54 protein-coding genes, 3 tRNA genes and 1 other annotated feature (1 of these 58 running past the window's edge) are annotated in these 57,671 nt (G+C 51.6%); of the genes, 44 read left to right on the top strand and 13 right to left on the bottom strand.

The features are described from left to right. The 21 genes from PGL01S_RS25765 to PGL01S_RS25665 form a co-directional block, all read left to right on the top strand. Window positions 1-683: the 3' portion of a UDP-N-acetylmuramoyl-tripeptide--D-alanyl-D-alanine ligase gene (locus tag PGL01S_RS25765; protein WP_127497755.1), read on the top strand. The gene continues 730 nt to the left of window position 1, outside the view; the window shows 683 of its 1,413 coding nt (coding positions 731-1,413); the start codon falls outside the window, past its left edge; the stop codon is at window positions 681-683. Window positions 684-691: 8 nt separating this feature from the next. After that, on the top strand, window positions 692-1,648 hold the full coding sequence (gene mraY / locus PGL01S_RS25760; RefSeq protein ID WP_015845462.1) for a phospho-N-acetylmuramoyl-pentapeptide-transferase: 957 nt from the start codon (window positions 692-694) through the stop codon (window positions 1,646-1,648). 127 nt (window positions 1,649-1,775) lie between these two features. After that, window positions 1,776-3,197 carry a UDP-N-acetylmuramoyl-L-alanine--D-glutamate ligase gene (gene murD / locus PGL01S_RS25755; protein ID WP_127497753.1) on the top strand — a complete coding sequence of 474 codons (1,422 nt, stop codon included), beginning with the start codon at window positions 1,776-1,778 and terminating at the stop codon, window positions 3,195-3,197. A 46-nt stretch (window positions 3,198-3,243) separates the two neighbouring features. Next, the gene (gene spoVE / locus PGL01S_RS25750) at window positions 3,244-4,341 is read left to right on the top strand and encodes a stage V sporulation protein E (protein ID WP_127497751.1); all 1,098 of its coding nucleotides are present in this window, start codon (window positions 3,244-3,246) and stop codon (window positions 4,339-4,341) included. Between the two features lie 259 nt (window positions 4,342-4,600). After that, window positions 4,601-5,506, top strand: coding sequence for a UDP-N-acetylmuramate dehydrogenase (gene murB, locus PGL01S_RS25745; protein ID WP_127497749.1), 906 nt, complete (start codon window positions 4,601-4,603; stop codon window positions 5,504-5,506). A gap of 15 nt (window positions 5,507-5,521) precedes the next feature. Continuing rightward, window positions 5,522-6,790 (top strand): UDP-N-acetylglucosamine 1-carboxyvinyltransferase, encoded by a 1,269-nt coding sequence (gene murA / locus PGL01S_RS25740; RefSeq protein ID WP_127497747.1) that lies wholly within the window; start codon window positions 5,522-5,524, stop codon window positions 6,788-6,790. A gap of 90 nt (window positions 6,791-6,880) precedes the next feature. Next, the gene (locus tag PGL01S_RS25735) at window positions 6,881-7,651 is read left to right on the top strand and encodes a cell division protein FtsQ/DivIB (RefSeq protein WP_127497745.1); all 771 of its coding nucleotides are present in this window, start codon (window positions 6,881-6,883) and stop codon (window positions 7,649-7,651) included. A gap of 226 nt (window positions 7,652-7,877) precedes the next feature. Further along, complete coding sequence (ftsA, locus tag PGL01S_RS25730; RefSeq protein WP_127497743.1) at window positions 7,878-9,125, top strand: cell division protein FtsA; 1,248 nt, start codon at window positions 7,878-7,880, stop codon at window positions 9,123-9,125. A 17-nt stretch (window positions 9,126-9,142) separates the two neighbouring features. Next, window positions 9,143-10,279, top strand: coding sequence for a cell division protein FtsZ (gene ftsZ, locus PGL01S_RS25725; protein WP_127497741.1), 1,137 nt, complete (start codon window positions 9,143-9,145; stop codon window positions 10,277-10,279). Window positions 10,280-10,925: 646 nt separating this feature from the next. Then, entirely contained in the window at window positions 10,926-11,849 is a 924-nt protein-coding gene (spoIIGA, locus tag PGL01S_RS25720; RefSeq protein WP_127497739.1) for a sigma-E processing peptidase SpoIIGA, read from the top strand. 50 nt (window positions 11,850-11,899) lie between these two features. Next, window positions 11,900-12,622 (top strand): RNA polymerase sporulation sigma factor SigE, encoded by a 723-nt coding sequence (gene sigE, locus PGL01S_RS25715; RefSeq protein WP_015845452.1) that lies wholly within the window; start codon window positions 11,900-11,902, stop codon window positions 12,620-12,622. Window positions 12,623-12,727: 105 nt separating this feature from the next. Beyond that, entirely contained in the window at window positions 12,728-13,510 is a 783-nt protein-coding gene (gene sigG / locus PGL01S_RS25710) for an RNA polymerase sporulation sigma factor SigG (protein WP_015845451.1), read from the top strand. 184 nt (window positions 13,511-13,694) lie between these two features. Then, window positions 13,695-13,973 (top strand): PRC-barrel domain-containing protein, encoded by a 279-nt coding sequence (locus tag PGL01S_RS25705; RefSeq protein ID WP_127497737.1) that lies wholly within the window; start codon window positions 13,695-13,697, stop codon window positions 13,971-13,973. A gap of 33 nt (window positions 13,974-14,006) precedes the next feature. Beyond that, complete coding sequence (gene pgeF, locus PGL01S_RS25700; protein ID WP_127497735.1) at window positions 14,007-14,861, top strand: peptidoglycan editing factor PgeF; 855 nt, start codon at window positions 14,007-14,009, stop codon at window positions 14,859-14,861. A gap of 4 nt (window positions 14,862-14,865) precedes the next feature. After that, window positions 14,866-15,594 carry a YggS family pyridoxal phosphate-dependent enzyme gene (locus tag PGL01S_RS25695; RefSeq protein ID WP_127497733.1) on the top strand — a complete coding sequence of 243 codons (729 nt, stop codon included), beginning with the start codon at window positions 14,866-14,868 and terminating at the stop codon, window positions 15,592-15,594. A gap of 2 nt (window positions 15,595-15,596) precedes the next feature. Next, window positions 15,597-16,061, top strand: coding sequence for a cell division protein SepF (locus tag PGL01S_RS25690; protein WP_127497731.1), 465 nt, complete (start codon window positions 15,597-15,599; stop codon window positions 16,059-16,061). A gap of 7 nt (window positions 16,062-16,068) precedes the next feature. Next, window positions 16,069-16,341, top strand: a complete 273-nt coding sequence (locus PGL01S_RS25685) for a YggT family protein (protein ID WP_015845446.1) — start codon at window positions 16,069-16,071, stop codon at window positions 16,339-16,341. Between the two features lie 14 nt (window positions 16,342-16,355). Then, window positions 16,356-17,129: a YlmH family RNA-binding protein gene (locus PGL01S_RS25680; RefSeq protein ID WP_127497729.1), complete on the top strand. Its 774-nt coding sequence runs from the start codon at window positions 16,356-16,358 to the stop codon at window positions 17,127-17,129. A 99-nt stretch (window positions 17,130-17,228) separates the two neighbouring features. Next, window positions 17,229-17,777, top strand: coding sequence for a DivIVA domain-containing protein (locus PGL01S_RS25675; protein WP_127497727.1), 549 nt, complete (start codon window positions 17,229-17,231; stop codon window positions 17,775-17,777). Window positions 17,778-17,842: 65 nt separating this feature from the next. After that, window positions 17,843-18,116: a binding site (T-box leader), on the top strand. A gap of 39 nt (window positions 18,117-18,155) precedes the next feature. Next, window positions 18,156-21,245 carry an isoleucine--tRNA ligase gene (gene ileS, locus PGL01S_RS25670; protein ID WP_127497725.1) on the top strand — a complete coding sequence of 1,030 codons (3,090 nt, stop codon included), beginning with the start codon at window positions 18,156-18,158 and terminating at the stop codon, window positions 21,243-21,245. Window positions 21,246-21,438: 193 nt separating this feature from the next. After that, window positions 21,439-21,735 (top strand): DUF5665 domain-containing protein, encoded by a 297-nt coding sequence (locus PGL01S_RS25665; RefSeq protein ID WP_190276227.1) that lies wholly within the window; start codon window positions 21,439-21,441, stop codon window positions 21,733-21,735. A 38-nt stretch (window positions 21,736-21,773) separates the two neighbouring features. Here PGL01S_RS25665 and PGL01S_RS25660 read toward each other — a convergent pair whose 3' ends face one another. Then, window positions 21,774-22,478: a TraR/DksA C4-type zinc finger protein gene (locus tag PGL01S_RS25660; protein WP_127497721.1), complete on the bottom strand. Its 705-nt coding sequence runs from the start codon at window positions 22,476-22,478 to the stop codon at window positions 21,774-21,776. Window positions 22,479-22,645: 167 nt separating this feature from the next. Between PGL01S_RS25660 and lspA the strand changes: the two genes are divergently transcribed. From lspA to PGL01S_RS25640, 4 genes are all read left to right on the top strand, one after another. Next, the gene (gene lspA, locus PGL01S_RS25655; RefSeq protein WP_127497719.1) at window positions 22,646-23,167 is read left to right on the top strand and encodes a signal peptidase II; all 522 of its coding nucleotides are present in this window, start codon (window positions 22,646-22,648) and stop codon (window positions 23,165-23,167) included. Next, a complete protein-coding gene (locus tag PGL01S_RS25650) occupies window positions 23,148-24,095 on the top strand; it encodes an RluA family pseudouridine synthase (RefSeq protein ID WP_127497717.1) in 948 nt (315 codons plus the stop codon). The genes lspA and PGL01S_RS25650 overlap by 20 nt, the downstream gene beginning before the upstream one ends. Before the next feature lie 223 nt (window positions 24,096-24,318). Next, a complete protein-coding gene (gene dapD / locus PGL01S_RS25645; RefSeq protein WP_127497715.1) occupies window positions 24,319-25,029 on the top strand; it encodes a 2,3,4,5-tetrahydropyridine-2,6-dicarboxylate N-acetyltransferase in 711 nt (236 codons plus the stop codon). 106 nt (window positions 25,030-25,135) lie between these two features. Next, a complete protein-coding gene (locus PGL01S_RS25640; protein WP_127497712.1) occupies window positions 25,136-26,254 on the top strand; it encodes an N-acetyldiaminopimelate deacetylase in 1,119 nt (372 codons plus the stop codon). 57 nt (window positions 26,255-26,311) lie between these two features. Here PGL01S_RS25640 and PGL01S_RS25635 read toward each other — a convergent pair whose 3' ends face one another. Then, window positions 26,312-27,466 carry an aminotransferase A gene (locus PGL01S_RS25635; protein WP_127497710.1) on the bottom strand — a complete coding sequence of 385 codons (1,155 nt, stop codon included), beginning with the start codon at window positions 27,464-27,466 and terminating at the stop codon, window positions 26,312-26,314. A 606-nt stretch (window positions 27,467-28,072) separates the two neighbouring features. Between PGL01S_RS25635 and pyrR the strand changes: the two genes are divergently transcribed. The 13 genes from pyrR to PGL01S_RS25570 all read left to right on the top strand — a co-directional run bounded on the left by pyrR (window position 28,073) and on the right by PGL01S_RS25570 (window position 46,031). Next, window positions 28,073-28,696, top strand: a complete 624-nt coding sequence (gene pyrR, locus PGL01S_RS25630) for a bifunctional pyr operon transcriptional regulator/uracil phosphoribosyltransferase PyrR (RefSeq protein WP_127497708.1) — start codon at window positions 28,073-28,075, stop codon at window positions 28,694-28,696. Further along, complete coding sequence (locus PGL01S_RS25625) at window positions 28,693-29,598, top strand: aspartate carbamoyltransferase catalytic subunit (RefSeq protein ID WP_127497706.1); 906 nt, start codon at window positions 28,693-28,695, stop codon at window positions 29,596-29,598. The genes pyrR and PGL01S_RS25625 overlap by 4 nt, the downstream gene beginning before the upstream one ends. Before the next feature lie 31 nt (window positions 29,599-29,629). Next, the gene (pyrC, locus tag PGL01S_RS25620; protein ID WP_127497704.1) at window positions 29,630-30,922 is read left to right on the top strand and encodes a dihydroorotase; all 1,293 of its coding nucleotides are present in this window, start codon (window positions 29,630-29,632) and stop codon (window positions 30,920-30,922) included. A 35-nt stretch (window positions 30,923-30,957) separates the two neighbouring features. Next, a complete protein-coding gene (locus PGL01S_RS25615) occupies window positions 30,958-32,103 on the top strand; it encodes a carbamoyl phosphate synthase small subunit (RefSeq protein WP_127497702.1) in 1,146 nt (381 codons plus the stop codon). Continuing rightward, complete coding sequence (gene carB / locus PGL01S_RS25610) at window positions 32,090-35,308, top strand: carbamoyl-phosphate synthase large subunit (RefSeq protein ID WP_127497700.1); 3,219 nt, start codon at window positions 32,090-32,092, stop codon at window positions 35,306-35,308. Before PGL01S_RS25615 ends, carB begins: the two co-directional genes overlap by 14 nt. Window positions 35,309-35,438: 130 nt before the next feature. Continuing rightward, window positions 35,439-36,164, top strand: coding sequence for an orotidine-5'-phosphate decarboxylase (pyrF, locus tag PGL01S_RS25605; RefSeq protein WP_127497698.1), 726 nt, complete (start codon window positions 35,439-35,441; stop codon window positions 36,162-36,164). A gap of 3 nt (window positions 36,165-36,167) precedes the next feature. Then, a complete protein-coding gene (pyrE, locus tag PGL01S_RS25600; RefSeq protein ID WP_127497695.1) occupies window positions 36,168-36,815 on the top strand; it encodes an orotate phosphoribosyltransferase in 648 nt (215 codons plus the stop codon). Window positions 36,816-36,993: 178 nt separating this feature from the next. Continuing rightward, window positions 36,994-38,721 carry a methyl-accepting chemotaxis protein gene (locus PGL01S_RS25595; RefSeq protein WP_164775594.1) on the top strand — a complete coding sequence of 576 codons (1,728 nt, stop codon included), beginning with the start codon at window positions 36,994-36,996 and terminating at the stop codon, window positions 38,719-38,721. Between the two features lie 174 nt (window positions 38,722-38,895). After that, entirely contained in the window at window positions 38,896-39,627 is a 732-nt protein-coding gene (locus PGL01S_RS25590; protein WP_127497691.1) for an ABC transporter ATP-binding protein, read from the top strand. Beyond that, window positions 39,593-40,669 (top strand): efflux RND transporter periplasmic adaptor subunit, encoded by a 1,077-nt coding sequence (locus PGL01S_RS25585; protein WP_127497689.1) that lies wholly within the window; start codon window positions 39,593-39,595, stop codon window positions 40,667-40,669. The genes PGL01S_RS25590 and PGL01S_RS25585 overlap by 35 nt, the downstream gene beginning before the upstream one ends. Window position 40,670: 1 nt before the next feature. After that, complete coding sequence (locus tag PGL01S_RS25580) at window positions 40,671-43,589, top strand: ABC transporter permease (protein ID WP_127497687.1); 2,919 nt, start codon at window positions 40,671-40,673, stop codon at window positions 43,587-43,589. A gap of 5 nt (window positions 43,590-43,594) precedes the next feature. After that, window positions 43,595-44,479: an ABC transporter ATP-binding protein gene (locus tag PGL01S_RS25575; RefSeq protein ID WP_127497685.1), complete on the top strand. Its 885-nt coding sequence runs from the start codon at window positions 43,595-43,597 to the stop codon at window positions 44,477-44,479. Between the two features lie 7 nt (window positions 44,480-44,486). Then, the gene (locus tag PGL01S_RS25570) at window positions 44,487-46,031 is read left to right on the top strand and encodes an ABC transporter substrate-binding protein (RefSeq protein WP_127497683.1); all 1,545 of its coding nucleotides are present in this window, start codon (window positions 44,487-44,489) and stop codon (window positions 46,029-46,031) included. Window positions 46,032-46,145: 114 nt separating this feature from the next. On the opposite strand, the gene PGL01S_RS25565 is transcribed toward PGL01S_RS25570, so the two are convergent. Continuing rightward, window positions 46,146-46,658 carry a 2'-5' RNA ligase family protein gene (locus tag PGL01S_RS25565; protein WP_127497681.1) on the bottom strand — a complete coding sequence of 171 codons (513 nt, stop codon included), beginning with the start codon at window positions 46,656-46,658 and terminating at the stop codon, window positions 46,146-46,148. A 184-nt stretch (window positions 46,659-46,842) separates the two neighbouring features. Here PGL01S_RS25565 and PGL01S_RS30965 point away from each other — a divergent pair, with 184 nt between their 5' ends. The 6 genes from PGL01S_RS30965 (at window position 46,843) to PGL01S_RS25540 (ending at window position 48,990) form a co-directional block, all read left to right on the top strand. Next, the gene (locus PGL01S_RS30965) at window positions 46,843-47,007 is read left to right on the top strand and encodes a hypothetical protein (protein ID WP_015845421.1); all 165 of its coding nucleotides are present in this window, start codon (window positions 46,843-46,845) and stop codon (window positions 47,005-47,007) included. Window positions 47,008-47,159: 152 nt separating this feature from the next. Further along, window positions 47,160-47,236: transfer RNA gene (locus PGL01S_RS25560), tRNA-Met, on the top strand. Between the two features lie 36 nt (window positions 47,237-47,272). Continuing rightward, window positions 47,273-47,349 (top strand) — tRNA-Ile (locus PGL01S_RS25555). 21 nt (window positions 47,350-47,370) lie between these two features. Then, window positions 47,371-47,459, top strand: a tRNA-Leu gene (locus PGL01S_RS25550). Between the two features lie 151 nt (window positions 47,460-47,610). After that, on the top strand, window positions 47,611-48,288 hold the full coding sequence (rnhA, locus tag PGL01S_RS25545) for a ribonuclease H (protein WP_127497679.1): 678 nt from the start codon (window positions 47,611-47,613) through the stop codon (window positions 48,286-48,288). Between the two features lie 12 nt (window positions 48,289-48,300). Next, a complete protein-coding gene (locus tag PGL01S_RS25540; protein WP_127497677.1) occupies window positions 48,301-48,990 on the top strand; it encodes a uracil-DNA glycosylase in 690 nt (229 codons plus the stop codon). 63 nt (window positions 48,991-49,053) lie between these two features. Here PGL01S_RS25540 and PGL01S_RS25535 read toward each other — a convergent pair whose 3' ends face one another. From PGL01S_RS25535 to PGL01S_RS25490, 10 genes are all read right to left on the bottom strand, one after another. Beyond that, window positions 49,054-50,007, bottom strand: a complete 954-nt coding sequence (locus PGL01S_RS25535; protein WP_127497675.1) for a protease complex subunit PrcB family protein — start codon at window positions 50,005-50,007, stop codon at window positions 49,054-49,056. A gap of 99 nt (window positions 50,008-50,106) precedes the next feature. Then, entirely contained in the window at window positions 50,107-50,928 is an 822-nt protein-coding gene (locus PGL01S_RS25530) for an NAD-dependent epimerase/dehydratase family protein (protein ID WP_127497673.1), read from the bottom strand. Next, the gene (locus tag PGL01S_RS25525) at window positions 50,925-51,413 is read right to left on the bottom strand and encodes an acyltransferase (protein ID WP_127497671.1); all 489 of its coding nucleotides are present in this window, start codon (window positions 51,411-51,413) and stop codon (window positions 50,925-50,927) included. Before PGL01S_RS25525 ends, PGL01S_RS25530 begins: the two co-directional genes overlap by 4 nt. Then, a complete protein-coding gene (gene rfbC / locus PGL01S_RS25520) occupies window positions 51,397-51,945 on the bottom strand; it encodes a dTDP-4-dehydrorhamnose 3,5-epimerase (protein ID WP_127497668.1) in 549 nt (182 codons plus the stop codon). Before rfbC ends, PGL01S_RS25525 begins: the two co-directional genes overlap by 17 nt. A gap of 16 nt (window positions 51,946-51,961) precedes the next feature. Continuing rightward, entirely contained in the window at window positions 51,962-53,194 is a 1,233-nt protein-coding gene (locus tag PGL01S_RS25515; protein ID WP_127497666.1) for a class I SAM-dependent methyltransferase, read from the bottom strand. Then, window positions 53,187-54,251, bottom strand: coding sequence for a CDP-glucose 4,6-dehydratase (gene rfbG / locus PGL01S_RS25510; protein ID WP_127497664.1), 1,065 nt, complete (start codon window positions 54,249-54,251; stop codon window positions 53,187-53,189). Before rfbG ends, PGL01S_RS25515 begins: the two co-directional genes overlap by 8 nt. Then, on the bottom strand, window positions 54,251-55,021 hold the full coding sequence (rfbF, locus tag PGL01S_RS25505; protein ID WP_127497662.1) for a glucose-1-phosphate cytidylyltransferase: 771 nt from the start codon (window positions 55,019-55,021) through the stop codon (window positions 54,251-54,253). The genes rfbG and rfbF overlap by 1 nt, the downstream gene beginning before the upstream one ends. A gap of 49 nt (window positions 55,022-55,070) precedes the next feature. Further along, entirely contained in the window at window positions 55,071-56,183 is a 1,113-nt protein-coding gene (locus PGL01S_RS25500) for a glycosyltransferase family 2 protein (protein WP_164775593.1), read from the bottom strand. Window positions 56,184-56,264: 81 nt separating this feature from the next. Continuing rightward, entirely contained in the window at window positions 56,265-57,182 is a 918-nt protein-coding gene (locus PGL01S_RS25495) for a cation diffusion facilitator family transporter (protein WP_127497658.1), read from the bottom strand. A 180-nt stretch (window positions 57,183-57,362) separates the two neighbouring features. After that, entirely contained in the window at window positions 57,363-57,524 is a 162-nt protein-coding gene (locus PGL01S_RS25490; RefSeq protein WP_015845409.1) for a hypothetical protein, read from the bottom strand. Window positions 57,525-57,671 lie beyond the last annotated feature (147 nt).

Raw genomic sequence — 57,671 nt, 5'->3', positions numbered from 1 at the left:
AGCTTCAGACCTTTGGCCTTGGAGAAGCGAACGACTGGTCGGCGGCCGATATCGGGGTTGGGGCCGTGTCCTCGACTTTTGCCGTTAAGCGCAAAGGGCAGGATACCGCATCCGCGCCGTACACCATACCGGTTCCCGGCCAGCATAACGTCAGCAACGCGCTTGCGGCCATCGCGATTGGACGCCGGTTCGGCATTTCGGAGGAAAATATCCGGGGTGGCCTGATTGGCCTTGAGCTGACGGGCATGAGAATTCAGCCTGTGAAGGCGCATAACGGCGCTATGATTCTTAATGACGCTTATAACGCCAATCCGACCGCCGTGCGCGCAGCGATTGACCTGGTCGGGCAATTGACCGGATTCCGGCGCAAATGGATCGTTCTTGGCGATATGCGGGAGCTTGGTCCGGAGGAAGAGTCTCTCCATTTCGAGACCGGAGCTTATATTACGCCGGACAAGGCAGATGCCGTCGTTACGTTCGGACCATTGTCGGAGCATACGTCGGCAGGGGCTTTGTCGCAGTTCCCGGCGGAAGCTAAAGGAACGGCGATTGTACATTTTGATGATAAAGGGAAGCTTGGAGAATGGTTGAGAGAGCAAGTACAGCCTCAGGATCTCGTCCTGGTCAAAGGCTCGCGCGGCGTGCGCATGGAACAGATTGTCCAAACTTTGGAAGCGAGGTGAGATAGATAATGGACACGATGGTCATCTTATTTTCATTAGGTGCATCATTCTTAATAGCGGTTCTGCTTGGACCATTGTTCATTCCGCTTCTCCGGCGCATGAAGTTTGGACAGCAAATCCGGACCGACGGTCCGCAAAGCCACTTGAAGAAAAGCGGCACCCCAACAATGGGCGGCATTATCATTATGCTTGCGCTGCTAATCGCCTTTTTGAAATTTTCGGATAAGACCCCTGATTTCTGGGTGCTTTTTACGGCTTCACTAGGTTTTGGACTTGTTGGATTTCTTGATGATTATATTAAAATCGTATTTAAACGCTCGCTTGGATTGACGGCGCGCCAGAAGCTGTTCGGCCAGCTGTTGTTCTCCATCATCGTATGCGCGGAGCTGTACAATATGAATCACAGCACGATGATCACGGTACCGGGTACTTCCTGGGGCTTTGACCTTGGCTGGTTCTATTATCCGTTTGTCGTGATTATCCTGTTCGGATCGAGCAACGCGGTAAACTTCACGGACGGCCTGGACGGCCTTTTGTCGGGGACGAGCGCCATTGCCTTTGGCGCCTTTACCATTCTCGCGCTTCAAGTATCCGAGCATGAATCGGCTATTTTTTCCGCGGCAATGGTTGGGGCGGTGCTTGGCTTCCTGATCTTTAACGCCCATCCGGCAAAGGTATTTATGGGAGACACGGGCTCGCTTGGTATTGGGGGCGGCATTGCGGCCGTCGCGATTCTGACCAAGATGGAGCTTATGCTCGTTATCGTAGGCGGCGTATTCGTGCTGGAAATGCTTTCGGTCATTCTGCAGGTTGGATCGTTTAAGCTCCGCGGCAAGCGGATTTTCAAGATGAGCCCGATTCACCATCACTTCGAATTAAGCGGCTGGTCCGAATGGCGAGTCGTTACGACCTTCTGGTCGGTTGGATTGCTGCTGGCGGTAATCGGACTTCTTCTTGCCCTATAAGGTATAATGATAATGGTTTGGCTGATCTCTTGCCGGCTTTCCAGGAAGCCTGGCGAGAGTGCCTGACTATACATAACGAAGACTACTAAGCGGCTAGCTCCGCTTCTTATACAAAGGAGTTGTACTTATGAACCATCCGGCGACTTATCGGGATCGCCGCGTCGTTGTACTAGGTCTTGCCAGAAGCGGCGTGAGCGTAGCAAAAGTATTCCATGCTCTTGGAGCGGAAGTGATTGTGAACGACAAAAAAGAACGCGAACTATGCCCCGAAGCGGATGAATTAACTGCTTTGGGCATTTCTGTGCTATGCGGTTATCATCCGGACGATCTTGTGACAAGCGAAACGGCGCTGCTGGTGAAAAATCCGGGAATCCCGTATACGGCAAGTCCTGTCCAACAGGCAGAAGCTCATGGCGTGGAAATTGTGACGGAGGTCGAGGTCGCTTATTGGCTGTCGGAGGCTCCGATTATCGGAATTACCGGTTCGAACGGCAAAACCACAACAACGACCTGGATCGGCGAGCTGCTTGGCGGCGCGGGCTTTAATCCCATCGTGGCGGGCAATATCGGCATACCGCTCTGCGAAGCGGCAGCCGAAGCAACGAAAGACAACTGGATCGTGGCAGAGCTCAGCAGCTTCCAGTTGAAAGGGACATCGGCATTCCGTCCGCGCATTGCTCTCTTGCTCAACATTGCCGAGACTCATCTGGATTATCATGGCGGGATGGAAGATTACGTCGCATCGAAGGCGAAGCTGTTCGATAATCAGACGGCGGACGATGTTGCCGTTCTGAACTGGGACGATGCGACCTGCAGAGCGATTGCTGACCATCTGGCCGCAAAGCTGCTGCCGTTCTCGCTGTATGTGCGGCTTGACCAAGGGATCTGCATTGAACCGCCGTTTGAACGCGGCAAAGATTCGGATAAGGAGCATATAATCGTATGGCGTAAAGAAGACGGGACGGAGCAGGCTATTCTGCCGGTATCCGCGCTTGGGCTACCGGGCCGCCATAACGCCGGAAACGCGCTTGCGGCGATTGCTGCCTGCCTTGCAGCGGGGGTCGCTCCCGAAGCAATGCTGCCGGCTCTGCAAGGCTTTAGAGGCGTTGAGCACCGGCTCGAGTACGCGGGAGAAATCAACGGCGTCCATTATTATAATGATTCCAAGGCTACAAATCCCATGGCGACCACGATGTCAGTCGGCTCTTTGAGCGCGCCTATCATTCTTATCGCAGGCGGACTTGACCGCGGCTCCGATTACATGGAGCTTCTTCCGGTATTCCGTGACCGGCTGAAGGGGCTGGTAACGTTGGGTCAAACAAGAGAGAAGCTGGCGAAGGTGGCGGAGCTTGCAGGTTTAACGAATGTGCGATTGGTCGAACCTGAGGAGGACGCCGAGTCTACTTTGCGCAGGGCCGTACGGGAGGCTGCCGGACTAGCGGAGCCTGGAGATATCGTTTTGTTGTCGCCGGCCTGCGCGAGTTGGGATATGTTTGCATCCTTTGAGGAACGAGGACGCATTTTTAAAGAATCGGCGCATACCTTGTAAGTAGGGGGCTTGTCCCTACTTACGCTAAACAAGAGGTGTGTTTGCTATGGCCAAAGCCAGGTCCGCCCCGGACGTTTGGATGATCGTATCGATTGCGCTTATCCTGACGATTGGATTAGTAATGGTATACAGCGCGAGCGCGGTGCTCGCTTTCCATGAATTCGGCGATAAATTCTATTACGTGAAGCGCCAGCTTATATTTGCCGTCCTTGGCGTTGGTGCGTTAATATTTACGATGAACGCGAATTATCTCATATGGAAAAACTGGGCGAAGGCGGCGCTGCTGATTTGCTTCGTCCTGCTGATTATCGTGCTTATTCCCGGAATCGGCGTTGTCCGCGGCGGTGCCCGAAGCTGGCTTGGCATCAGCTCTTTTGGCATACAGCCTTCGGAGTTTATGAAGCTTGCGATGATTCTGTTTCTGGCCAAATGGCTGTCGGACAAGCAGCAGACCATTACTCATTTCACGAAAGGCTTGCTGCCGCCTCTTGGCTTGGTTGGACTAGCCTTCGGCCTTATTATGCTGCAGCCGGATCTGGGGTCCGGCGCGGTTATGGTTGGTGCCGCGTTGATTCTTATTTTCGCGGCGGGCGCGAGGATCAGCCATCTGGCGTTGCTTGGTTCAAGCGGGCTGCTTGGACTTATAGCGCTGGTTATTGCCGAACCTTATAGGATGAAGCGGATTACGGGCTTCCTTGATCCTTGGGCGGACCCGCTGGGTACAGGCTATCAAATTATTCAATCCCTATACGCAATAGGACCGGGCGGCCTGGTAGGGCTTGGGCTAGGCATGAGCCGTCAGAAGTTCAGCTACTTGCCTGAGCCGCAAACGGATTTTATATTTTCCATTATTTCCGAGGAACTTGGCTTTATAGGCGGATCCGCGCTTATTCTTCTGTTTATGGTCTTAGTCTGGAGGGGAGTCCGGACTGCGATATCGGCTCCAGACACATTCGGCAGTCTGCTTGCGGTAGGGATTACCGGGATCATAGGCGTTCAGGTATTAATCAATATCGGTGTCGTTATCGGCGCAATGCCGGTAACCGGGATAACGCTGCCGCTGATCAGTTACGGCGGTTCATCACTGACACTGCTGCTTACCGCTCTTGGCATTTTGCTCAATATATCCCGGTATTCCAGATAACGAGGGAAAACATATTGGCGTAAATGGCCGGCATGGCGCCGCCTTTCGAGGCGGCCTCCTGACGTCCATTTTTGTGTTTACGGGTGAGCATGGGCGATTGTCACATTCGAGATGGAGAGGGCATAAGATACTCTATAAATCGTGACCGTCGCCCTGCTCGGGCCGTTAGTCACACGCTGCGGCGGGCAGCTCCAGCTGCCGTCAGCCGCAAGCGGAGCCCTGATTCTCTCAACTAGAAGCTATAAGGAGGTTCGACAACATGGAAACATTTATTGCGGAATTGGAACAAGCAGGTCTCGGTCAGATCCTGTACAATGAGCCGCTTGCAAAACATACCACTTGGAAAATCGGCGGACCCGCTGACGTTCTGGTTATCCCACACGGCAAAGATCAGCTCGTGTCGGCCATCCGCCTGCTTCATAAGCATGGCGTACCGTGGACGAATCTCGGCCGCGGCTCCAATATGCTGGTGAGCGATAAAGGAATTCGCGGCGTTGTGATCAAGACGCGCGACGGGCTGGATTATGTGCGCTTTGAAGGAACGCTCGTTCATGCGGGCGCATCGTTCTCGTTCGTAAAATTATCAAGAATGTCAGGCAGGGAAGGACTTACCGGGCTGGAATTCGCGGGGGGAATTCCGGGTACGGTAGGCGGAGCTGTCTATATGAACGCAGGCGCGCATGGTTCCGATGTGTCACGTATTTTTAGATCAGCTGAGATTGTACTGGAGACAGGTGAATTGGTACGATTCGACCGAGAGGCGATGCAATTCTCTTACCGCCACTCTATCCTTCATGAATTGAAGGGCGTTGTCGTAGAAGCTACGTTCGAGCTTGCAGAAGGAGACCGCAATGAAATTTCGGCAACACTCTCTGCTTATCAGGAACGGCGGTTACGCACGCAGCCGCTGCAGCTCGCATGCGCAGGCAGCGTGTTCCGCAATCCGCCGGGTGATTTTGCCGCTAGACTCATTCAGGAGGCAGGCTTAAAGGGCGTTCGATTCGGGGGAGCGGAAGTTTCGGAGCTTCACGCCAATTTCATAGTAAACAGAGGGCAAGCGACAGCTGAAGATGTTCTCACCCTCATGACTCACATTCAAGGTACGATAGCAGACCGCTACGGCGTTCAGCTGGTACCGGAAGTATTGGTGGTGGGTGAGCGGTAATTCGGAGGTGATACATTGGACAAATTGGTGATTGAAGGCGGGAAACCTCTCTCAGGATCCATTGTTATCCAAGGAGCGAAAAATGCCGCTTTGCCAATATTGGCAGCCTGTATGTTAGCGGAAGGCACATCAACCATTGAACATGTGCCTAGGCTGCTTGATATCGACGTAATGCTTAACATTTTGCGCGAACTAGGATGCCGCGCTGAGCATGTGGGGGATACAGTCGTTCTGAACACAGAAACTGCACACACCTCGCATGTGCCGGAATCGTTAATGGGACAGATGCGCTCGTCTATCTTTTTGATGGGGCCGTTATTAGCTAGATTTGGTGAAACGCAGGTGTATCAGCCTGGCGGCTGCGCAATCGGCGAGAGAAAGATCGATCTACATTTGGAAGGACTTCAAGCTCTTGGCGCAGAAATTGAGGAGATCGGCAACCGGATCATCTGCCGTGCGGATAAACTGCACGGGGCGGATATCCATCTGGCCTTCCCAAGCGTCGGGGCAACGGAGAACATTATGATGGCAGCCGTGCTTGCCGAAGGTCGGACAACGATCAGCAATGCGGCACGGGAGCCGGAGATTCAGGATTTGCAGAAGTTTCTGAACGCAATGGGCGCGAAAATCATGGGTGCCGGAACGGACACGATTACGATCGAAGGGGTACAGTCGCTAACGCCTTGCACGTATACCGTCATTCCGGACCGAATTGTTGCCGGCACCATTATGGTAGCCGCAGCCGCAACCCGTGGGCAGGTCACTTTGTTAAACACGAATCCGGCGCATTTATCCTCGCTTATTCACGTGCTTCGCCGGGCAGGTGTTCAAATCTTGGTTGACGGTGATATAATCAAGGTGGGCTGCCCAGGGCGGCCGAGAGCAGTGGAAAGAGTCGTGACGGCTCCGTATCCTGCCTTCCCGACCGATCTTCAGTCGCAGGTGATGGTGCTGCTTGCGCTTGCGGACGGAGTCAGCATTTTGAAGGAAACGATCTTCGAGGGACGTCTGAAGCATGTGGATGAATTATCCCGCATGGGCGCCGATATCCGCGTGGATCTGAACTCGGCGTTTATTCGCGGCGTACCGCGTCTGTACGGTGCAACGGTGGAAGCAACCGACCTGAGAGCGGGCGCGGCGCTTGTCATTGCCGGCTTAGCCGCGCAAGGCAAGACGATTGTCGAGCAAATCCATCATATCGACCGCGGTTATGATTGCATTGAAACGATGTTAAGCCGACTCGGCGCGCGCATTTCGCGTTACTCTCCCGTGCCGAAGAATTAACCGGGGATGACTCAAATCGCAGCTGGATAGAAACGACCGGCCCTGCCACTAAGGAGGACCGGATGTTTTTTTAGAAGGAAGGGACAAGTTATGAGCGAGCTAGTGCCTGTATTAAAAGAGCCGGAGCGAAAAAGAAAGGGCAGCCGCAAACTGCTGGCCGTTCTTTTTTTATTGTTTGTTATTCTCTTATCTGTATTATTTTTCAACTCATCAATCAGCAAGATTACGACGATAACAATAGAAGGCGCGCAATATACTTCCAAAAGCGATATTCAAGCAGCAGCAGGCATTACGGCGGGAGACGCTTATTTCGGCGTATCGGAATCCAGTTCGGAGAAGCGTATCGTCAAAGCATTAAAGCCGATAGAGGAGGCGAGCGTCTCCAAGTCCTTCCCCGGCAATGTCAAAATTACGGTGAAAGAATTTCCAGTTGTCGCGTTTGAATTGTCTGCAAGCGGCGAAATGACCGCTATTATGTCGAACGGAACCAACGTTTCGGCATTAAGCGACGAATTTCTGATGGACAAGCCCGTTCTCTCCGGTTGGAAGCCGGATGATCCGAACAGGGCGGAATTGACGAAGCAGCTGGGGAAAATCTCGGAAAAGCAGCTCTCAGACTTGTCGGAGATTATTCCCGATCCTTCTAAGGCTTATCCGGATCGGATTAAGATCTACACCAGGACCAAGTTTGAAGTCGTCACGGCGGTTTCCTTGCTGCCGGAGAAAATCGAAGCGCTAAATGCGGTTATCGAAACGCAGGAGCCGGGAAAGATTACGATGCTGCTCGCGGACACTTATGTTCCGTTTAATAGTAATGCTTCAGAAAATATGGAATCTGATCAAAAAGAGACTACTCAATAGGTAGAAAGAATGGTAGAATTTTATACACAGATTTAATGTATTTTCATAGGACTATCAAGCGTTCATAAGGATTCATAACATAAGAGCTCACAGCGTAACATTAGGGAAATGAAAATTTTGTTGAAAAAAGAGGGAATATATCAAAGGCGTTGAATATGTAGAAGGACGAATGTTTAGAACCCTATCTTGTGTGTATTTTATCAGTTAAAACGGGAGGTGCCGCGGGTTGAGCAGTAACGACATCATCGTCAGTTTGGACATCGGTACATCCAAAGTTCGTGCTATTATTGGTGAAGTGAACAACGGAGCCATTAATATTATTGGAGTTGGATCTGCCGACTCGGAGGGTATTCGCAAGGGAGCTATTGTAGATATTGACCAAACCGTGCAGTCGATTCGCAGTGCTATCGAGCATGCGGAAAGAATGGTTGGCATTCAAATATCAGACGTCTATGTTGGGATTCAAGGGAATCACATAGCACTTCAGACGAATCGTGGCGTTGTTGCAGTATCCAATGAGGACCGTGAAATAGGAGAGGAAGATATCGAACGCGTGATTCAAGCGGCCAAGGTGGTCGCGCTTCCTCCTGAAAGAGAAATTATTAATCTTGTACCGAAGCAATTTTTGGTTGACGGCTTGGAAGGAATATCCGACCCTCGTGGTATGATCGGCGTTCGGCTAGAGGTTGAAGCGACCATTGTAACAGGTGCAAAAACGGCTATACATAACTTGATGCGCTGCGTAGAAAAGGCCGGACTTCGGATTTCTGGTGTAATCCTGATGTCGCTTGCTTCTGGCGTCATGTCGCTAACAAAAGACGAGAAAACGATCGGAACCGTACTGACGGATATCGGCGCGGGTTCTACGACCATTACAATCTATGAGCAAGGCAGCCTTGCCGCCATCTCGACGCTGCCAATCGGCGGCGAATACGTCACGAACGATATCGCTTACGGACTTCGTACGCAGTCGGATCAAGCGGAGAAGATCAAGCTTAAGTACGGCTGTGCTTTTGTCAACGATGCGGCAGACGATGTAAGGTTTAAAGTGACTCGCATGGGAAGCAATATGGAAAAAGAGTTTTCCCAGGTTGATCTGGCCAGCATTATCGAGCCGCGCATGCAGGAGATTTTCCATCTTGTGCGTCAAGAAGTACGCAGGCTAGGTTACGGGGATAAAGTGAACGGATACGTACTGACTGGAGGTTCTGTTACGATGCCGGGTACACTGGCACTTGCGCAAGCGGAGCTGGAGTCATCTGTTCGTATCGCATCGCCGGATTATATCGGTGTGCGCGACCCTGCATACAGCAGCGGGGTAGGAATGATCCAATACGTGTCGAAATATATGGGAGTACGAGGAGCAGCAGCAAGTACAGGGAAGAAAACGGCAAGCCGCAAGTCGGGTACCACCGCTTCATCCAAACCCGGTATGTTCGAACGGTTGAAAAATATGTTTAGCGAATTTATTTGATCGGGGGAAAATGAAAGATGTTGGAATTCGATTTGGATCTGGAGCAACTCGCTCAAATAAAAGTTATTGGTGTTGGCGGCGGCGGCAGCAACGCGGTTAACCGAATGATCGAAAACGGCGTTAAAGGCGTCGATTTCATAACCGTTAATACGGATGCGCAAGCTTTGCATCTGGCAAAGTCCGAGCATAAGCTGCAAATCGGCGATAAGCTGACTCGCGGTCTTGGCGCCGGCGCAAATCCGGAAGTGGGCAAGAAAGCGGCTGAAGAGTCGAGAGAGCTTGTAATGCAGCAATTGAAAGGCTCGGACATGGTATTCGTTACTGCCGGCATGGGCGGCGGTACGGGTACCGGCGCAGCTCCTGTTATCGCCGAGATTGCCCGCGAATGCGGCGCGCTGACAGTCGGCGTAGTAACGCGTCCGTTTACCTTCGAAGGCCGTAAACGTGCCGCGCAAGCGGAGCTTGGCATCGAAGCGTTGAAGGAAAAAGTAGATACGCTGATCGTTATCCCGAATGACCGTTTGCTTGAGATTGTGGACAAGAAGACCCCAATGCTGGAAGCGTTCCGCGAAGCGGACAACGTGCTTCGCCAAGCGGTGCAAGGTATCTCGGACTTGATCCAGGTGCCTGGTCTGATCAACCTTGACTTTGCGGACGTGAAGACGATTATGACGGAGCGCGGCTCGGCGCTGATGGGTATCGGTATCGCGACAGGCGAGAACCGTGCTGCGGAAGCGGCGAAAAAAGCGATCATGAGCCCGCTGCTCGAGACGTCCATCGATGGCGCTCGCGGCGTTATCATGAACATCACAGGCGGCAGCAACCTGTCCCTGTATGAAGTCAACGAAGCAGCGGAGATCGTTATCTCGGCTTCCGATCCGGAAGTTAATATGATCTTTGGTGCGATTATCGACGAAGACCTGAAAGACGAAATCAAGGTTACGGTTATTGCAACCGGCTTCGAAACCAGGCCTTCAACGGCATCCCGCCGAGTAGCGCAGCCGCAAGCCGAGCCGGAAGCGCGCCAGGCGACGCAATCCGCGTCGTCTCCGCAGCAGCAGCAAGCTGCCCCGGTGAAGCCGTTTGGCGCATCGACCTCGAGCGACCAGCTCGAAATCCCTGCGTTCCTGCGCAACCGTCGCAACGACCGCTAGTTCTTTAACGCCTGACCGGCCTGCCGGTCAGGCGTTTTTGTTTTTTTTGGTGGTTTCGTTACCACGCCAAGAGCTCATTTTTGTTAGGAACGTATCAACGAATTCGCCGTTTACCTCTAACGTGCTTCGATAGTTTTTGATTTGCTAGCATACATAGCAAAATGGCCTCATGCATTTTTCCTCATCCGCCTTAACATGTCCATGCGCCTCTTACGCAGCTTGTCTTTCACGTCGTCGTAAGAGAAACGCGAGGACATGCCATCCGTCTCTTCTTTTATTTTCGCCGCCGCGTCTCTTAAGATAATCGTCATATCAACTATTAAAAACCTCCTCATACGACAAATCCGGTCACGCTCCCCGTCAAATGGAAATAAAAAAAGCTACGTCCCGGGAGAGAAATCGATCCTGAAGACGCGGCGTGTGCTTAACAGCCATAGGAATTATATGGATATAAATTATCATATTCCCGATACTGCACAATTCATTAGCCCTATAAACTCGCAATGGTGCCTCGACAAAAAAAGCTATGTCATGCCGTCATGTTTAGACAGACTTTGAAATAGGATTTTTATATACTAGGTTCAATCGTTCTCTCCAGAGGGGAGGGCAAACGTTCTGTCGTTCGAACCCGCTGGAAGGTGAAGCTGTGACTGTTTATGTCGATGTCATGTTTGTGCGGGAGCTGCTTGTTGACGGCAGCATTCTGCTGACGACCGCTTGGGTGCGTCATATCCGGGCACGTCCTTGGCGGGTGCTGACGGCAGCCAGCATTGGTGCTTGCTACGTTGTTCTTATGTTGTTTCCGCCCTTATCGATTCTTTTTACGTTAGCGGTAAAAATACTGATTTCTCTCCTCATGCTATGGGTTGCGTTCGGCTTCTTTTCCATCCAGAACTTCTTCCGGAACATCGCAGCTTTCTACACCGTGAATTTTGTTGCGGCCGGGGCGATAATCGGTATTCATTACTTGCTGATGCAGGGTTCAGGCGAAGTATGGCGTACGATCACCTTTATAAATGGCGGTATGCAGGTCGAGCTGAAGATGGGATTTATTTATGTGCTCGCTGCGTTTAGTATCGGCATTTACATATACCGCTCGGTTTATGTTCAGCGGCGCGAGAGGGAGCTGGTGAGGACCCATTTGGCCGAAGTGAAGATTCAAATCGGCGACCGGGAGCATACGTGCACCGGATTGATCGACACGGGCAACCAGCTGTACGATCCGCTGACACGGACGCCCGTTATGGTTGTTGAAGCAAACGTATGGCAAGATGACCTGCCGGAAGCATGGCTGAAAAGCATTCGTGAATCGCAGGTGGATCGGCTTGTTGCCGGCCTTGGAGAGGAATCTTTTGCCTGGCAGGATCGGCTGCGACTTGTACCCTACAGAGGAATCAATCGCGGATCGCAATTTATGCTGGCGCTAAAGCCGGATTTTGTTCAGATTGAGCGGGAAGGGCAAGTGTTCGTCTCTCGGAAGGTACTTGTCGGCATTGACGGCGGCAAGCTTTCGGCGGACAGCACTTACCAAGCGATTATCCATCCGTCACTCGTTCAGAGCAACCAATGATTGGATTAAGAAGACGAACGTTTACATCATTTTGGGGAGGGATGGGCCGGATGCTCGTCAAATGGAAATTAGTCCTGCAGTTATATTATTATCGTGTTTTGTTTTTATTCGGATTAAAAAGCGAAGAAATCTATTATATCGGCGGCAGCGAGGCGCTACCTCCGCCCCTTACCCGCGAAGAAGAAGAATACTTGCTCGATAAGCTTCCATCCGGCGATACGGCGATCCGCGCGATGCTGATTGAGCGCAACCTGCGTCTTGTTGTTTACATTGCGCGCAAGTTCGAAAACACCGGCATTCATATCGAAGACCTGGTGTCCATAGGGGCGATTGGTCTCATCAAAGCCGTAAATACGTTTGATCCGGAGAAAAAAATCAAGCTCGCCACCTACGCATCCCGTTGTATCGAGAATGAAATTCTGATGTATTTGCGCCGCAACAGCAAGACGCGGACAGAAGTGTCTTTTGACGAGCCTCTTAATATCGACTGGGATGGCAACGAGCTGCTGCTGTCCGACGTCCTTGGCACGGAGAACGATACGATTTACCGGAATATCGAGGAGCAGGTTGACCGCAAATTGCTTCATAAAGCGCTTGATAAGCTCTCAGAGCGGGAGCGGATTATTATGGAGCTGCGCTTCGGGCTTGCCGACGGCGAGGAAAAAACCCAGAAGGACGTAGCCGACCTTCTCGGGATTTCACAGTCCTATATTTCGCGCCTGGAAAAGCGGATTATTAAACGGCTTCGCAAGGAATTTAACAAAATGGTGTAATGGTATACCCATTTTCGCGGCAACAGATACCCCTTTTTCGGAAGAATAAAATAGGGGTCCAGGGAGATAATGTACATTAATGTTTCTCCTTGGGAGGTAATCACGTTGACCCGAAATAAAGTCGAGATCTGTGGAGTGGATACCGCGAAACTGCCTGTCCTGACCAATGCCGAAATGCGGGAGTTGTTTACCGCACTACAAACCCAGAACGAATGGGCAGCCAGAGAGAAATTAGTTAACGGCAATTTAAGGCTGGTTCTAAGTGTGATTCAACGGTTTAATAACAGGGGAGAATTTGTGGACGACTTATTCCAGGTCGGCTGCATTGGACTTATGAAGGCGATCGATAATTTCGACCTTAGCCAAAACGTCAAGTTTTCCACCTATGCCGTGCCGATGATTATCGGTGAAATTCGCCGTTACTTGCGTGACAATAATCCGATCCGCGTATCGCGGAGCCTAAGGGATATTGCCTATAAAGCGCTGCAGGTTCGAGACAGCCTGACGAATCAAAATTCGCGTGAACCAACGATTTTTGAAATTTCCGAAGCGCTGAACGTTCCGAAAGAAGATGTCGTATTCGCTCTTGACGCGATCCAGGATCCCGTCTCCTTGTTTGAGCCGATCTATCACGATGGCGGAGACCCGATCTATGTGATGGACCAGATCAGCGACGACAAGAACAAGGATGTATCGTGGATCGAGGAAATTGCGCTTCGCGAAGCGATGCATAAGCTGAATGACCGCGAAAAAATGATTTTATCCATGCGTTTCTTTGAAGGAAAGACGCAAATGGAAGTTGCCGACGAAATCGGCATTTCACAGGCACAGGTATCCAGGCTCGAGAAATCGGCCATCCAACAAATGCAAAAGCATGTAAAAACTTGAGCGGCGCCGCAAGGCGCCGTTTTTTATGTGCGCAAAAAAGACAAGCCTAACTTGTTTTTTTGCGGGAATAGGACATTTTGGGCGTTTTGCACATATAGATAAGTGAGGATGTTTATCCCTATGAATGACAAGCGTAAACGACTGCACCGACGTTCTTATATTTAAGAAAAGTGGTGATAAGCATATGAAGATATCCGATTTCCAGACCAAGGATGTCATTAATATCGTGGACGGCAAGAAGCTTGGACAGATCAGCGATCTGGAGCTGGATCTCCGACAAGGGCGCATCGATGCGATTGTTATTCCCCAATTCACAAGATTCCTGGGCGTATTCGGCAACGGAGGGACGGAGGTTGTTATCCCTTGGCGCAATATCGTGAAGATTGGGGCGGACGTTGTGCTCGTCCGGCTGGACGATTCCAGCAAGAAGCTGGAGGACGAGGATTTGCACGCGCGCACATAACAGGTTAAACTGCTTACAGAGGTGAGTGCCCGTATGGAATCGTTTAAATCTGTACTTACGGCGAAGGGACCTTCGCTTTTTTTATTGTCAACATGGCTGGAGCAAAATGAACGGTTGACCGCCGGATTTACCGGCAGGAACGGCGGCGTAAGCGAGCAGCCGTGGTCGTCGCTGAACGTTGGCCTCCACGTGGGAGACTCGGATAATGACGTTGTGCGCAACCGTCAGCTTATCGCGGAAGCGGTCGGTTGGCCTTTTGAAGCGTGGACTTGCGGGGAGCAGGTGCATGGCAGCGACGTTTTCCAGGTGACCGCAGCCGAGCGGGGGAAAGGCAGATTATCGCGCGATTCGGCAATAGCCGATACGGACGGACTGATGACGGATGTCCCGGGCGTGCTGCTGGCGTCCTTTTACGCCGATTGCGTACCGCTTTATTTCTACGATCCGAAGCATCAAGCAGTAGCCTTAGCTCATGCAGGCTGGAAAGGGACGGTTCAGCAAATCGCGGCCAAGACGATCGAAGCAATGGGACGGCAGTACGGAACGAAGCCCGAAGAACTGCTGTGCGCCATCGGTCCGTCGATCAACGACTGCTGCTACGAGGTGGACGGTTTTGTCATTGATAAGCTTCAGCCGCTAGTAGATAGCCTTGCGAAGAAGCTGAATTCGAGCCCGGATCTGATGATGACATTGGTGGAAAACGGTAAAGCTATGGTAAACTTAAAACAAATTAACCGACATATTATGCTTGAAGCAGGAATTTTGCCGATTCATATCGAATTAACCGAGTGGTGCACGGGATGCAGCACGGATCAATTTTTCTCCCACCGGAAGGAAGGCGGCAAAACAGGCCGTATGGCCAGCTGGATCGGTATCCGGGAAAGGTGAACGAATGACGACTACAATCAAAGAAGCATTGCAGGAAAGACTCGAAGAAGTGGAACGCCGGGTTGTTGCAGCCTGCGAGCTAAGCGGCCGCAGCCGCGAAGAAGTTAATATTATTGCGGTAACGAAATACGTATCGCTTGAAACGGCGCAGGCTGCTCATCAACTAGGTCTCCGGCATCTTGGCGAGAACCGCTGGCAGGATGCCAAAGAAAAATGGGAAGCCATAAGCGGCAGCGCAATGGATGAAGACGGCGGACAAGCTGTCTGGCATTTCATCGGTTCGCTGCAGACGAACAAAGTGAAAGACGTCATAGGCAAATTTACATACATTCATTCGCTGGATCGTCTGTCCTTGGCGCAGGCGATCGACAAACGGGCTTCCCAGCTTGGCATTACCGTTCCTTGTTTTGTTCAGGTTAACGTATCGGGCGAACAATCCAAGCATGGTCTTGACCCGGAACAGCTGCCGGCATTTCTAACAGAGCTCAAGGAATTATCATCGCTGCGCATTATCGGCCTTATGACAATGGCACCTTATGAGACGGAAGCAGAAGAGACAAGGCCCATATTTCGCTCTTTGCGCAAGCTGAGAGATGAGATGAACGAGCGTGCAATCCTCCCGGAATCGATGACGGAATTGTCCATGGGCATGTCAGGAGATTTCGAAGTAGCGATAGAGGAAGGCGCAACCTGGATCCGCTTAGGAACGATACTAGTAGGAAAAGAGGGGTAACGATGAGTGTCATGAACCGATTTATGAACTTTCTTGGTCTTCAGGAAGAAGAGGAAGTAGTCGAGCGCGAAAGAGTAACGCAGCAGCAACCGGATGAACCGGAAGTTGAAACTTCTCCGTTCGAAGCACGTAGAAACTCCAAAGGCGGCAATAACAATAATATCGTGAGCATTCATACGCAAAAGAGCGTACGCGTCGTCTTAAGCGAACCGCGTTCTTACGATGAAGCGCAGGATATTGCCGACCATCTGCGTTCGCGCCGGGCGGTTATCGTGAATCTGCAGCGTGTGCGTACGGATTTGGCTGTGCGGATTGTTGATTTTTTAAGCGGCACAGTCTATGCGCTTAACGGCCACATTTCGAAGCTTGGGCCAAACATCTTCCTGTGCACACCGGATTCTGTAGAAATTCAAGGCGCCATTACCGAAATGCTGGCAGAGGATATTGATTACAATAAGATGAGGTGACCTTGAGTTGAGTGTTTATTCTTTGATTATGAACATCCAGAACATTTACAGCTTTATGATTATCGGCTACGTATTGCTGTCCTGGCTGCCAAATGCGCGTGAAAGCTTTATCGGTGTATTTCTGGGCCGGCTGGTAGAACCGTATCTCGGAATTTTCCGCAGATTCATTCCACCGATCGGCGGTATGCTTGATATTTCCCCGATTATTGCCATTTTTGCATTGCGCTTTATCGCATACGGCCTCTACGCGGTTGTCGATTTCATTGTGAACATGTTCTAGAGGAAGGACAGCTTATGAAGCCAACAGTATACGAACATTTCCATCCGGATGAGAAACCATTTGTCGACCGGGCGTTGGAGTGGGTTGAACGGTCCGCGCAGCTGCATGAGCTGAAGCGGACCGATTTTTTAGATCCGAGGCAGGCTCAGATCTTGCAAATGCTGGCGAACAGGAATCCGGATGTCCAGCTTAGACTTGCCGGAGGGTATCCCGAGGCTGAACGCTGCAGAGCGATTATCGGCCCGGAATACCGCTACTTGGACGATGAACCCATTGGCTTGTCCGTTCTCGCCGTAACCGGCGGAGGAAGCGAGCTTGATCACGGCGATTACCTGGGCGCTTTGCTCGGGCTCGGCGTCAAACGCGATCGAATTGGAGATATTCATGTTCATGAGGACTATTCGCATATAATTGTTTTGGACGAAATTGCCGATTACTTAAATGTACACTTAAGACAAGTGCATCGTGCGAGCGTACTTACGGAAATAATTCCCATCTCTGAGCTTAAGCCCGTTGTACCTGCCCTTCAAGAAATGTCCTTCACGGTCGCGTCGATGCGGCTGGATGGAATCGCTAGCGACGTCTACCGGATCAGCCGGACGAAGATCGTAGATCCGATCCGCGCAGGCAGATGCAGAGTGAACTGGAAGACAGCCGAGAATCCGTCCGAACAGCTGAAAATGGGGGATGTCGTCTCCTTTAAAGGCCTAGGCAGATTTAAGGTTATGGAAATTGATGGCATGACAAAAAAGGGAAGAATTCGCGTCAAGGTTGGTAAATTTATTTAATCCGTTGCAGGATTTTGGAAACAACTGTCGAATCCAAAGTCACAACGATTTTTCCGAGTACATCCGCGATTGCGGCAAATACGTTGAGGAGGTGCGCCAATGCCGTTGACGCCATTGGACATACATAACAAGGAATTTGGACGAAGATTACGCGGGTATGACGAGGATGAGGTCAACGAATTCCTTGACCAGGTTATCAAAGATTATGAATCCATTATTCGTGAGAACAAAGAGCTGCAGAATCAGATTCTTGGTCTTCAAGAAAGACTGAATCATTTCTCGAATATCGAAGAGACGCTCAGCAAGACGATTATCGTTGCGCAAGAAGCGGCTGATGAAGTAAGAAACAACGCGAAGAAGGAAGCCCAGCTCATTATCAAGGAGTCGGAAAAGAACGCCGACCGCATTATTAACGAGTCGCTGGCCAAATCCCGCAAAGTATCGCTTGAAGTGGAAGAGCTTAAGAAGCAGGCATCGATCTACCGTGCACGCTTCCGTACTTTGGTTGAAGCACAGCTTGAGCTGCTTAGCCAAGACGGCTGGGATTCGCTGGATTCGTCAGCTCCGCAACTTTCCAATTCCTCTCAATCTTCGCATGCTTCGTCTTCCGTAACTCATTTATCGGCGGAGCAATTTCAGCGCGGATAGGCATTTGTCATTTGACAACCGCTTTGCGATAAGCTATAAATAAATTAATTGCATGATAGTTGATTGGAACTTCATTGACGAGAACGAGTACGATTCCAAGTTCGTTCACCAGAGAGCCGTCGATTGCTGAGAGGCGGCGTTCGAACCGATTCGGAAAATCATCTCCGAGAAGCAGTGCTGAACATGAGATCCTGCCGGATCCACTATTAAGGACTGACGGCTTGTCCCCCGTTACAGGGACCGCGAATTTACGCAATTCGCGCCAAGGTGCCGCATCCGGTTGTTTTTCAGCTGTTTGCGGAATTAGGGTGGTATCGCGAGCGCAGCCTCGTCCCTTTTACAGGGACGGGGCTTTATTATTTTCAGGAGGTAATGACAATGCAACGTGTAGACGTCAAAGAAAAAGCAAGAGCCCGCGAATTGCGCGTACTGAAGCAATGGGCAGAGAACGATACGTTCAAACAATCCATCGAGAACCGTGCCGGCAAGCCGAACTATGTATTTTACGAAGGTCCTCCGACCGCGAACGGCGCGCCGCATATCGGTCACGTATTGGGCCGCGTAATCAAGGACTTTATCGGCCGTTACAAAACCATGTCCGGTTACCGCGTAGTCCGCAAAGCAGGCTGGGATACGCATGGTCTTCCGGTGGAGCTTGGCGTAGAGAAGCAGCTTGGCATCTCCGGTAAACAAGAGATCGAGAAGTACGGAGTTGAAGAATTCATCAAGAAATGCAAAGACAGCGTATTTGTCTACGAGAAGCAATGGCGCGAGCTGACGGAAGCTATCGCGTATTGGACGGATCTGGATAATCCGTATATCACGCTTAAGAACGAGTACATCGAAAGCGTGTGGCATATCCTCTCGACGATCCACAGCAAAGGGCTGCTCTATCGCGGTCACCGCGTAAGCCCGTATTGCCCAAGCTGCCAGACTACGCTCAGCTCGCATGAGGTTTCGCAAGGCTACGAAGACGTGAAGGATCTATCCGCAACGGTTAAATTCAAGCTCGCGAGCGGCGAATCCATTCTCGCGTGGACGACAACGCCTTGGACGCTGCCGGCTAACGTGGCATTGGCGGTAAATCCGGAGCTGGATTACATCCGCGCTTCCAAGGACGGAGAAGTGTACATCGTTGCTCAGAACCTGGCGGAGAGCGTGCTTAAAGAAGGTTACGAGACGCTTTCGACGCTGAAGGGCTCCGAGCTGGTAGGCCTTTCCTATGAGCCTCCGTTCCGCTATGTGCCTATCGAGCATGGTCACGTTGTAATCCCGGGCGATTTCGTCAGCGACACAAGCGGTACGGGTATCGTTCATATCGCGCCTGCGCACGGTGAGGATGACTATAAAGTTTCCCGCCAGAACGGTATCAGCATGCTGAGCGTTGTGAATAACGCGGGCCGTTATATTGACGAAGTAACCGATCTTGCCGGCCGTTTCGTAAAAGACTGCGATGTCGACATTGTCAAAATGCTCAGCGAACGCGGCTTGCTCTTCTCCAAAGAGCGTTACGAGCATAGCTATCCGTTCTGCTGGCGTTGCAAATCGCCGCTTCTGTACTACGCGACGGAAAGCTGGTTCATCGAAACAACAAAAGTGAAAGATCAGCTGATCGCGAACAACAGTACGGTAGACTGGTATCCTGGCCATATCCGCGAAGGCCGCTTCGGCAAGTTCCTGGAGGATCTGGTGGACTGGAATATCAGCCGTAACCGTTACTGGGGAACACCGCTTAACGTTTGGGTTTGCGAAGCAACGGGCAAAGAATATGCGCCTAGCAGCATTGCCGACCTCCGCGAGCGCGCCGTAGATTTCGTGCCGGAGGATATCGAGCTTCACAAGCCTTACGTGGACGAAATCAAGCTGAAGTCGCCATTCCAGGAAGGTGCAGTCATGACCCGTACATCGGAAGTTATCGACGTATGGTTCGACAGCGGCTCGATGCCATTCGCGCAACAGCATCATCCTTTCGAGAATGCGGAAGAGTTCGCGGAGCAATATCCGGCGGACATGATCTGCGAAGGCATCGACCAGACGCGCGGCTGGTTCTTCAGCTTGCTGGCGGTATCGACGCTGTACAACGGCAAAGCTCCGTACAAGGCCGTAATCTCGACAGGCCATATCCTGGATGAGAACGGGCAAAAGATGTCCAAATCCAAAGGCAACGTTATCGACCCTTGGGAAATCATCAACGAGTACGGCACGGATGCCTTCCGTTGGGCGCTTCTTGCGGACAGCGCGCCATGGAACAGCAAACGTTTCTCGCGCGGCATCGTAGGCGAAGCGAAATCGAAAGTAATCGATACGATCGTGAATACTCACGCCTTCTATGCGCTGTATGCCTCCATCGACGGCTTTAATCCGGCTGAACACGAAGAACGGCCATCCGTAAGCAAGCTTGACCGTTGGATCGTATCCCGCTTGAACAGCTTGATCAAGACAGTAGTGAAAGGGCTTGAAGTGAACGACTTCCTGAACCCTGCAAAAGCAATCGAAGTCTTTGTCGACGAGCTGAGCAACTGGTACATCCGCCGTTCGCGCGACCGTTTCTGGGGCAGCGGTCTGACGGAGGACAAGGTAGCGGCTTACCAAACGCTGCGTCATGTCCTGCTCACGCTTTCCCGCGTTATTGCTCCATACGCTCCGCTGCTCGCGGAAGACGTATACGGCAATCTGGGCGGCGAATCCAGTGTTCACCTGGCAGACTACCCGGTTGCGGACGAATCGGCGATTGACGAGACGCTGGAGCGCGATATGGACAGCGCGAAGCAAATCGTGGAGCTTGCCCGCAACGTGCGCAACGAGACCGGCATCAAAACGCGTCAGCCATTGTCCGAGCTGATCGTATCGCTTGACCGCGATTTTGCGGTTACGGAATACGAGGATATCATCAAGGACGAGATCAACGTGAAATCTATCGTGGTTCAAAACAGCGACAGCGGTTTTGTCGATTTCACACTCAAGCTCAACCTCAAAGTTGCGGGCAAAAAATACGGCAAGCATGTTGGGCCAATCCAGGGTTACTTGAAAGGTCTGGCACCTGAGGCGACACGCGAAGCCGTTACTTCCGGAAGCCTGGTATTCACTTCGGCGGAAGGCGAAGCGATTACGGTAACCACCGAAGAGCTGCTCGTAGAGAAACAAGCGAAATCCGGATTTGCGTCGGCTTCCGCAAACGGCCTAACCGTTGCCCTTAACACGGATATTACGCCAGAGCTGGAGCAGGAAGGCTGGGTTCGCGAAGTGATCCGTGCCGTTCAGGATACGCGCAAAAAGCTGGATCTGCCGATCGAGAAGCGCATCGATCTTGTTCTCGACGTGGATGCCGGGCTGCAAGCCGCACTGGAGACGTTCAGCAACGTGCTTAATGAGAATGTCCTGCTGAACAGCGTTTCTTACGAAAAAGCAGACGGTATGGAACGCGTGCAGCTCGGAGAGAAAGAAATCGGTATTCTTGTCCGCGTTTAGGCATATAGACGCCAGGGATCGGGATATAGTATAAGGAGCATGGCCACAAAAAAACGAGAGCCTTCATGGCAAGGCCTCGTTTTTTTCTTCCCGGAAGCGGATGTATGAATGCAAAGGGGGACGCTGCATGGTCCGAGTAAAGCTGGATAACGACCTGGAGAAAGACCGCAAAGATAAGAATGACGATGGAACGATGGAACATACATTAAGCAGACTGGACATGCGATTAAGCAAAATCGCTACCGACATGGAACGGACTCAAATCGCGGATTACGTGGATTTGCTCAATCATCCGCTTCGGCTCATGTGGCGCAATTTGCTTGGCGGCCTCTCAAGGGGCGTCGGAATCGCGATTGGATTTACGTTTTTTGCAGCTACCATTCTGTATGTGCTGCGGATTATCGGCGCGCTTAATCTGCCGATCATCGGCGATTACATAGCAGATATCGTACGCGTTGTGCAAATCCAGCTGGAAGGCAAAATTTATTGAAAAAAGGCGGAAGGTGCGATGCACCTTCCGCCTTTTTGTTATTCCAGCTCCAGCTCATGATCGCCTTCTTCATGATCCATGTACTGCTTGTAATGCCGGTTGCGGATAACGGAAACATGGTTGCCGGTAATATCCGTCGCAACAAAGCTTTCGTAGGATTCAACAAACCCGTCGTTTTCGTCCGCTTCAATGCCGATATGGTCATAGTCGTCAACATTGTTGTTCTCCGAGAACGCGGGAGATTCCGAAGTTCCCCATTGCTCAACGATCTGCCAGGCATCTTCTCCGTCAAAGCCGTTATAATCATCGTCATCGCGGCTGGATCTGCCGAAAGGAGGGGAGAGGAAATCCTCTTCCGCAGGCTGTCGGTGGGAAGTCTCCTGACGAGGCGCATGTTCCACGCAGTACAGGGAATCGGGAAGAGCTTCCAGGCGCTCGTCGGGAATCGGCTTGCCGCAGGCTCGGCATTGACCGTAAGTCCCGTTATCCATAGCCTCAAGCGCTTGGGAAATGCGAGTCAAGTGGAGATCCTCGTTTTCGAGCAAAGCCAGATCCTTGGAGCGTTCGAAAAGCTCGGTCCCAAGATCCGCCGGATGATTATCTATTGGGGAGAGCTCGCCGGTATTATCGCGCAGCGAAGAGGCAAGTCCGTTATGTTCGTTGTGGGATTGACGTTCCTCGATTTCCCGTTTCTCCGCTTCAAGCCGGCTTCGAAGCTGTGCAAGCTGTGTTGCATTCGGCATCGGTTGCACCTTCCTTAGATGAAATAGGTAAGACGTTACATATCTAAGCTATAGTCTTCGCAAACCGGCTTTTTTTATAAAGGACTTCTTTGGAAAGGGGACTACTGGCTCAGATGCGGGCCATTATGCTACAATACAGTAGTTTGGTACAAACTAGGAGGGATACGATGCGTTTATATTATTACTGGATCGCGTTGGCAGCATTTTTGCTGGACTTGATCACCAAAAAAATCATTGCGGCTCAGCTTGAAATCGGTGAGCAAATTAGCGTGATCGGCAATTTCTTTCTTATTACCTCGTATCGGAACCGCGGCGCGGCATTCAGCATTTTGCAGGAACAGCGGGTGTTTTTCATCATCATCACTGTTCTTATTGTCAGTGCAATTATCTGGTATATCCAGGCCTCCAGAAAATCAGGCAAAGTATGGCTTTTGACCGGGCTTGGCCTTGTGCTGGGCGGGGCGATCGGCAACTTCCTTGACCGTGCGATCGCAGGAGAAGTGGTTGATTTCCTGATGTTTAATTTCGGCAGCTATACGTTCCCGATCTTTAACATAGCGGATTCCGCTATTTGCGTAGGCGTAGCATGCATTCTAATTGATACCTTGCTGAATTCGAAGGAAGATTCGAAACGAATCGGCAACAGAGAGGATAAGGACCAAAACGAGCATGAGCAGCAACCTGTTTAATGAAAACGAAGAATTGTTGGAATTTGAAGCAGCCCCGGAGCAGGCAGGAGAGCGAATCGATAAATTCGTAACGGACAGCCTTAACGAGGATTCCATCTCCCGCACGCAGGTGCAGGAATGGATCAAATCCGGTGCCGTACTTGTCAATCAGAATACCGTAAAACCGAACTACAAGCTGTCTTCTGGCGATCAAGTGGCCATTCGCGTGCCGGAGCCGGAAGATGCGGCCATTGCAGCCGAGGACATTCCTCTTGATATCGTATACGAGGATGCCGACGTTATCGTCATCAACAAACCAAGAGGCATGGTCGTCCATCCGGCACCGGGACATTCCTCCGGAACGGTCGTAAACGCCTTGATGTTTCATTGCAAGGATCTGTCGGGCATTAACGGCGTGCTTCGCCCCGGCATCGTGCACCGTATCGATAAAGACACATCCGGACTTTTGATGGCGGCCAAAAACGATCTGGCACACGTTTCCCTGGCTGAGCAGCTCAAGGATCACTCGGTATCGCGCAAATACATTGCGCTTGTTCACGGCAATCTGCCGCATGACCAAGGCACGATTGATGCCCCGATTGGCCGAGATCAGAATGACCGGAAGCTGTTTACGGTCACGGACCGCAACAGCAAGCATGCCGTTACCCATTTTGCCGTGCTCGAGCGTATTGCAGATGACTACACGATCGTAGAGCTGCAGCTGGAGACAGGCCGTACGCATCAGATTCGCGTTCATATGAAATATATCGGTTATCCGCTTGCGGGAGATCCGATGTACGGCCGCAACAAGACGGTCGCGCTCAAAGGACAAGCGCTGCATGCGGCGGTTCTCGGCTTCAAGCATCCCCGGACCGGAGAGTTTCTGGAGTTCGAAGCACCGATTCCAGCCGACATGGAGCATGTGATTAATTCTCTGCGACTTCGTTAAAATGCCTAGATAAACGTTCAAAGGCATATGCGGAAAAATGCAAACTTTTCAGCAAATCATTCATTATTCGAACGCGGAAAGTAAGCTATTCTAAGAAACGACGCTTTACAACAATTAGCCATCAAAAACGTGGACTCTGTTCAAAGTCATGTGCTACAATGTTCGGGAAAAAGTGGCTTGTCTTAATGAACAGTTGCTGGTGATGAAGGAGAGACGAAAAGCTATGCAAAACATGGACCAAACAATGGAAGTTATCAATTACATCAAGAACGGCAAGAAAGTTACGCCGGTGAAGGTTTACTTCAAAGGCAAAATCGCTTCGGCTAACGCTGAAGTTAAAGTATTCGATTTCGGCGACGGCGGCGTGCTGTTCGGCGATTGGGCGGAAGTTCAAGCCTTGCTGGAAAACGAGAAAGCAAACATCGAATATTACGAAGTGGAGAATGATCGCCGCAACTCCGCAATTCCTATGCTCGACCTGAAAGGCATTAACGCCCGCATCGAGCCAGGCGCCGTTATTCGCGACAAAGTCGAAATCGGCAACAACGCGGTTATCATGATGGGCGCTACGATTAACATCGGCTGCTCGATCGGCGAAGGCACAATGATCGACATGAACGCAACGCTTGGCGGACGCGTCCAAGTCGGCAAAATGTGTCACGTTGGCGCAGGCGCTGTACTGGCTGGCGTTATCGAGCCGCCATCCGCTCTGCCGGTTGTTATCGAAGACGACGTTGTTATCGGCGCTAACGCGGTTGTTCTGGAAGGCGTTCGCGTTGGCAAAGGCGCTGTTATCGCAGCAGGTGCCATTGTTATCGAGGATGTGCCTGAAAATGCGGTTGTTGCGGGCGTCCCTGCTCGCATTATCAAGATGGTTGACGAAAAAACGAAGTCCAAGACGATTATCGTTGAAGGCCTTCGCGATTTGAAATAATAAGATTTTGCAGCGCGCGCCATCTATGTGGCGCGTGTTTCCTTGTTTGGCGAGGCTGACGGAAATTGGCGTTGGCCCTTGCATGTTGAAGAAAGGAGTTGATCGAATGAGCAAGTTCGTGGAGTTAAGGCGACAGTTTCACCAGATCCCCGAGCCGGGGTTTCAAGAGTTTAAGACGCAAGCCATGCTGCTCGAGTATATTAACGGATTGCCGCAAGATCGGCTGGAGATCCGGACCTGGCGTACCGGCGTCTTGGTTCGGGTGAAAGGACTGGTGGGCGAGCATTGCTTAGGTTATCGGGCGGATATGGACGGGCTGCCTATCGAGGAAGATACGGGTTATGAGTTCCGTTCGACGCATAACGGTTATATGCATGCATGCGGACACGATCTGCATATGGCGATTGGGCTAGGGGTATTGACGGCAATCGTGGAGCAGCCGATCAATGACGATGTTCTATTCGTGTTCCAGCCGGCCGAAGAGGGACCGGGCGGGGCTTTGCCGATGCTGCAGAGCGAAGAATTCAAAGAGTGGAAGCCTGACTTTATGATGGCGCTGCACATTGCGCCGGAATATCCGGTAGGCACGATCGCAACCCGTCCGGGCATTTTATTCGCCAACACGTCGGAGCTGTTTATCGATATCATTGGCAAAGGCGGCCACGCGGCGTATCCGCACCGCGCCAACGATATGATCGTTGCCGGAGCAAGCCTTATCATGCAGCTGCAGTCGATTGTCTCCCGCAACGTGGATCCTCTCGACTCTGTCGTTGTGACGTTGGGCAAGATCGAAGGAGGCACGAAGCAGAATATCATCGCCGAACGGGTACGCCTCGAGGGTACGATCAGAACCTTGAGCGCAAAATCCATGAGTGATGTAAAAGCTCGCATCGAGTCGCTGCTGGACGGGCTTAAAGTCAGCTTTGGATGCCAGACCGAGCTCGATTACGGCTCGAATTATTATCAGGTATACAATAATGAACAAGAAGCCGAGCGTTTTATGGATTGGGTTCGTGCTTTTGAAGGCGTACAGGTCATTGAATGCACGGAAGCAATGACCGGAGAGGACTTCGGATATTTCCTTCAAGATATTCCGGGTCTGATGTTCTGGCTTGGCGTGGATACGCCGTTTGGCCTGCATCATGCCAAGCTGGAGCCGCAGGAGGACGCGATCGGGGTTGCGATCGAGGTGGTCTCGAATTATTTGCGGCATCGCTCGTCATAAATAAAAAAAGCTGCTTTGCGTGTGACGCAAAGCAGCTTTTTTCGTGTAGCGAACAGCTTAAAGACCTTCTACAAAGGAATGAATGCGGTCCATGGCCTCTCGTAGTACTTCCATGGAGCAAGCGTACGAAATCCGGATGTAATTGTCGCCGTAAGGAGCAAACGCGGCACCAGGCACAACCGCAACGCGTTTCTCTTCAAGCAGACGGTGCGCGAAAGTCGTGGAGTCGAGCCCAAACTTCTCTACCGAAGGGAAGATGTAGAAAGCTCCGTTTGGCTTCACGACATCGAATCCTGCCGCTACCAGACGGTCGTAGGCAAAGTCACGGCGCCGAGCGTATTCGTCCCTCATCGGCAGCGCGTCATCGATGCCGGCGGTTAAGGCTTCAACCGCAGCGGCCTGGCTGACCGAGCTGGCGCATGTTACGTTGTATTGATGCACCTTTACGATGTGCCTTGCCAAGTAAGCCGGCGCTAACAGCAGTCCAACGCGCCATCCGGTCATGGAATGCGATTTGGACAATCCGTTTATGACGATTGTCTTTTCGCGCAAGCCCGGCAGTGCCGCTATGGAAGAATGAGTCCCGTCGAATACAAGCTCGCTGTAAATTTCATCGGACAAGACGAACAGCTCGCGATCCTGTACCAGATCCGCAATCTCTTTAAGCTCGCCTACCGATAGCGTGCAGCCTGTCGGATTCGAAGGCGACGCCAGCACGATGCAGCGCGTACGCTCCGTCAAATGCGTTTTGATCAATTCTGCCGTTAATTTGAACCCGTTGCCGGTTGTATCGACATGCACCGGCTTAGCGCCGCACATGCGGATAATCGGCTCGTAGCCCGGATAGATTGGACCCGGCAGGAGTACTTCGGTTCCTTCCTCCAGTATCGTCCGGAATGCGACGTCAATGGCTTCGCTCGCGCCGACCGTTACGATAACCTCTTCGGAAGGATCGTAAGTCAGCCCGTATTTGTGCTGCATAAAATTCGCTGCTGCTTTCCGCAATTGCAGCGTCCCCGCATTAGGGGTATATACCGTTTCCCCGTTGTCGATCGCATGCTTGGCTGCTTCGAGGATATGCTTGGGTGTCGGGAAGTCCGGCTGACCGATGGTAAGCGACAGCACCCCTTCGTATTGACTAACCTTGTTCGCCATTTTCCGGATGCCGGAAACTTCGATTCCGCGGACATCCGCTCTAATTAAATGTTCCATGCTTGCTTTCACCTGTCCCGTCTATGTACGTTATGGATGGTATTCATCTTAACATAAAGGGCTGGGCACTTCGAGAGGGGTAGGAGGATCGTCTTATCTCACGAAGCCTATCTTTTGGAGGTAAAGACATATGATGAATCATAAAATGTCCCAGTCATAAAATAAACGGTCGTGCAGAAGATAAGACGAGCATATTCCTTTATTCTTTTTATCCCTACAGTTAAATACAAACGTAGCGATTCGAATGATTCTTGAAAAGCGTAGCGTCCGCCTTTGCTCGGGAATTCCATACCACTAAACAATTGTTCACCGGAATCCCCGAGCAACAGCGGTTGAAAGAACATTCGATTGCGCAGTTTGCTGTTTAACTGCCATCACCCCTTGACATCTTTTGCAGGGCGCGGTACAATTCCTTTGATATATGGCAGTACCTTTAAATCAGCCCCGTGAGGCTGGCAAGGTAGCGTGAATAACAGATCTGCCACACTTAGAACAGGGCCTTAGCCTAACCGTATCCTGCTGGGATAGCGGAGGTTAAGTCGACCCTCTATGTGTGGCCGGTCTCAGGCTCCTTGCGTTGTTGGCAAGGAGCCTTTTTTCGTCTCCATGCCAACAGGCGCGATTGATTATCCGAGAGCGAAGGAGGAGGCGGTAACGGTGGAAGAAGAGCATCTGGTCATAATGGACGAGACAGCGATCCGAAGAGCACTCACAAGAATTGCGCACGAGATCGTGGAGAAGAACAAAGGCATTGATAACTGCGTTCTGATTGGCATCCGCACAAGAGGGATTTACCTGGCAAGAAGAATTGCGGATCGCATTCAGGATATCGAAGGCAAGCCTGTTGAAGTGAGAGAGCTCGACATCACCTCTTACCGGGATGACCGCAAAGCAGCATCCGTGGATACACGCGTGGAACTGGCTGCGGTAATCGGTGATCTGAATGGCGAACCTTTCTCGGCACATGATAAGAAAGTTATCCTGTGCGACGATGTCCTCTTCACCGGACGCACGATTCGTGCGGCAATGGATGCCCTGATGGACTGCGGAAGACCGGAAAGCATTCAGCTGGCCGTTCTGGTGGACAGAGGACACAGAGAGCTCCCGATCCGGCCTGATTACGTAGGCAAAAACGTACCGACCTCCAAACAAGAGCAAATTGACGTCTCGTTAACGGAAATCGATCTGAAGGACCAAGTCATGATCATACACCAGAGGGGGCAGGTCTGATGACGACGATGACACAACTTAAACAACGCAGTTTGCTTGGACTGAAAGATCTCAGCAAAGAAGAAATTGAATCGATTTTGGATCGTGCGGCTTACTGGGAACAGCACCCAAGCAAAGTGCACAATGTGATGCAGGGCAAATTCGCGGCGAACATGTTCTTCGAGAACAGCACAAGAACTCGCTTCTCCTTCGAGGTAGCAGAGAAACGTCTTGGAGCGGAAGTATTGAACTTCTCGGCTGCCGTATCCAGCGTGCAGAAGGGCGAATCGATCTACGACACAGTCCGCACGCTTGAATCGATGGGCATCGACGTCGGGATTATCCGGCTCAAGCCAATCGGCGTTCTTGCCGAACTGGCTACAAAAATTCAAGTGCCGCTAATTAACGCAGGCGACGGCAACAACGAGCACCCGACACAGGCGCTGCTCGACTTATATACAATGCGCAAGCATTTCGGCAATCTGAACGGTCTGACCGTATCGATCATCGGCGACGTTCTTCACAGCCGCGTAGCACGCTCCAATCTGTGGGCGCTCCGCAAGTTTGGCGCAAAAGTTCAGTTCTGCTCGCCAAGCAACATGACCGCGCCTGAGCTTGATGTGCCGTACGTAACAATGGATGAAGCGCTGAAAGCCGACGTCGTGATGATGCTTCGCGTACAACTCGAGCGTCACGAGAGCGGCATGCTGAATTCGGCGGAAGCTTACCGCGAGCAGTTCGGCCTGACGGTCGAGCGCGCAAGCCGGATCGCAGAGCACGCGATCATCATGCATCCGGCTCCAATCAACCGCGGCGTTGAGATTGACGATGAGCTGGTTGAACATCCGCAATCGCGCATTTTCCCCCAAATGGCGAACGGCGTACCGATTCGGATGGCGGTTGTAGAACGGGCACTGAGCTAACACGAATAAATTCCGGAAGGTGAACAAAACAATGTCAGTATGGATTATTAACGGTAGCGTATGGGATAAAGCTTCTGGAAGCTTGCAAAAGAAACATATTCGCCTCGAAGGCGAGCAAATCGCGGAAATCGTTGACGGTTCTGCAGCGCCGGATACAGGCTCTGCGGAAGTCATCGACGCGTCAGGAAAGCTCGTATCGGCGGGCTTCATCGATATGCACGTCCACCTTCGCGACCCGGGCTTCGAATATAAAGAAGACATCGCGACAGGCACGCGATCGGCAGCGAAAGGCGGCTTCACGACAATCGCATGCATGCCGAATACACGCCCTTCGGTGGATACGCCCGAGACGGTAAAATACATTTTGGACAAAAACGCATTGGAAGGCGTTGTAAAGGTACTTCCTTACGCAGCGATTACGAAAAACCAGCTGGGCCGCGAACTGACGGATTTCGCCGCACTGAAAGAAGCGGGAGCAATCGGCTTCACGGATGACGGTGTCGGCGTACAAAGCGCGCAAATGATGAAGGATGCGATGGCGTTGGCGGAATCGATGAATATGCCAATCATCGCGCACTGCGAAGACAATACGCTGGTTGAAGGCTTGTACGTCAGCGAAGGGTCCTTCTCCCGTAAGCATGGACTGAAAGGCATCCCGAACGAATCCGAAGCCATCCATGTCGGCCGCGACGTTCTTCTCTCCGAAGCAACGGGCGCGCATTACCATGTGTGCCATGTCAGCACCGAGCAATCGGTTCGCCTGATCCGCCTTGCGAAGCAGATCGGCGTACGGGTAACGGCCGAGGTTTGCCCGCATCACCTGGTTCTGTCGGACGAAGATATCCCGGGCTTTGACTCGAACTGGAAAATGAACCCGCCGCTGCGCACCCCGCGCGACGTCGAAGCGGTTATCGAAGCGCTGGAGGACGGCACGATCGACATGATCGTTACCGACCACGCACCGCATAGCGCGGAAGAGAAAGCGCGCGGCATGCAGCTTGCGCCATTCGGCATCGTGGGCTTCGAGACAGCGTTCCCGCTGCTCTACACGAAGTTCGTGCAAACAGGCAAATGGACGCTTGGCTTCCTGCTTGACCGCATGACAGCCGACCCTGCCCGCGTGTTCGGCCTGCCTACCGGCCGCATTGAAGAGGGAGCGCCTGCCGACCTGACTATCGTCGATCTGGATAGCGAGCGTGCGGTAGATCCGTCTACCTTCGCATCGAAGAGCAATAACACGCCATTTGGCGGATGGAAGCTGCAAGGCTGGCCAGTGGCTACAATCGTTGACGGCAAGATCGTATACAACGAATCCGCTAACTAATAGAACATACGAAGACCTGATGAGGAGTGATACGGATGCAAGCAAGATTATTGTTGGAAGACGGAACGTTGTTTACCGGACAATCTTTCGGCGCGGAGACGCAAACGTTCGGAGAGGTTGTTTTTAATACAGGGATTACGGGGTACCAGGAAGTATTGTCCGATCCATCCTACTGCGGACAAATCGTATCGATGACTTATCCGCTGATTGGCAACTACGGAATTTCGCGCGACGACTTCGAGTCGATCCGCCCAAGCATTCACGGATTTGTTGTACGCCGCTATGAGCCTGTGCCAAGCAACTGGCGCGCGCAATATTCGCTCGGCGACCTGCTGAAGGAATACAACATTCCGGGCATCACAGGCATCGATACGCGCATGCTGACTCGTATTCTGCGTCAGCACGGTACAATGAAAGGCGTTCTGACAACCGGCACCGAACGCGTGGAAGAGCTTCAGGAACGTCTTGGCGGCATTCAGCTGATGACGGATCAAGTTGCGCGCACATCGACCAAATCGGTTTTCTCGAGCCCGGGCTTTGGCCCTCGCGTCGTGCTTGTCGACTTCGGCGCTAAGAGCGGTATCCTTCGCGAGCTGACACAGCGCGGCTGCGACGTTGTGGTTGTTCCTCATAACACAACGGCGGACGAGATTCGCAAATTGGCTCCGGACGGCATTCAGCTGTCCAACGGCCCTGGGGATCCGAAAGACGTTCCTTATGCGGTTCAAATGATTAAAGAGCTGCTCGGCGAGATTCCTATCTTCGGCATCTGCCTTGGTCACCAGCTGTTCGCTCTGGCTTGCGGCGCTGACACAACAAGACTGAAATTCGGCCATCGCGGCGGCAATCATCCGGTTAAAGAACTTGCCAGCGGACGCTGCTACATCACTTCGCAGAACCATGGCTACACCGTTCTTGAAGATTCGATCAACAGCACAGAGCTGTCGGTTACACATATCAACAACAATGATAAGACGATCGAAGGTTTGAAACATAACAAATACCCTGCATTCTCGGTGCAATACCATCCGGAAGCAGCACCAGGTCCATTTGATTCCAGCTATCTGTTCGATGAATTCCTGGATATGATCCGCGAACACAAAAAGAACAACCCGCAAAAACGACGTCAAGCTGTGCTGGCGGCAACATTGAAAGGAGAACTCCAATATGCCCAAAAATAATGAACTCAAAAAAATTCTCGTTATCGGCTCCGGCCCGATTGTCATCGGACAAGCGGCGGAGTTCGACTATGCAGGCACGCAAGCTTGTCAAGCGTTGAAAGAAGAAGGCTATGAAGTCGTTCTGATCAACAGCAATCCTGCAACCATCATGACGGATACAAACATGGCTGATAAAGTATACATCGAGCCCATTACACTTGATTTCGTATCGCAAATCATTCGCCAAGAGCGTCCTGACGGCCTTCTGCCAACACTTGGCGGTCAGACCGGTCTGAACATGGCCGTTGAACTGGCACGCGCTGGCGTATTGGAAGCAGAGGGCGTTAAGCTGCTTGGTACGCAGTTGACTGCAATCGAGAAAGCAGAAGACCGCGACTTGTTCCGCGACCTGATGCGTGAACTGGAACAGCCGGTACCAGATAGCGATATCGTAACCACGGTAGAAGATGCAGTAACTTTTGCAAATGAAATTGGCTATCCGATTATTGTTCGTCCTGCTTATACACTTGGTGGCACAGGCGGCGGTATTTGTGCAAACGAAGAAGAGCTTCGCGAGACCGTTGCTTCGGGTATTCGTTACAGCCCGATCAGCCAATGCTTGATCGAGAAATCGATCGCAGGCATGAAAGAAGTTGAATACGAAGTTATGCGTGATGCGAACGATAACTGTATCGTTGTCTGCAACATGGAAAACTTCGACCCAGTAGGCGTTCATACTGGCGACAGTATCGTAGTGGCACCTTCGCAAACGTTGTCCGACCGCGAGTATCAAATGCTTCGTTCGGCATCGCTCAAGATCATTCGTGCTCTGAACATCGAAGGCGGCTGTAATGTTCAGTACGCTCTGGATCCGCAAAGCTTCCAATACTACGTTATCGAAGTTAACCCTCGTGTAAGCCGCTCGTCGGCGCTGGCATCGAAAGCAACGGGTTACCCTATTGCCAAGATGGCCGCGAAGATCGCAGTCGGCTATACGCTGGACGAACTGGTAAACCCGGTAACAGGCCAAACATACGCCATGTTTGAACCTACCCTTGACTATATCGTATCGAAAATTCCACGCTGGCCTTTCGACAAGTTCGTTAACGCGAACCGTAAGCTTGGCACGCAAATGAAAGCTACTGGCGAAGTTATGGCTATCGGCCGTACTTTCGAAGAATCGATGCATAAAGCGGTTCGTTCCCTTGAGATCGGCACGCATCGTATTCACTTGAAAGAAGCAGTAACTTTGGATGACGCTGTTCTGCAAACACGTCTGGCTAAACCGGATGACGAGCGTATGTTCCTGGTAGCGGAAGCATTCCGCCGCGGTTACAAGCTGCAAGATATCCAAGATCTTACGAATATCGACTGGTGGTTCCTGGACAAAATCCAAGGTATCGTTGAGTTCGAAGATCAAATCCGCAGAGAAGTTGCTCTGTCGCGTGAGACGCTGTATGAAGCGAAACGCAAAGGCTTCTCCGACCGTTCGATCGCTGAGATCCGTAAGGAAGGTTTCCCGAACGGCAGCCATACGAACGAGCATGATATTCGCGCGTTCCGCAAAGAGCTTGGCTTCACGCCAGTCTACAAAATGGTAGATACTTGCGCGGCTGAGTTTGAAGCTTCGACGCCTTACTACTACTCGACATATGAGACAGAAAACGAAGTAACTGAATCAACTAAGGAGAAAGTACTCGTACTTGGCTCCGGTCCAATCCGTATCGGTCAAGGTATCGAGTTCGACTATTCGACTGTACATGCCGTATGGGCGATTCAAAACGCTGGTTACGAAGCGGTTATCATCAACAATAACCCGGAGACGGTATCGACGGACTTCAGTACTTCGGACCGCCTGTACTTCGAGCCATTGTTCTTCGAAGACGTAATGAACGTTATCGAGCAAGAGAAGCCAATCGGCGTAATCGTACAGTTCGGCGGCCAAACGGCAATCAACCTGGCTGCTCCGCTTACGAAAGCCGGCGTGCGCATTCTGGGTTCGAGCCTTGAGAGCATCGACACGGCGGAAGACCGCAAGAAATTCGAAAAGCTGCTCCGCGACCTGAGCATTGCCCAGCCTGAAGGCAGCACGGTTACTTCGGTTGACCAAGCGGTAGAAACCGCGCAAAAACTCGGATATCCGGTTCTCGTTCGTCCGTCCTACGTACTTGGCGGCCGCGCGATGGAGATCGTTTACTCGGACGAAGAGCTTCTGAGCTACATGGAAGTAGCGGTAAAAATCAATCCGGAGCATCCGGTTCTGATCGACCGTTACATGCTGGGCAAAGAAGCAGAGGTTGACGCGATCTGCGATGGCGAGACTGTTCTTATCCCTGGTATCATGGAGCATATTGAGCGCGCAGGCGTTCACTCCGGCGACTCGATCGCGGTATATCCTCCGCAATCGCTGTCGGACGATATCAAGAACCAAATCGTGGATATCACGGTCAAAATCGCGAAAGCACTAAAAGTGGTTGGCCTTGTAAATATCCAATTCGTTATCCATAACGAAAAAGTATACGTGATCGAAGTTAACCCGCGTTCGTCCCGTACGGTACCGTTCCTGAGCAAAGTAACGGATCTGCCGATGGCGAACCTGGCAACGAAAGCAATCCTGGGCACTAAACTTGCCGATCTCGGTTATGTAGACGGCCTGTGGCGCGAAGACAACTACGTATCGGTAAAAGTACCGGTATTCTCCTTCGCGAAGCTGCGCCGCGTTGACCCTACCCTGACTCCGGAGATGAAATCGACGGGTGAAGTTATGGGCCGCGACGAGAACTATGCGAAAGCTCTGTACAAAGGCTTGATTGGTGCAGGCATGAAAATTCCAATGTCCGGCGCCATCGTTGCAACGGTAGCGGATAAAGATAAAGAAGAAGCGACTGAACTGCTTCGCGGCTTCTACGATCTGGGTTACAAAATTATTGCAACCGGCGGAACGGCTGATACGCTCGAAGCTGCAGGCATGCGCGTAAGAAGAGTGAACAAGCTGAGCGAAGGCGCTCCAAACATTCTTGACCTGATTCGCGAAGGCGAAGCGCAATTCGTAGTCAATACCTTGACGAAGGGCAAAACGCCTGAGCGTGACGGCTTCCGTATCCGCCGCGAAGCGGTAGAGAACGGCGTTGTATGTATGACATCGCTTGATACCGTACGCGCATTGCTGCGTATGCTCGAGTCGATCAACTTCTCCTCGCGCCCAATGCCGGTGCTGCAGAAGTAATTGAATACAGGAAAGCACGGCCAGCGCCGGTTGCTTTCGGCGGCGGAAGCTTCTTACACAGGCTTCTGTCCCGAGGCCGGCGGATGGCCGTTTATTTCGGCCTCAGAAGCGAAAGGAGACTTTGATTGCGATGAGTTTAACAAGAGAACAAGCGGCAGGCAAAGTCATGGTTGCCCTTGATTATGCGGATGCGGCTTCAGCCGAGCGTTTGCTTGGCGAGCTGGAAGGCATCCCGTGTTATATGAAGGTTGGCATGCAGCTCTTTTACGCGGCGGGTCCGTCGTTCGTAGAAGCATTGAAGAAACGCGGTTATCGCGTTTTTCTGGACGTGAAGATGCATGACATTCCGAATACGGTAAAAGGCGGCTCGAACAGCGTAACAAAGCTTGGAGTCGACATGTTTAACGTGCACGCTGCCGGCGGCGCGGCGATGATGGAGGCGGCTGTGGAAGGCGCGGAAGCCGCACTCGCTAGCGGACAAGCAAGACCGGCTATTATCGCGGTAACGCAGCTGACCAGCACTAACGTACAAGTATTAAACGAAGAGATCGGAATCGCTGGCTCGGTGGAACAGGCCGTGGTCCGTTATGCGGAGCTGGCAAAACGCGCAGGCCTGAACGGCGTAGTGGCTTCACCTCTTGAAGTGGAAGTCATAAAAGCTGCTTGCGGCACGGCATTCCAGACCGTAACGCCTGGCATCCGTCCGACTTGGGCGGCAACAAACGACCAATCCCGCATTATGACGCCTCGCAAAGCCTTGCGGCAAGGAACGGACTATATGGTAATCGGACGTCCGATTACGGCAGCGGCTAGCCCGCGTGAAGCATTGGAATCTATTATCGAGGAGCTGATCTAAGCCATGACGAATGTAACTTTAACGGAATTGCCGCGCGCAATCGCAACAAAACTGCTGGAGATCGAAGCGGTGGCGCTTCGCCCGAATGATCCCTTTACTTGGACTTCCGGTTTGAAATCGCCAATCTACTGCGATAACCGTCTGACTATGACTTATCCCGAGATTCGCGATATGATCGCGGAAGGTTTCGCTACCGTAATCCGCGAACGTTATCCGGATGCCGAAGTAATCGCCGGAACTTCCACTGCCGGTATCCCGCATGCGGCTTGGGTGGCTCAAAAGCTGAACCTTCCTATGGCTTACATCCGCGATAAAGCAAAAGGCCACGGCAAGCAAAACCAAATCGAAGGCCGCATCAACCCGGGGCAAAAGGTTGTCGTGATCGAGGACCTCATCTCGACAGGCGGCAGCTCTCTGAAAGCCGGTCTTGCGGTTCGCGAGGCGGGCGCGGAAGTATTGTCCGTTCTGGCAATCTTCACTTACCAGTTCGAGAAAGCCTCGAACGCATTCGCGGCGGAAAACATGCCGCTTGAAACGTTATCCAACTACAGCGCGCTGATTGAAGCGGCTGTTGAAATCGGTAAAGTGCAAAGCGCGGATATCGCAACGCTGCAGGCATGGCGCGCGAATCCGGAAGCTTTCGGCAAATAAGAGCTGACTGGTCAAACCAAGAGCAAGTCCCGAATGGGATTTGCTCTTTTTTTGTTTTCGGAATTCGACATAAAATTATGTAAAATGTAAGCCGTCGTTATTTCGAACATTCTTTCATATGCCGATATCTTATTAGATCATTTAATTTGATATTGCTGAAATGGGGAGAATCATGCAGATGAGATTTAACTTAAGGTGGAAAATGGCTTTAATCGGGGTGTTGCCGCTTTTATTCTATGTCTTCTCGGGGATCTACTCGCTTACCGAGCTGGAAAAGGTGAACAAGACGATGGCTGATGAAGTATACGGCGTGTCCGCCCGCTCCACATCGCTGATTTTGAATGCGGACCGCGATCTGTATCAAGCCTATTCCGCCTACCAATATCTGGCCTTGGGTGAATTAAAAGAAGCGGATAAAAAGGTCTGGAACGATGTATTTTCCCAAAATCTAAAAGAAGCGGATGACCGCGTAAATGAGGCAAAGGCGATATTCGAGGCGAATAAGCTGCTTGAGCTTCAAAGCGAGGACGGCAGCACAACCATGGGACAGCTGATTCAGGACTTTGAAGCCGACTTCAGCGCATGGGCGTCTTTTGTCAGCGGCGAGCTTCAATCCGGTACCGCAGCAGCCAAGGATGCGGAGATTCATGAGCAATACGAGAAGGCACGGACAGGCCTGGACGAAATATTTAACCTGCTGGACAGCTACGCCAAGCAGCAAATCACGGACAGCAATAAGCAGCTGGCATCTACGAAAACGGGCAATTACGTCGGCATGGCGATTGCTACCCTTTTGCTGGCAGCCCTTATATACTTCTTAATCCGAAGCGTGATGAAGACGGTATCCGCCGTGAAGACAAGAACAAAGCTGGTAGCGGAAGGCGATTTGACCTCGGAACGAAACGTCAAATACAGCAAGGACGAGCTTGGCGACAGCTTGCGCTCCGTGGACGAGATGATAGGCGTGCTGAAACGGCTTCTCTCTTCTATATCGACTAATGCCAAGCATGTAGCCGCATCCACGAACCAGCTGAACATCGTGTCGCAGGAATCCTCGACTGCCTCGCAGCATGTTGCGGCTAATATTCAAGAGGTGACGAGCGGGACGGAGGTACAGGCGCGCAGCGCGGAAGAAACGGCGAAGGCGATCGACGAGATGGCTATCGGCATTCAGCGTTTAGCTGAAAATACGTCCGCTTCGGCGGAGCAGTCGGCAGCAACGGCGGTTGAAGCAGGTCAAGGGCAGGAAGCGCTTGGGCGTCTGGTTGTACAGATGGGCCAGATCAAGGAGGTTATCGGGCAGCTCGCGGGTATGATCGAGACATTGGAGCAACGGTCCCAGCAGATCGGGTCGATTGCGGAGAACATTACCGCCTTTGCGAACCAGACGAACATTTTATCGCTGAACGCCTCCATTGAAGCGGCAAGAGCAGGCGAGCAGGGACGCGGTTTTGCCGTTGTTGCGGGCGAGATTCGCAAGCTGGCGGCAAGCTCCCTGGAATCCGCCGACAGCATTCATCAGCTGGTAGCAGAGACAAGAGGCGAGATCGCGGGAGCTTCCGGTTATATGGCACGGACACTGGAGGAAGTACAGCGCGGCAACAATCGCGTGGAAGAGCTCCGTAATAGTTTAACCGTCATTGTGGCAGCCATTGATACGATGACCGGGCAGCTGCAGGAGAATTCGGCGATTACCGAACAGATGTCGGCGAGCTCCGAGGAGGTTAATGCTTCGATGGACCAAGCGGCGTCATCGGCTGCGGCTAATCTGGAGCGCACGGAGAGCGTTGCCGCGGCAACGGAAGAACAGCTTGCCCTCATGGAGAGCATTGCTTCCGCGGCAAGCCAATTGGACGGAGTTGCCCGCGAGCTTAATAGGGAAGTGAACTATTTTAAAGTGAATTAATGTAAAAAGGCAGCAAAAGGCATCGTGCATATGTCCGATTTGACGGCAATATGTACGATGCCTATTTTATTTTTGAAGATTTTTCTTCCGTTTGGAACTTTTTCTGAACCCGCTACGTCTAACGATTAAGATGAGAATTATGAAAGAGAAATAGGGGAGGTATCGCATCCGTTCATGGCGGCAACAGACGAGGAAGAACGACAAGTTGGAGGGCAGCAGGACAACGAAATACATAACAACAGGTTGCTGTCGGTTGTAGATGTGGAAAGGACATTTCAGGCCGGGGGAGCGCCGCTGCGCGTTCTGAAGGGACTTCATATGGAACTGAAACCAGGTCAGCTTGTTATGCTCCGGGGCCGTTCGGGCTCAGGGAAAACGACGCTGCTGAATTGCCTCGGAGGACTGGATACGCCTAGCAAAGGCGAGATCTGGTTTAACGGCAAGCCGTTTCATAAATTAAACGACACCGAGCGTACGTTGATCCGTCGCAAGGAAATGGGATTTATTTTTCAGGCGTTTGCTTTAATGCCTTTGCTATCGGCTTGGGAGAACGTGGAGCTCTCGCTCCGGATGGCCGGGACTCCCCGGTCCGAGTGGAAGGAGCGGGTCGCCTATTGCCTCGAGCTGGTAGGCCTTGAGAAAAGGATGCATCACCGTCCGTTCGAGCTGTCCGGGGGCGAGCAGCAGCGCGTGGCGATCGCGAAAGCCATTGCGCATAAGCCCATTCTCTTGTTGGCGGATGAACCAACCGCCGAGCTCGATTCGAACATGTCCGCACAGATTATGGCGGTCTTTCAAAATATTATTCGCACGGAACAAGTTACGATTTGTATGACAACACACGATCCTACAATTTTGGAGGTTGCCGATCATGTCTATGAAATGGTGGACGGGAAATTTATATAAGCGTTCTGCGGCTGTAATGATTGCGGCTTCGGTCTTGATGACCAGCGGCTGCTCCCTGCTGCCCGATGAACCGGAAGAGGAGGTGCTGCCGTCCATCGCACCGCCTCAAATCTCGAAGAAGCCGGAATACGAAGTGACGACGGCTACTTTGGAGACGAAGGTGCAGGTTATCGGGAAGATGATCTCGCAGCAGGAAGAGACGCTTTATTTTACGCTTGACGGTATGCGTCTGAAGGAACTGAACATTAAAGCCGGCGATCAGGTAAAAGCGGGCCAGACGATTGGCGTGCTGGACGTCGAGCTGATGCAGAAGGATCTTCGCAACCAGAAGCTGGCCTTCCGCAGAGAAGAGACGGCGATGAAAGAAGCGCTTCAAGGCAAGGACGAGATGGATCCGATTGAATTCGAGGAAAAGTCCATTGCCTTCGAGGAGAAGAAGCAAGCGCTCGCGGACCTGGAGGAGCAGATTAGCCGTGCGGTCTTGACCGCGCCGTTTAGCGGAACGGTTGTTACGCTCAATGTACAGAAGGGCGATTTGATCAAAGCGTATGACCCGATTGCCGTTATTGCGGATACAAGTCTGCTTGTTCCCGCCGCCAAGCTGACGAAGGACGAACAAGCCAAAATTGCGGTAGGCATGCCGGTCGTTGTGGATATCAACAATGCCGGACAATTCAAGGGGACGGTGAAGGCGCTCCCGGTTACCTCCTCCGATTCGAACAACGGTGGTGGCAACGGAGGCGGAGGCGGCCAGCAGCCGGAGAGAGAACGTCCGGAAGATTTTATGATTATTTCCGTGAAGGATTTGCCTAAAACGATTGGCCGCGGTACGCCATTATCCATTAACGTTATTACGAAAAGGAAGGAAAACGTCGTCGTTATTCCGCCATCCACCCTTCGCACGATCGGCTCCAGAACTTATGTCCAGGTCGTAGACGCGGAAGGGAAGCGGGAGGTGGACGTCGAGGTTGGCCAGCAAACGGCAACGCAGATCGAAATTATAAAAGGACTTACGCCAGGCCAGAAAGTTGTAGGTAAATAGCATGGGGATTCCATTATTTCGATTTCTGTTCCGCAAAATGTGGAATACCCGCTGGCTGACGTTAAGCACTTTAGCCGGTCTTATTATGGCCGTTGCATTCGCAACGAGTATTCCGATGTACGCGGACGGCGCGTTAAAGCGCGTCGTGGCCCAATCGCTGCAGGAGAAAAGCGACGGCCTCCCTGCCGGTTCGCTGCTGATGCGCTACCAGGTGCCGGGCGGCGAGAAGACGGATCCTGCCGCATTAAAGGAAATGGAACGCTTCATAAAAGAGGACGTTCCGGGCCTTATCGGCTTCCCTTACCAGACGAAGCTGTCCAGCTATTCGATCCGTGGCGCCGAGGTTGTGCCGGAGGATCCAACGAAGGTTGACGCAAGCCGTATTCGTCAAATGACGATTATGACGATGGCGGATCTCGAAGCCAAAACCGAAATCACGCAAGGCCGGTGGTTCAAAAATACCGAAGGCGAAGATGACGTCCTCGAAGCGGTCATGCTGGAGGAAGGGATGTACCGCAACGATCTTCATGTCGGCGATATTCTCGAGTATCCCGTATACGGCGGTCTGGATATGACTCTTCGCGTCAAGATTGTTGGCGTTGTAAAGCCGCTTAACCAGACCGATCCATATTGGTACCAAGGTCTTGAAGGCATGATGAATACGCTGCAGATCAGCGAAGACGAGTTTATGGGATCGCTTATTCAGAAAGCGGGCATCCCGGTTAACAACGCAAGCTGGTATTACGCGTTTGATCTGTCGCAGATCAAGACGAGCGAGCTGTCGCCTCTTGGACGGACGCTGGATCGTCTCAACATCGATTTGTACCAGAAGCTCAAAGGCGCGAAAGTGGAAATTTCCTTCGCTTCCACGCTGACGGAGTTCAAGAAGCAAAGCTTGCAGCTCCAGACGCTTCTCTTCACGCTTGCAGCTCCGATGCTTGCGATGGTGTTCTACTTTATAGCGATGAATGCCCGCCAGTCGCTCGACAAGCAGCGAAGCGATATAGCCGTTCTGCGAAGCAGGGGAGCGGGAACCAGGCAGATTATATGGATCTATTTGCTCGAGGGTCTGCTGCTTGGCAGCTTGGCGATAGTAGCGGGACCTTTCATAGGCTGGTTTATGGCGAAAAGCATAGGCTCCGCGGACGGCTTCCTGTCCTTCGTTAACCGGAAGTCGATTCCGGTAGGCTTCTCGACCGAAGCGATGATCGCCGGGGCGGCGGCTGTCTTGCTGGCGGTGCTGTCCACCGTTATTCCGGCGGTTATCTACGCACGCTCCTCCATTGTCAGCTATAAGAGAGAGCTGGCCCGCTCGGACCGCGGTCCGTTATGGCAGCGCTGGTTCCTTGATGTCGTACTGCTGGGAGTGGCAGGCTACGGCTGGTACATGTTTAATGAACGGCAGATGTTGTCCTTCCAGACCGGCATGACAACCGATCAATTAAACGTTCAACCGTTCTTGTTCTTTGTGCCGGCATTATCGATCTTTGCGCTTGGCCTCGTCTGCCTGCGGTTGTTCCCGTGGCTGCTGAAGCTGTTCAACTGGCTGGGACGCAAGTTCCTTCCGGTACCGCTTTATTTGACGCTGACACAGCTGTCACGCTCATCCAAAGGTTACTATCCGCTTATGATTTTGCTGATTCTGACGCTTGGTCTTGGCGTGTACAACGCTTCCGCGGCGCGGACTATCGATCTTAACTCTACCGAACGAACGCTGTACAAATACGGTACGGATGTTACCGTCCAGACGGTATGGGAAGGCACCGTCGAGGTGGTGCGTCCAAACGGCGGGAATAACGGCAACGGCGGCAACGGCGGCAGCGGCGGTGGAAACGGCGGCAATGGCGGCGGATCCGGCGGAGGTGGAGGCGGTAACGGCGGAGGTGGCGGCGGTGGCGGCCAGCAGCCGGTACCAACCCGGATTCTGTACAATGAACCGCCGTTTGAAATTTTCCGCAAGCTGGAAGGCGTAGAGGCAGCTGCCCGCGTTCTCCAGACCAAAGGCAACGTGGTTGTTTCCGGCCGCTCGATCGGGCAGGGCAGTATCATGGGAATCGATAATGTGGACTTTGCGAAGGTCGCCTGGTTCCGCAGCGATCTGTTCCCGATCCATCCTTACAACTATTTGAATTACTTAGGCATGTATGAGCAAGCGGCGCTTATTCCGTCCAATGTAGCGGATAAATACCAGCTGAAGCCGGGAGATCTAATCTCGGTCGGCTTCTCGGAAGGCATGCTGGATTTCGTTGTGGTAGGCATTCTTCCATACTGGCCGACGCAATATCCGGATCAATCGCCGTTTGTAATCACGAATCTGGATTATATTTACGACCAGCTTCCGATGATGCCTTACGAGGTATGGCTCAAGATGAAGCCGGATGCGAAGGTTGCGCCAATCGTGGAGGAGCTGCAGAAGGCAGGCATCGATATCGCCAATATCAAGGATGTGCGCTCGGAGCTGATTACCCAATCGAAGCTTCCGACAAGAGGCGGGGTATTCGGTATTCTTAGCCTAGGCTTCCTCGTATCCGTCATCGTTACCTTAACCGGATACGTGCTGTACTGGTTCTTTAATCTATCCGGCCGGGTCGTGCAATTTGGCGTATTGCGGGCCATGGGTCTTTCCAGAAGACAGCTGACCGGCATGCTGTTGCTTGAGCAGCTGTTTACGGCGGGGCTCTCGATCGGATTAGGCATATTGATTGGCAAGGTAACGAGTCTTATCTTCCTGCCGTTCCTGCAGACCGCGGAGAATGTGGCGGATACGGTTCCGCCTTTCCGGGTCGTCTTCGACTCGAAGGACACGAACCAGCTTTACGCGGTTGTTGGATTTATGATGGTGACGGGAGCGGTGCTGCTCTTCCTGCATATCCGCAGACTGCGCGTTCATCAAGCGGTCAAAATGGGAGAGGAGCGGTAAACAACATGATTACATGCGAAGGTCTCGTCAAAATTTACAAAAGCGACGATCTGGAGGTCGTCGCTCTGCAAGGTCTGAACCTGAAGGTCGAAGACGGAGAGCTTATGGCTATCATCGGCAACAGCGGCAGCGGTAAATCGACCCTGCTGAATATATTGGGCGGTCTCGACCGTCCTTCCGCAGGCTCCGTCCATGTCGGACCATGGGATCTGCTCAAAATTTCCGAAGACGATCTTGTGAAATACAAGCGCGAAACCGTCGGGTTTATCTGGCAAAATAATGCCCGCAACCTTTTGCCGTATCTGACGGCTCTTGAAAACGTCGAGATGCCGATGATGCTATCAGGCAAGGTCGACCGGGCTTACGCGAAGCAGCTGCTTGAATGGGTTGGTCTTAAAGAGAGGATGCACAACAAGCTGCATCAGCTCTCCGGCGGTGAACAGCAGCGTGTGGCCATCGCTATTTCGCTTTGCAACCGTCCTAAGCTTTTGCTTGCCGATGAACCTACCGGTTCCGTAGATACGGCAACATCGGATCTCATAATGGGGATATTCCGTAAGCTCAACAAAGAGCTTGGGGTAACGATCGTTATCGTTACTCACGATCTTACGCTTGCCGGCAAGGTGGACCGTGTCGTCGCCATCCGCGACGGATTAACGAGCACGGAATTTCTGAAACGCAATCCGAATATGATTCCCGGTGGAGGTGAGGAAGAGCAGGAGGAGAAGGGGCTTCAAGCCGTTCATGAGGCTTATGTTGTCGTGGATCGCGTCGGCCGACTGCAGGTACCGAAAGAATATTTGAGCGCACTAAACATTAAAGACAAGGCATCGATGGAATTTGACGGCGAGCGGATTATCATTACACCGCCGAAATCACTGGGGGGTTAGAAACCAAATGAAGAGGAAATGGGCGTCTAAAGTAACTTTTTTGTCCTTATCGCTAATTATGTCCACGTCGCTGCTTGCAGCCTGCAGCAAAGGCTCCGAAAGCACGGCGGAGAAGCATGTGCTTCGCCTGGGCGTATTGTACGGAGGAGCGGATAACGAGTCTTATGTCCGCCAGCAATATACCGATACGTATGAAATGATGCACAAGAACATCGATTTCGAAATCGTAAGCGCGATCGATTACAACGACCAACGATATGATACGCCCGATCCAAACGGCGTCGTAAAACAGCCGGATCCGTTCGCGAAAATGAAAGAAATGTTAACCGGCGACAATCCGGTTGACGTTGTTATTCTGGATTACAGCATGCTGCGCCGTCTGATCCAAGACAATCTGCTTCAGCAGCTGGATCCGCTTATCCAGAAGAGCAAATTTGACCTGACCGACTATGTGCCAACCGTTATCGACGGCATCAAATCGGCAGACGACAGCGGCAATATTTATGCTTTGACGCCTACATTCAGCTCTTCGGCCTTGTACTACAACAAGAAATTGTTCGCTGATCAAGGTATCGATGTACCAACAGACAACATGACATGGGATGAAGTTATCAACTTGGCATCGCGTGTAGCTACCGGCGAAGGAGCGGACCGCAAGTTTGGCCTCTCCATTAACCGTTGGGCAGGAGACGGCTTCAGCGATGTTCAGACCTATGCGGCTCCATTGCAGCTGAAGATGTGGGATGACAAAGGCGAGAAAATGCTTGTAAACAACGAGCAATGGGAATCCGCATGGAATGCGGTAGCTAATCTCTACAAGCAAAAAATTTCTCCTAGCCAAGAAGATATGAGCGCGTGGCAGACTAAAATTTCGACAGACAATCCAGGCGCTTACAATCCGCTTGGCAGCGATATGTTCCTGAACGGAAAAGTTGCAATGACAATCGCGGAATACGGCTACGTTAACGAGATCAGCAACGCGATGAACAATGCTTCGAAAATTAAGAACTTCACGCCTTTCGACTGGGATGTCGTTACGATGCCGACTCAAACCTCCAAACCGGGCATCGGTGGCAATATCTACTTCAGCCAGCTGATGGGGATCAACGCGAAAGCGCAAAACCCTGACGACGCTTGGGATTTCGTGCAGTTTACAAACAGCAAAGATTGGGCAGAGCTTAAATCGCGCAGCTCGTATGAGCTGGTTGCGCGCAAAGAATTCCTGAAACCAAAAGACGGAATGAATTACAACATCAACGCGTTTACGACGCTGAAGCCTATTCCTCCGCAATCTACCGACACGGAGAAGCTGCAGCGGGAGAAGCCGGGCATCTGGGAAGCGCAATCCCCGGGATATGAATTGTTCCAGAAGGTCATCAAAGGGGATATATCGGCCAAGGAAGCGCTCCAGGAATGGGAGACAAAAGGAAATGCCATCCTCGAGAAGCTAAAAACGAATCCGAACGGCGGTACCGGAGAGGGCGTCGGTGGCGGCGGTCCAATCGTAAGACCGCTGGACGACACGGCCGTAGAAGCCGAACCGGCAGGTTAATACGCAATATAAAGAGCGGCTGTGCAGATTAAATCTGGCACAGCCGCTCTTTTTCTTTTAAGGCAATGGAGCATTTCGAATGACTCTGTAGAATGCGAAGTTACCGCAATAATCCTATCCTTGCAGATCAAAGCTTTTATCGATATGCCATACGCCGCTTGCGGTCTTGCGCAGTAGATGCAGTTGGTCAATCGGCGTTGTCAAATCGACGGCGGACATCCGGAGATTGCCGTAAAGATCGTGGAGCTCATCTGGCGGCATATTTTGCCCGATCGTCACGTGCGGGGTATAGACGAAGTTTGGTGATGGAACATGTAGCGGCCCGCTGCAGACGGCTTCATGGAGCCGGATCATGGGCGTTGGATCCTCCAGCGCCAAATACAGCACATGACTTGCGGGATAAAAGGAAGATACGCGATTGAAATGGACTTGAAACGGCTTTGTTTGTGAAGCAACGGCTTCCATATGCTCGGTAATAGCCGGTAATTGCGCATCGGAGAGCTCTTCCTTGTCCCGGACCGTCATATGCGGCGGAATGATCGAATAATGCGGATCGTGTCGAATACGCCAGCTGTTGGCGAAGTCCTGTACAGCTTGTGAAGGGAAAACCGCAATACCGTAAAGCATACTCATCAGCTCCTTTATTCGAATGTAAGAAAGTACAGGTTATCCTTATCCTTTGCATATTTCTTACTCGCGAAACCTATGCTGCTCCTCCTGAAGACGGCGCTGCCGCTTGCTATTTCGATTATACCCAATTTGCTTGATTTCACCGAATTTGGGCATTATATATCTCGAGGAGGGATCCGTTATGAAATGGATATATTGGGTGCGGTTATACGAAACCAAATTTCAGGCTGGCTGTCTTGTAAGGAGAATGGAAAATGACTGGTGGGTTTACGGCTACGAATGCCCGCAGGAGATCGAGGTTTTTCGTTCGAGAAAAGGGCGTTACGGCGTACGTTTTCTTGTTTAAGCATATGTTGTAGAGGGCACAGCGATATGCGCAAATAAAAAAATGTTCATTTTTTTTCCTCGATGAGAAATAAATGCTTGACTCTGCATATAGGAGTATAGTATATTAATCCATGTCGCCATTTCAATTTGATGACTTTAACAAATGGATATCGCGGGGTGGAGCAGCTCGGTAGCTCGTCGGGCTCATAACCCGAAGGCCGCAGGTTCAAATCCTGCCCCCGCAACCAACCACTCGACTGAAACGTGATTCTGACGTTTATCGAGGGCCCTTAGCTCAGTTGGTTAGAGCGGTCGGCTCATAACCGATTGGTCGTGGGTTCGAGTCCCTCAGGGCCCACCATTTGAAGCATCAAGACAAAATGCCGGGGTGGCGGAACTGGCAGACGCACAGGACTTAAAATCCTGCGGTGGGTGACCACCGTACGGGTTCGATTCCCGTCCTCGGCACCATTTTTCAGAACTACATAGGAATTATAAGATAAACCCCTTCCATTGACTCAACAGTCTTTGAAAGGGGTTTTTACTTTGGTTAGAGTATGGATGATTATCCCCGAATCCATTACAATAGGAAGACAATGTTGAAAGCAAAGGTGGTTCATGGATGGCGGGAAGCAAACATTACGTTGTCTGGGTCGGCAAGCAGCCCGGCGTGTACAAGAGTTGGCCGGAATGCCAGGCGCAGGTGAACGGATATCCGGAAGCGAAATATAAATCCTTTGAATCGAAGGATAAGGCGGAAGCCGCGTACAAGGAAGGCTGGAAGAATCATTGGGGCCAGGGGAAAGGGACCGCAGCGCCTGCGGCTTCGCCGGCAAAAAAGAAGCCTGGCTTTTACGCCTCTAAACCGTCTGCAGCGGCAGAAGGGGAGCAGGAGATTGATTATGACAGCATCTCCGTTGACGTTGGCACGCGGGGCAATCCGGGGCCGGTAGAATATAAAGGCGTGGATACGCAAACGGGCGATATTTTGTTCTACGTAGGCCCAATTCCGAACGGCACCAATAATCTCGGAGAGTTTATTGCGGTCGTTCACGCACTGGATTATCTCAAGAAAAAAGGAAGCAGCCAAACGATCTACAGCGACTCGCGAACGGCGCTAAGCTGGCTACGGAACAAGAAGATAGCTTCGAGTCTCGTGAGAAACGCATCGACCAAGCAGATTTGGGAATTGGCTGATTGGGCGCTAGACTGGCTGCGCAATAATACGTACAGCAATAAAGTTCTAAAATGGAATACGGAAGAATGGGGAGAAATCCGCGCGGATTTCGGACGGAAATAAGGGAGACGACAGATGGATTTTCAGCTGAACAACGATTGGGCGGAGCTTCTGCAGGGTGAGATGGACGAGCCGTACTTCAAGCAGATGGAAGCGAAGCTTGGGGAGCTTTATGAAACGAAGACCGTGTATCCCAAAGCCGAACATATTTTTAATGCGCTTTCGCTTACGCCTTATGAGCAGACGAGGGTTGTCATTATCGGACAGGATCCTTATCATGGCCAGGATCAGGCGCATGGGCTTAGCTTTTCGGTACAAGAGGGGGTTGCTATACCGCCTTCTTTGAGAAATATTTATAAAGAGCTGCAGCAGGATATCGGCTGTCCGATTCCGCAGCATGGCTCTCTTGCCTCGTGGGCCAAGCAAGGGGTATTGCTTCTCAATACGGTCCTGACCGTTGAAGAAGGGCAGCCCAATTCGCATCAGAAGCTGGGCTGGGAACGGTTCACCGACCGGATTATCCGCAAGCTGAATGAACGGGAAGAGCCGGTTGTCTTTATTTTATGGGGCAAGCATGCCCAGGATAAAGCGGCCTTCATAGATACGAGTAAGCATCGGGTTATCGCATCAGCGCATCCAAGCCCGTTGGCGGCGCGGAAAGGCTTTTTTGGCAGCCGTCCGTTCTCGAGAGTGAACGAGCATTTACGGAGTTTTGGCTATACGGAGATTGATTGGAGCCTGCCCGAGCATCCGGAACAAGATTAATACGCAAAAAAGCCTCCCGGTCCATGTTCGTAATGGATAGGGAGGCTTTTTATTTGCGCAATATTAGCTAGCCGAAGCTACGCTGCTTACGGCAGTATCGGCCTTAGCCGAAGCCAGTACAGGCTTGTAAGCCGCGTCTACATAAGTGGTTGCGCTAACTTCGGTGATCACTTGCGGGTACATTTTGTTCGGATCCGGTTGAACCGTTTCTACCTTGATAATCGCTTGACCATCAACGAAGGATATCGATGTAACGCGGAGTCCGTAACCAGGATGAGGCGCTTGACCGGACACGGTTACTTTGTTGATGTCCTTGTTCACCGAGGTTACAGTCAGTTTAAGATCTTGAATCGGCTGCGGAGCCGGTTCTGCCGGGATCGTTGGCGTCTTCTTTACGAATTCAAGACCGTCGTACAACCAGCCTGCCGCCACGCCGCGCGTAATTTTTTGTTTTGGATAGAAATTGTTTTTCTTATCCAGCGTTGCGATTTTGGAAATGAGCAGCTTTTGGATGCTGTTCATATAATCCTTGTTAATATCCTTTTCATCGTTAATCGTCATGTACAGTTCGATAAAGGCGAAATCGCCTTTTTTCGTAATTGCCTTGAAAAGGTGGTGGGCGAACTGCTCGCGTGTCATTTCGTCGTTGGCTTTTACGTTCTTAGGTACTTCCAGGCCATTGTATTGGGCAATGATAAACGCATCCGCATACCATGAGCCGTTCTTCAGATTCGGATAATAATCGGCAACCTCAGGCTTCTTAATGAAACGAATGTTGTCGATATTGAGGTCAAAAGCTTTAACGATCATCGAAATGCCGGCAGCGTAGGACAGCTTGCCGTTGGAGTTGAATTTATTGCCTTTTTCGCCTTTAATAACGCCTTGTTTTTCCAGGGACTCAATCTTTGATTTATTCGGATCTTTGCTTGTATCACTGAAGGCGAATACGGTTTGCCCCAGAGTAAATACAAGCAGCATGGACATGGCTAGCAATAGAACTGCTTTAAGTTTCATCATCGACTCTCCTCTTGTTTTGAGATTTGCTATAGCATCTATAATAACGAGTCCAATATTTGTATTGTTGCACCAAAAAGAGAAGAGTCATACGAAAAGTTGCTAAGTTTTTGCAGATCTGCCGGTTAAGAGCTGTTGAATGGCCGTCAGGCAGGGTTTCGGCCGGAAATTGAACTCATCCCGCATCCGCGTAATCTCGATGGGCTTAAAGGCAAGCCGGACAGCGGAAGGAGAGAGATTCAGTTCGAAGGAACGCACCTCGGTCCAGGCATCGAACAGCTGTTGGTTCGTCAGATTAACTCCGCTTGCTACATTATAAATAAATTGCTTGCCCCTCAAGGCGATTTGAATTAGAGCCTCAACCGCATCCTCGACCCGAATATAATCCTTTTCCGAATCCATCGTTGACAACAGCGTAACCGAGCCATGATCCAGGATATCCTTCATAACCGAGTAAATAAAATTGCCGGAGCGGAAATCGTCGCCTACCACATTGGACAGCCTTGCGACACGGACATTTGACCGGCCCGAGCATAGGCAGACGGATTCGCCGAGCAGCTTGGATAACGCATAAATATCTTCGCGCTGATTGGAATTAACGCTTAGATCGGCCTCCTCACGCGTAGATTCCGCCCGATGGTACAGTCTGGTTGTAGACAGATAGAGCAGAGTACGGAAATCCGCCGCATGCAGAAGACGGCTGATAAACCCTGTATGAGCTTCCACCACATCATAGGGGCGGGAACGGAAATCCGATGTAATGCCGGCGCAATAAAAAACATGTCCCAAAGGCCGGCCGAATACGGACGAAGACCCTTTTTCCGGGCAAAAAACGTCAAAACCAATCGTTCGCAGCCTAGCCGTTAGGTGTGAACCAATAAACCCGCCTGCTCCAATAACGGTTGCCAGGTTGTCGCTTGTCATGACCGCGACCCCTTATGCTGAAGCGGGTTCCCCGCATAAACGCCATAAGCCTCCAGCTTGCCGCGAACAAGCGAATTTGCCCCCACTACAGCCCCTTTTCCGATATGAGTGCCGTCCAGTATTACGCAGTTTGCGCCAATCCACACATCCTCCTCAATGATGATTCCGCCTTTGCTCGGCAGGAAGCCCTGCTCCCGAATTAGCTTATTCCGGTCCCGGTAGGCATGATTTACGGGGGCAAAGGTACAGTTGGCGGCAACAAGCACGTTATCGTCCATCCTGACTCCGTTTCCGGAGTAGATAACGGTACCGGAATTGATGTAAACATGCTGGCCCAGCCGTACATCGCCGGAGCCTCCGGCAAATTTGATCTTCACAAAAGCATCAATCATGCAATGGTCGCCTATTACAAGCTTGCTGCCGCGGACGGAGGTTTCAAGATCGCATAAAGGAGAGATCGCTGCCGAATCAGAGATCAAGTGCATAGTCATCGCTCCATGGCGCGAGGTAGTCATCCCGCTCGCTTATGACGGGATTGTCGTATACCCATTTAATTTGAAAGGCAGGGTCGTCGTATCGCGCTCCATTCTGCATGGAAGGATCGTAAATGCCGGACATATGGTAGTAGAGAGTGGAGTGGGGCTCCAGCGTTTGAAAGCCATGGGCGTAGCCCGGGGGGATGTAGAGCATGCGATGATTTTCGCCGGTAAGCCGGAAGGCTTCCCATTGCTTGTAGGTCTTTGAGTCCTTCCGGATATCTACCACGACATCGTATACGCTGCCCTGTATGCATTGAATCATTTTGTTCTCGGCAAACGGCAGGTTCTGAAAATGCATGCCGCGTATTGTCCCCTTATGGATATTGCTCGAAATACTCCACTGCCTGAAGTTCTCTTCAAGCCCCCGTTCCATGAATTGATCGCGGCAAAAGGCTCGGGCAAAAAATCCGCGGTTATCGGTGATCGGCTCCGGCTCGATCAAATAAACGCCCTCAAGCGATGTTTTATGAAAAAGCATATAGCATCATCCTTTCTCAATAAATTTCGAGCTTGGGAATACAGACGACCAGCTTGGCTCCCCATTGTCGCGTATATTGGAGTTCCTTCTCAATCTCGTCTTTCAGATTCCAGGGCAGAATGACAAGGTAATCCGGCTTTGTTTCCCTGATTCGCCCGGGAGAGTAGATCGGGATCCGGCTTCCGGGCATGTATAAGCCTTGTTTGTACGGATTTTTGTCCACGGCGTAATCGATATAATCGGTGCCGACGCCGAGGTAATTGAAAAGCGTATTGCCTTTGGCGGGAGCTCCGTAAGCCGCAATCCGTTTGTTCTCGCGGGAAGCCTGAAACAGGAAGCGGTATATTTCCTCCTTAACCGCTTTTACTTGCGCGGGAAAACGAAAATACGTCCTCACCTTCTTCAAGCCGTATGCGATTTCTTCTAACCGTACCTTTTCCACGCGCGGGGTAACCGTCAGCTTCGCATGCTCGGAATGCCGGGCAAATACGCGCAGAGAACCGCCATGCGTCGGCCACTCCTCAACGTCATAGATCGTTAATCCGAAACGCTCGAACAAATGCGAAACGCTAAGAAGAGATAGATAAGAAAAGTGCTCATGGTAAATTGTATCGAATTGATTGTTTTCCATTAACCGCAGTAGATGAGGAAACTCCAAAGTAAGGGTACCGGTAGGGGACAACAGCTCCTTGAGACCGGCAACAAAGTCCTGAAGCTCAGGAACATGGGCCAGTACATTGTTGCCGATAATGAGGTCAGCGGTCCCCCGTTCCCGGGCAAGCTGTCTGGCGAAAGCCAATGTGAAAAACTCCGATACCGTATGGATGCCTTTTCCTTCCGCTTGCTTTGCGACATTTTTAGCTGGTTCAATACCTAGAACCGGAATGTTGTGCGGTGTGAAATACTGCAATAAATAGCCGTCATTGCTCGCAATCTCGATAACGGAGGATGAGTGGTCTAAAGACAGGCGGGGGATAATAGCGTCTACATATTGCTTGGCATGAGCAAGCCAGCTGGAAGAATACGAGCTGAAATAGGCGTATTCCTCAAAGATCTCCCGAGGTGATTCGAACTGCTCCAGTTGAACGAGCAGACAGTGCCCGCATACAAAAACGCGCAACGGATAATAGGAGGTTCCTTGGTTTAATTGCTCCGGCCGCAGAAAGTTATTGGATAGGGGGGAGGTGCGGAGATCAACAAACACATGCTGCAGCGGATGGCGGCAGGAGCGGCATAAGGCATTAGCCAGGACGGTTCACCTCCAATTGCTCGTATTGGCTGATTTGCGTAAAAGTAACGGCTTGCATATCTTCTCCGTCATAAAAGGCGCGGTACCAGTCTACCGTCCAGCCGATAGTCTGCTCAACGGTTAGCCTGGAGCCCCAGCCAAGCCTTTGGTAAGCTTTATCGGAATTGAGCAGAAGGGTGTTGGTTTCATGGGGCTGCTTGCCGGTATTATACGCCACCTCCGGCAAATTTCCCCATCGACGGATAAGACGCGCGGCTAGTTCGCCAACCGTTATTCCTTGGTCAATGGTCTGTCCGAAATTCCATGCCCCGCCATATTGCTCTTCCTGCCAGAGCTTTTCCGCAAGAAGGATATAGCCGTTAATGGGCTCCAGCACATGCTGCCAGGGGCGTACGGCATCAGGGCTCCGAAGAACCGGCAGTTCACCGGAAGTCATGCTCCGAATCAGGTCCGGAACGATACGGTCCGCTGCCCAATCGCCTCCGCCGATCACATTGCCCGCCCGGGCGGTTGCGATCCGTTTGCCAAGCGGAGCGAGAAAGGCATCCCGGTAACTGCCGGTAATGAGCTCCGAGCAGGCTTTGCTTGCGCTATAGGGATCGTACCCGCCTAACGGATCGTTTTCCGAATAGCCTTCTGCCGATTCTTTATTCTCGTAAACCTTGTCGGTTGTAACGTTAATGACGACCTTTGCGGTGGAAGCGGGAGACTTCTTTACGGCTTCCAGAAGGACGGCCGTGCCGTACGCATTGGTCAAAAAGGTCCCAAGCGGGTCGCGGTAGCTGTCCCGGACAAGCGCTTGGGCAGCAAGGTGAAAGACGATATCGGGCCGATGAACGGATAACGTCTCCGACAACGCGGTCAGATCGGTGATGTCACCCGTTACTGAAGTGATATCAAGCGTTAAACATTCCGCCATATTAGGCGCCGCGGAAGCGGGGAGGGAATAGCCGACGACTTCGGCTCCCCGGTCCTGCAATACCGCGCACAGCCAGCTCCCTTTAAAACCGGTATGGCCGGTGACGAGCACTTTTTTTCCATGCCAGAACGTGTCCATTATTTCCACACCTTCCATGGCGCATTTCCTTTATTCCATAACTCATTCAGCTCGTTCTTGTCTCTTAGCGTATCCATCGAATGCCAGAAGCCCTGATGCTGGTGAACGGATAACTCTCCAAAAGAAGCGAGCGACTCCAGTGGGCCATGCTCCCAGACGGTCTCATCGCTGCGAATCAATTCAATGACCTTTGGTTCCAGAACGAAAAAACCGCCATTAATCCAGTGCTTATCGTTATGGGGTTTTTCCTTGAAGGAGAGAGCCTTCCGATCTTCAATCTCGAGAATGCCGTATCGCATTCCGGGATTCACTGCGGTTACGGTGGCCAGCTTGCCTTCGCTGCGGTGAAGAGCAAGCAGTTCGTTAATGTGGATATCGCCAACGCCATCGCCGTATGTGAAACAGAAGGTCTCATCGCCGATATAAGGAGCCAGCCGCTTCAGCCGCCCGCCTGTCATCGCATGCTCGCCCGTATCCACAACCGTTATTTTCCAAGGCTCGGCTTTCGAATTCATCAGCGTCATCCGGTTGTCGGACAGATCAAAGTGGACATCGGACTGATGCAGGTAATAATGCATGAAATATTCCTTTATCACGTAGGATTTGTAGCCGGCCGCAATGATAAAGTCGTGAATCCCGTAGTGCGAATAAATCTTCATGATATGCCATAAAATCGGCTTGCCGCCGATCTCGACCATCGGTTTAGGCCTGGATATCGTCTCTTCGGATAACCGGCTTCCGAGTCCGCCGGCCAGGATTACAGCTTTCACGGGGCAACCTCCTTCTGGCGAATATCGTTCAGTTGCTGATGCGTTTAAGCTACGCGAAGAGGTGGCCCGTAGGCAGCAAATAGCGGTTCAATTCATCGAAGGATCGGATAAATTCGGAATAGCCATGCTCAAATAAAATATAGTCGAATTGTTCGCCGCCAAGCAGCTGCCGGAAATCTTCCGATGTATCGAAATAGAATGTACGGTCGGAGATTGTCCGCAGGTCAACCAAATACTTCTCTTGATTCGATAGGCTGGTAAGCCGGACATTGCGGGCGCCTTGCTGCTTCATGAACGTTTTGACGGCGAGAGGAGTAGCGCCAATGCAGCAGTTAATGGCGAGGATGGAGACCGATTCCCGGGGTGACCACTGCCTTCTTACGGCGTCTACGAGCTGCATATTCGGGAGCCCTTCCGCCCAGGAATCTATTCCGTATTTATTGTAGAAAATTTGCCTGCTGACCTGGAGGGAATTGTTCTGCTGCTGATCGATGCCGGTTGTGACCGAGCCGTGGTGATAAATAAACGTATCTCCCGCATAGACAAGCTTATAGCCGGCTCTGCGGTACCGGTAGCTGATATCATCGTCTCCGAACTCGCCGAAGTAGAAGCGGGGGTCATAGCCCCCGATTTCTCGGAGCCGATCGGTCAGGGAGAAGAGGATGACGGGCATCAGCCGGATCCGCTCTTCCCATTTGTTCGGGTCCGATACGTTATACGCCTTCGCCTCAACCTGCATTTCCTCAAGCGTCTGAAAGGGGAGGCTGATCTGCTGAAAGTTGCTTACATAGTTGGCTCCCGGAGAGACGAATCCGATCCCCGGATCCGATTCAATGCAAGCGATCAGATTCGGAAGCCACCCGGAGGTTAGAATCATATCGTTGCTGATTAACGCGATATACTTTCCCTGCGCAGCATTCATTCCGACATTAAATCCGTTGACCGGACCGACGTTTTGCGGGAGATGGACGGGGCTGGCTCCCGGGATCGAATCAAAATATGCCTGTGTGCCGTCAGAGGAGCCATTATTGACAAGAATCAATTCGTTGCCTTCTAACGGAGTATGTAGGAGAAGGCTGTCGATGCAACGTTTGGTTATCTCCAGATGGTTGTAAGCAAGAACAACAAAGCTGACGAATGGTTGGTTAGGCAGAACGATCACCTCGCAAATAGACAGATTCCCGATTGTTAAATTGTATTTTTTGGAATCAAAAAAAGACCTTTGCAGGTCTTTAGGCGAGGGTTACTCCGAATCATCCTTATACCAAGGATTCAGATGGATGAGGACTTCCTCCACGTCCTTGTGATGCTCGAGAATGATTTGTTTTATTTTTCGGGAGACGTCATGGCCTTCTTGAATGGTAAGCTCTCCGGGAATGCCAACGCGGACATCAATCATGACATATTGGCCGAATTCTCTGGCCCGGATTCTGTCAATACGTTTTACTTCCGGGATGGAGGAGACAAGACGCTCGTAATCTTGCAGCATCTCCGGAGATACGGTTTTCTCCATTAGTACATCCACGGCTTCTTTCCCCATATGATAAGCAAGCTTCAATACGAAATAGGCAACAACAATCCCGGCGGCCGCATCGCCGTAGCTTAGGAAGGCGATATCGTTTCTTTCCCCGATAATAGCCGCTCCGATCCCGAGAACGGCGGCAAGCGACGCATAAACATCGGCCAGATGATCGAAAGCGGTAGCTTCAAGACTTTTACTGCTCGTCTGCTTGCTGATTCGTATGCAATAAATGTATAACCACAGCTTCCAGAAAAGAGAGACAACGGCGGCAACAAAGGCGACCATGCTTGCCGCGGCGGCAGGGTGGAAGAAGGACTCAAAGGAATGGTAAGCGATAAATAAGGCGGCGATCACCATAATAATGGCGACCAGCGCAGAGCCGATCAGCTCGCTTTTGCCATGACCGTACGGATGGTCCTCATCCGCGGGTTTTTGCGCTACCTTTGCGGCGCCCAAGGCGGCCATCGACGCAATGACGTCACCGGCGTTATGTACGCCGTCAGCGATTAATACCTGGCTTTTGAACATAAGGCCTACAATTAGTTTAATGCCCGTCAGAATCAGATTGCTGAATAAGCTGATCCAGATGGCGAAGACATTCGATGAAACTTTTGTACCTGATACGTTTGAATCGCTCACTCTTTTACAACCTCCAATAATTTCCTAACCACGCGAAAAAAACAACGACCCTTATCATATATGATGAAGGTCGTGTGGGTCTAGAGAAACAGTGTTGCAACGGGTCAAGATTTTTAGGCGCAGTTAAAAGTCAGCGAAAGGGAGGGAGCCAAGGGCTCCCTCCCTGCTTGTCCTGCAAAACTAACGGTGCTCAATCAGGTCAATGGCGCCAAGCACCATATGGGCCAAGCCAAATCCGAGAACACCGGTACCTACAAGCTTATACTTGCTTTTTCTTAGCAGGGATGCACCAGAGGCCGACACAACGGTTCCGAGAACGGCAGGAATCAAACCTTCACGCATGTTATCCACTCCTTCGATTGTTTTGCAAGACGGCTTAGTTTGCGCGATTTAAGGAAGAAAATGCATGCCGCTGATGCTGCGGATAGGCACGGCTATCAACATTCATGCCGCGGATCGTCTTGATAGAAACGAAAAAAGCCTTGATCG

It is taken from the genome of Paenibacillus glycanilyticus NBRC 16618 (assembly GCF_004000805.1).
In the GTDB taxonomy this organism is placed as follows: Bacteria; Bacillota; Bacilli; order Paenibacillales; family Paenibacillaceae; genus Pristimantibacillus; species Pristimantibacillus glycanilyticus.
The sequence above is the reverse complement of the archived record's forward strand: the minus strand, read 5'-3'. Positions and strand labels throughout refer to the sequence as shown.

What these genes read in the sequence shown, in the direction of transcription:
- PGL01S_RS25680 (WP_127497729.1), top strand. Translation starts at nt 16,356, where the DNA reads ATGAAGCCAACAGTATACGAACATTTCCATCCGGATGAGAAACCATTT.
- PGL01S_RS25735 (WP_127497745.1), top strand. Translation starts at nt 6,881, where the DNA reads ATGAGCGAGCTAGTGCCTGTATTAAAAGAGCCGGAGCGAAAAAGAAAG.
- pyrF (WP_127497698.1), top strand. Translation starts at nt 35,439, where the DNA reads ATGAGTTTAACAAGAGAACAAGCGGCAGGCAAAGTCATGGTTGCCCTT.
- dapD (WP_127497715.1), top strand. Translation starts at nt 24,319, where the DNA reads ATGCAAAACATGGACCAAACAATGGAAGTTATCAATTACATCAAGAAC.
- murD (WP_127497753.1), top strand. Translation starts at nt 1,776, where the DNA reads ATGAACCATCCGGCGACTTATCGGGATCGCCGCGTCGTTGTACTAGGT.
- PGL01S_RS30965 (WP_015845421.1), top strand. Translation starts at nt 46,843, where the DNA reads ATGAAATGGATATATTGGGTGCGGTTATACGAAACCAAATTTCAGGCT.
- rfbC (WP_127497668.1), bottom strand. Translation starts at nt 51,945, where the DNA reads ATGCTTTTTCATAAAACATCGCTTGAGGGCGTTTATTTGATCGAGCCG.
- PGL01S_RS25585 (WP_127497689.1), top strand. Translation starts at nt 39,593, where the DNA reads ATGTCTATGAAATGGTGGACGGGAAATTTATATAAGCGTTCTGCGGCT.
- murB (WP_127497749.1), top strand. Translation starts at nt 4,601, where the DNA reads ATGGAAACATTTATTGCGGAATTGGAACAAGCAGGTCTCGGTCAGATC.
- PGL01S_RS25525 (WP_127497671.1), bottom strand. Translation starts at nt 51,413, where the DNA reads ATGCACTTGATCTCTGATTCGGCAGCGATCTCTCCTTTATGCGATCTT.
- PGL01S_RS25575 (WP_127497685.1), top strand. Translation starts at nt 43,595, where the DNA reads ATGATTACATGCGAAGGTCTCGTCAAAATTTACAAAAGCGACGATCTG.
- PGL01S_RS25490 (WP_015845409.1), bottom strand. Translation starts at nt 57,524, where the DNA reads ATGCGTGAAGGTTTGATTCCTGCCGTTCTCGGAACCGTTGTGTCGGCC.
- pyrR (WP_127497708.1), top strand. Translation starts at nt 28,073, where the DNA reads ATGCCAACAGGCGCGATTGATTATCCGAGAGCGAAGGAGGAGGCGGTA.
- PGL01S_RS25530 (WP_127497673.1), bottom strand. Translation starts at nt 50,928, where the DNA reads ATGACAAGCGACAACCTGGCAACCGTTATTGGAGCAGGCGGGTTTATT.
- PGL01S_RS25580 (WP_127497687.1), top strand. Translation starts at nt 40,671, where the DNA reads ATGGGGATTCCATTATTTCGATTTCTGTTCCGCAAAATGTGGAATACC.
- lspA (WP_127497719.1), top strand. Translation starts at nt 22,646, where the DNA reads ATGCGTTTATATTATTACTGGATCGCGTTGGCAGCATTTTTGCTGGAC.
- mraY (WP_015845462.1), top strand. Translation starts at nt 692, where the DNA reads ATGGACACGATGGTCATCTTATTTTCATTAGGTGCATCATTCTTAATA.
- PGL01S_RS25690 (WP_127497731.1), top strand. Translation starts at nt 15,597, where the DNA reads ATGAGTGTCATGAACCGATTTATGAACTTTCTTGGTCTTCAGGAAGAA.
- PGL01S_RS25705 (WP_127497737.1), top strand. Translation starts at nt 13,695, where the DNA reads ATGAAGATATCCGATTTCCAGACCAAGGATGTCATTAATATCGTGGAC.
- ftsZ (WP_127497741.1), top strand. Translation starts at nt 9,143, where the DNA reads ATGTTGGAATTCGATTTGGATCTGGAGCAACTCGCTCAAATAAAAGTT.
- PGL01S_RS25565 (WP_127497681.1), bottom strand. Translation starts at nt 46,658, where the DNA reads ATGCTTTACGGTATTGCGGTTTTCCCTTCACAAGCTGTACAGGACTTC.
- pyrE (WP_127497695.1), top strand. Translation starts at nt 36,168, where the DNA reads ATGACGAATGTAACTTTAACGGAATTGCCGCGCGCAATCGCAACAAAA.
- PGL01S_RS25695 (WP_127497733.1), top strand. Translation starts at nt 14,866, where the DNA reads ATGACGACTACAATCAAAGAAGCATTGCAGGAAAGACTCGAAGAAGTG.
- sigE (WP_015845452.1), top strand. Translation starts at nt 11,900, where the DNA reads ATGCTCGTCAAATGGAAATTAGTCCTGCAGTTATATTATTATCGTGTT.
- pgeF (WP_127497735.1), top strand. Translation starts at nt 14,007, where the DNA reads ATGGAATCGTTTAAATCTGTACTTACGGCGAAGGGACCTTCGCTTTTT.
- PGL01S_RS25675 (WP_127497727.1), top strand. Translation starts at nt 17,229, where the DNA reads ATGCCGTTGACGCCATTGGACATACATAACAAGGAATTTGGACGAAGA.
- PGL01S_RS25635 (WP_127497710.1), bottom strand. Translation starts at nt 27,466, where the DNA reads ATGGAACATTTAATTAGAGCGGATGTCCGCGGAATCGAAGTTTCCGGC.
- ileS (WP_127497725.1), top strand. Translation starts at nt 18,156, where the DNA reads ATGCAACGTGTAGACGTCAAAGAAAAAGCAAGAGCCCGCGAATTGCGC.
- PGL01S_RS25640 (WP_127497712.1), top strand. Translation starts at nt 25,136, where the DNA reads ATGAGCAAGTTCGTGGAGTTAAGGCGACAGTTTCACCAGATCCCCGAG.
- rfbG (WP_127497664.1), bottom strand. Translation starts at nt 54,251, where the DNA reads ATGGACACGTTCTGGCATGGAAAAAAAGTGCTCGTCACCGGCCATACC.
- PGL01S_RS25590 (WP_127497691.1), top strand. Translation starts at nt 38,896, where the DNA reads ATGGCGGCAACAGACGAGGAAGAACGACAAGTTGGAGGGCAGCAGGAC.
- PGL01S_RS25665 (WP_190276227.1), top strand. Translation starts at nt 21,439, where the DNA reads ATGGAACATACATTAAGCAGACTGGACATGCGATTAAGCAAAATCGCT.
- rnhA (WP_127497679.1), top strand. Translation starts at nt 47,611, where the DNA reads ATGGCGGGAAGCAAACATTACGTTGTCTGGGTCGGCAAGCAGCCCGGC.
- PGL01S_RS25650 (WP_127497717.1), top strand. Translation starts at nt 23,148, where the DNA reads ATGAGCAGCAACCTGTTTAATGAAAACGAAGAATTGTTGGAATTTGAA.
- spoVE (WP_127497751.1), top strand. Translation starts at nt 3,244, where the DNA reads ATGGCCAAAGCCAGGTCCGCCCCGGACGTTTGGATGATCGTATCGATT.
- PGL01S_RS25570 (WP_127497683.1), top strand. Translation starts at nt 44,487, where the DNA reads ATGAAGAGGAAATGGGCGTCTAAAGTAACTTTTTTGTCCTTATCGCTA.
- carB (WP_127497700.1), top strand. Translation starts at nt 32,090, where the DNA reads ATGCCCAAAAATAATGAACTCAAAAAAATTCTCGTTATCGGCTCCGGC.
- PGL01S_RS25660 (WP_127497721.1), bottom strand. Translation starts at nt 22,478, where the DNA reads ATGCCGAATGCAACACAGCTTGCACAGCTTCGAAGCCGGCTTGAAGCG.
- PGL01S_RS25535 (WP_127497675.1), bottom strand. Translation starts at nt 50,007, where the DNA reads ATGATGAAACTTAAAGCAGTTCTATTGCTAGCCATGTCCATGCTGCTT.
- PGL01S_RS25615 (WP_127497702.1), top strand. Translation starts at nt 30,958, where the DNA reads ATGCAAGCAAGATTATTGTTGGAAGACGGAACGTTGTTTACCGGACAA.
- PGL01S_RS25540 (WP_127497677.1), top strand. Translation starts at nt 48,301, where the DNA reads ATGGATTTTCAGCTGAACAACGATTGGGCGGAGCTTCTGCAGGGTGAG.
- pyrC (WP_127497704.1), top strand. Translation starts at nt 29,630, where the DNA reads ATGTCAGTATGGATTATTAACGGTAGCGTATGGGATAAAGCTTCTGGA.
- PGL01S_RS25595 (WP_164775594.1), top strand. Translation starts at nt 36,994, where the DNA reads ATGAGATTTAACTTAAGGTGGAAAATGGCTTTAATCGGGGTGTTGCCG.